This is a genomic window from uncultured Gilliamella sp. (assembly GCA_945271295.1).
Classification (GTDB): domain Bacteria; phylum Pseudomonadota; class Gammaproteobacteria; order Enterobacterales; family Orbaceae; genus Gilliamella.
In genome coordinates, this window is the sequence record CALYPG010000015.1 from 1 (window position 1) to 57671 (window position 57671).

At 34.2% G+C, this 57671-nt stretch carries 44 protein-coding genes (1 of these 44 running past the window's edge); 35 read left to right on the forward strand and 9 right to left on the reverse strand.

Features of this window, described 5'->3' with window-relative positions; translation table 11 throughout:
- Positions 1-97: 97 nt before the first annotated feature.
- From Q0K76_RS08435 to Q0K76_RS08505, 15 genes are all read left to right on the forward strand, one after another.
- Positions 98-592 (forward strand): gluconokinase, GntK/IdnK-type, encoded by a 495-nt coding sequence (locus Q0K76_RS08435; protein ID WP_363322445.1) that lies wholly within the window; start codon positions 98-100, stop codon positions 590-592.
- A 48-nt stretch (positions 593-640) separates the two neighbouring features.
- Positions 641-2446: a phosphogluconate dehydratase gene (gene edd, locus Q0K76_RS08440; protein WP_294614281.1), complete on the forward strand. Its 1806-nt coding sequence runs from the start codon at positions 641-643 to the stop codon at positions 2444-2446.
- Between the two features lie 210 nt (positions 2447-2656).
- On the forward strand, positions 2657-5455 hold the full coding sequence (locus tag Q0K76_RS08445) for a sigma-54-dependent transcriptional regulator (RefSeq protein ID WP_294614284.1): 2799 nt from the start codon (positions 2657-2659) through the stop codon (positions 5453-5455).
- A 103-nt stretch (positions 5456-5558) separates the two neighbouring features.
- Positions 5559-5981: a PTS fructose transporter subunit IIA gene (locus Q0K76_RS08450; RefSeq protein ID WP_294614287.1), complete on the forward strand. Its 423-nt coding sequence runs from the start codon at positions 5559-5561 to the stop codon at positions 5979-5981.
- Position 5982: 1 nt separating this feature from the next.
- The gene (locus Q0K76_RS08455) at positions 5983-6468 is read left to right on the forward strand and encodes a PTS sugar transporter subunit IIB (protein WP_294614291.1); all 486 of its coding nucleotides are present in this window, start codon (positions 5983-5985) and stop codon (positions 6466-6468) included.
- A gap of 24 nt (positions 6469-6492) precedes the next feature.
- On the forward strand, positions 6493-7239 hold the full coding sequence (locus Q0K76_RS08460; protein ID WP_294614294.1) for a PTS sugar transporter subunit IIC: 747 nt from the start codon (positions 6493-6495) through the stop codon (positions 7237-7239).
- 1 nt (position 7240) lies between these two features.
- Positions 7241-8113: a PTS system mannose/fructose/sorbose family transporter subunit IID gene (locus Q0K76_RS08465; protein ID WP_294614297.1), complete on the forward strand. Its 873-nt coding sequence runs from the start codon at positions 7241-7243 to the stop codon at positions 8111-8113.
- Positions 8114-8346: 233 nt separating this feature from the next.
- Positions 8347-9474 (forward strand): DgaE family pyridoxal phosphate-dependent ammonia lyase, encoded by a 1128-nt coding sequence (locus Q0K76_RS08470; RefSeq protein WP_294614300.1) that lies wholly within the window; start codon positions 8347-8349, stop codon positions 9472-9474.
- Positions 9465-10205: a KDGP aldolase family protein gene (locus tag Q0K76_RS08475; protein WP_294614303.1), complete on the forward strand. Its 741-nt coding sequence runs from the start codon at positions 9465-9467 to the stop codon at positions 10203-10205. Before Q0K76_RS08470 ends, Q0K76_RS08475 begins: the two co-directional genes overlap by 10 nt.
- Positions 10206-10449: 244 nt before the next feature.
- A complete protein-coding gene (locus Q0K76_RS08480) occupies positions 10450-12327 on the forward strand; it encodes an SLC13 family permease (protein WP_294614306.1) in 1878 nt (625 codons plus the stop codon).
- A 90-nt stretch (positions 12328-12417) separates the two neighbouring features.
- Positions 12418-12774, forward strand: a complete 357-nt coding sequence (locus Q0K76_RS08485; protein WP_294614310.1) for a hypothetical protein — start codon at positions 12418-12420, stop codon at positions 12772-12774.
- A gap of 128 nt (positions 12775-12902) precedes the next feature.
- Complete coding sequence (gene fmt / locus Q0K76_RS08490; RefSeq protein WP_294614313.1) at positions 12903-13865, forward strand: methionyl-tRNA formyltransferase; 963 nt, start codon at positions 12903-12905, stop codon at positions 13863-13865.
- A gap of 435 nt (positions 13866-14300) precedes the next feature.
- A complete protein-coding gene (locus Q0K76_RS08495) occupies positions 14301-16841 on the forward strand; it encodes a TonB-dependent receptor plug domain-containing protein (RefSeq protein WP_294614315.1) in 2541 nt (846 codons plus the stop codon).
- 55 nt (positions 16842-16896) lie between these two features.
- Positions 16897-18558, forward strand: a complete 1662-nt coding sequence (locus tag Q0K76_RS08500; RefSeq protein WP_294614318.1) for an ABC transporter ATP-binding protein/permease — start codon at positions 16897-16899, stop codon at positions 18556-18558.
- A 125-nt stretch (positions 18559-18683) separates the two neighbouring features.
- A complete protein-coding gene (locus tag Q0K76_RS08505; RefSeq protein WP_294614321.1) occupies positions 18684-21437 on the forward strand; it encodes an insulinase family protein in 2754 nt (917 codons plus the stop codon).
- A 30-nt stretch (positions 21438-21467) separates the two neighbouring features.
- Here the strand turns inward: Q0K76_RS08505 and tehB are convergent, their stop codons facing one another.
- Positions 21468-22331 (reverse strand): SAM-dependent methyltransferase TehB, encoded by an 864-nt coding sequence (gene tehB, locus Q0K76_RS08510; RefSeq protein WP_294614323.1) that lies wholly within the window; start codon positions 22329-22331, stop codon positions 21468-21470.
- A 192-nt stretch (positions 22332-22523) separates the two neighbouring features.
- Between tehB and fabI the strand changes: the two genes are divergently transcribed.
- Both fabI and purL read left to right on the forward strand, forming a co-directional pair.
- Positions 22524-23312 (forward strand): enoyl-ACP reductase FabI, encoded by a 789-nt coding sequence (gene fabI / locus Q0K76_RS08515; protein WP_294614326.1) that lies wholly within the window; start codon positions 22524-22526, stop codon positions 23310-23312.
- Between the two features lie 280 nt (positions 23313-23592).
- A complete protein-coding gene (purL, locus tag Q0K76_RS08520; RefSeq protein ID WP_294614327.1) occupies positions 23593-27495 on the forward strand; it encodes a phosphoribosylformylglycinamidine synthase in 3903 nt (1300 codons plus the stop codon).
- Positions 27496-27552: 57 nt separating this feature from the next.
- Here purL and Q0K76_RS08525 read toward each other — a convergent pair whose 3' ends face one another.
- The gene (locus tag Q0K76_RS08525) at positions 27553-28629 is read right to left on the reverse strand and encodes a 3-deoxy-7-phosphoheptulonate synthase (protein WP_294614330.1); all 1077 of its coding nucleotides are present in this window, start codon (positions 28627-28629) and stop codon (positions 27553-27555) included.
- Positions 28630-28932: 303 nt separating this feature from the next.
- On the opposite strand from Q0K76_RS08525, the gene Q0K76_RS08530 reads away from it, so the two are divergent.
- Positions 28933-29853, forward strand: coding sequence for an FAD:protein FMN transferase (locus Q0K76_RS08530; protein WP_294614333.1), 921 nt, complete (start codon positions 28933-28935; stop codon positions 29851-29853).
- 27 nt (positions 29854-29880) lie between these two features.
- Here Q0K76_RS08530 and Q0K76_RS08535 read toward each other — a convergent pair whose 3' ends face one another.
- The gene (locus Q0K76_RS08535) at positions 29881-30831 is read right to left on the reverse strand and encodes a LysR family transcriptional regulator (RefSeq protein ID WP_294614336.1); all 951 of its coding nucleotides are present in this window, start codon (positions 30829-30831) and stop codon (positions 29881-29883) included.
- A 244-nt stretch (positions 30832-31075) separates the two neighbouring features.
- Between Q0K76_RS08535 and Q0K76_RS08540 the strand changes: the two genes are divergently transcribed.
- The 3 genes from Q0K76_RS08540 to Q0K76_RS08550 are packed head-to-tail and all read left to right on the forward strand — an operon-like array spanning position 31076 to position 35392.
- The gene (locus Q0K76_RS08540; protein ID WP_294614339.1) at positions 31076-31699 is read left to right on the forward strand and encodes an NADPH-dependent FMN reductase; all 624 of its coding nucleotides are present in this window, start codon (positions 31076-31078) and stop codon (positions 31697-31699) included.
- Positions 31699-34125 (forward strand): flavocytochrome c, encoded by a 2427-nt coding sequence (locus Q0K76_RS08545; protein ID WP_294614342.1) that lies wholly within the window; start codon positions 31699-31701, stop codon positions 34123-34125. The genes Q0K76_RS08540 and Q0K76_RS08545 overlap by 1 nt, the downstream gene beginning before the upstream one ends.
- A 37-nt stretch (positions 34126-34162) precedes the next feature.
- A complete protein-coding gene (locus Q0K76_RS08550) occupies positions 34163-35392 on the forward strand; it encodes an OFA family MFS transporter (protein WP_294614345.1) in 1230 nt (409 codons plus the stop codon).
- A gap of 91 nt (positions 35393-35483) precedes the next feature.
- Here the strand turns inward: Q0K76_RS08550 and aroB are convergent, their stop codons facing one another.
- Positions 35484-36563, reverse strand: a complete 1080-nt coding sequence (aroB, locus tag Q0K76_RS08555; protein WP_294614348.1) for a 3-dehydroquinate synthase — start codon at positions 36561-36563, stop codon at positions 35484-35486.
- A 121-nt stretch (positions 36564-36684) separates the two neighbouring features.
- Between aroB and Q0K76_RS08560 the strand changes: the two genes are divergently transcribed.
- Both Q0K76_RS08560 and glnB read left to right on the forward strand, forming a co-directional pair.
- Positions 36685-38289, forward strand: coding sequence for an NAD+ synthase (locus tag Q0K76_RS08560; RefSeq protein WP_294614351.1), 1605 nt, complete (start codon positions 36685-36687; stop codon positions 38287-38289).
- A 23-nt stretch (positions 38290-38312) separates the two neighbouring features.
- Positions 38313-38651, forward strand: a complete 339-nt coding sequence (glnB, locus tag Q0K76_RS08565) for a nitrogen regulatory protein P-II (protein ID WP_294614354.1) — start codon at positions 38313-38315, stop codon at positions 38649-38651.
- Position 38652: 1 nt separating this feature from the next.
- Here the strand turns inward: glnB and Q0K76_RS08570 are convergent, their stop codons facing one another.
- Entirely contained in the window at positions 38653-39276 is a 624-nt protein-coding gene (locus Q0K76_RS08570) for a hypothetical protein (protein ID WP_294614357.1), read from the reverse strand.
- A gap of 333 nt (positions 39277-39609) precedes the next feature.
- On the opposite strand from Q0K76_RS08570, the gene Q0K76_RS08575 reads away from it, so the two are divergent.
- Positions 39610-40227 (forward strand): TfoX/Sxy family protein, encoded by a 618-nt coding sequence (locus Q0K76_RS08575; RefSeq protein WP_294614359.1) that lies wholly within the window; start codon positions 39610-39612, stop codon positions 40225-40227.
- A gap of 134 nt (positions 40228-40361) precedes the next feature.
- Here Q0K76_RS08575 and rhlB read toward each other — a convergent pair whose 3' ends face one another.
- Positions 40362-41648 (reverse strand): ATP-dependent RNA helicase RhlB, encoded by a 1287-nt coding sequence (gene rhlB / locus Q0K76_RS08580; protein WP_363322444.1) that lies wholly within the window; start codon positions 41646-41648, stop codon positions 40362-40364.
- 93 nt (positions 41649-41741) lie between these two features.
- Between rhlB and trxA the strand changes: the two genes are divergently transcribed.
- The 3 genes from trxA (at position 41742) to gndA (ending at position 45301) form a co-directional block, all read left to right on the forward strand.
- Positions 41742-42068, forward strand: a complete 327-nt coding sequence (trxA, locus tag Q0K76_RS08585; RefSeq protein ID WP_294614365.1) for a thioredoxin — start codon at positions 41742-41744, stop codon at positions 42066-42068.
- A 370-nt stretch (positions 42069-42438) separates the two neighbouring features.
- Entirely contained in the window at positions 42439-43701 is a 1263-nt protein-coding gene (rho, locus tag Q0K76_RS08590; protein ID WP_065617994.1) for a transcription termination factor Rho, read from the forward strand.
- 184 nt (positions 43702-43885) lie between these two features.
- Positions 43886-45301 (forward strand): NADP-dependent phosphogluconate dehydrogenase, encoded by a 1416-nt coding sequence (gndA, locus tag Q0K76_RS08595; protein WP_294614372.1) that lies wholly within the window; start codon positions 43886-43888, stop codon positions 45299-45301.
- A 141-nt stretch (positions 45302-45442) separates the two neighbouring features.
- Here gndA and Q0K76_RS08600 read toward each other — a convergent pair whose 3' ends face one another.
- Positions 45443-46192, reverse strand: coding sequence for a hypothetical protein (locus Q0K76_RS08600; RefSeq protein WP_294614375.1), 750 nt, complete (start codon positions 46190-46192; stop codon positions 45443-45445).
- A 3-nt stretch (positions 46193-46195) separates the two neighbouring features.
- A complete protein-coding gene (locus Q0K76_RS08605; RefSeq protein ID WP_294614378.1) occupies positions 46196-47251 on the reverse strand; it encodes a M23 family metallopeptidase in 1056 nt (351 codons plus the stop codon).
- A gap of 1095 nt (positions 47252-48346) precedes the next feature.
- Between Q0K76_RS08605 and nrdD the strand changes: the two genes are divergently transcribed.
- Positions 48347-50485, forward strand: a complete 2139-nt coding sequence (gene nrdD / locus Q0K76_RS08610) for an anaerobic ribonucleoside-triphosphate reductase (RefSeq protein ID WP_363322446.1) — start codon at positions 48347-48349, stop codon at positions 50483-50485.
- Between the two features lie 16 nt (positions 50486-50501).
- Positions 50502-50966: an anaerobic ribonucleoside-triphosphate reductase-activating protein gene (gene nrdG, locus Q0K76_RS08615; protein WP_294614384.1), complete on the forward strand. Its 465-nt coding sequence runs from the start codon at positions 50502-50504 to the stop codon at positions 50964-50966.
- A gap of 339 nt (positions 50967-51305) precedes the next feature.
- On the opposite strand, the gene Q0K76_RS08620 is transcribed toward nrdG, so the two are convergent.
- Positions 51306-52364, reverse strand: coding sequence for an FAD-binding protein (locus Q0K76_RS08620; RefSeq protein WP_294614387.1), 1059 nt, complete (start codon positions 52362-52364; stop codon positions 51306-51308).
- Between the two features lie 301 nt (positions 52365-52665).
- Between Q0K76_RS08620 and murA the strand changes: the two genes are divergently transcribed.
- From murA to Q0K76_RS08650, 6 genes are all read left to right on the forward strand, one after another.
- Positions 52666-53919 carry a UDP-N-acetylglucosamine 1-carboxyvinyltransferase gene (gene murA / locus Q0K76_RS08625; protein WP_294614390.1) on the forward strand — a complete coding sequence of 418 codons (1254 nt, stop codon included), beginning with the start codon at positions 52666-52668 and terminating at the stop codon, positions 53917-53919.
- Between the two features lie 57 nt (positions 53920-53976).
- Positions 53977-54552, forward strand: coding sequence for a DJ-1 family glyoxalase III (locus Q0K76_RS08630; RefSeq protein ID WP_294614392.1), 576 nt, complete (start codon positions 53977-53979; stop codon positions 54550-54552).
- A 7-nt stretch (positions 54553-54559) separates the two neighbouring features.
- Positions 54560-55474, forward strand: coding sequence for a cation diffusion facilitator family transporter (locus Q0K76_RS08635; protein ID WP_294614395.1), 915 nt, complete (start codon positions 54560-54562; stop codon positions 55472-55474).
- A 74-nt stretch (positions 55475-55548) separates the two neighbouring features.
- Positions 55549-56511 carry a 6-phosphofructokinase gene (pfkA, locus tag Q0K76_RS08640; protein WP_294614398.1) on the forward strand — a complete coding sequence of 321 codons (963 nt, stop codon included), beginning with the start codon at positions 55549-55551 and terminating at the stop codon, positions 56509-56511.
- Positions 56512-56680: 169 nt separating this feature from the next.
- Complete coding sequence (locus Q0K76_RS08645) at positions 56681-56932, forward strand: GNAT family N-acetyltransferase (protein WP_294614401.1); 252 nt, start codon at positions 56681-56683, stop codon at positions 56930-56932.
- Positions 56933-57033: 101 nt separating this feature from the next.
- A protein-coding gene (locus tag Q0K76_RS08650; protein WP_294614405.1) for an acyltransferase crosses the window boundary here: on the forward strand, positions 57034-57671 show its 5' portion. The gene runs 469 nt beyond the window's last position; the window shows 638 of its 1107 coding nt (coding positions 1-638); it begins with the start codon at positions 57034-57036; its stop codon lies beyond the right edge, outside the window.

Sequence of the window (57671 nt, forward strand, 5' to 3'; positions counted from 1 at the left end):
AAAGTAATAAAGTAATAAAGTAATAAAGTAATAAAGTAATAAAGTAATAAAGTAAGGACTCGAAGTGACTAAAAAAAGTAAACAAGTTTTTGTATTAATGGGCGTGTCAGGTAGTGGCAAATCAGCGGTCGCAAAACAAGTTGCTTATAATCTTGACGCAGCATTTTTAGATGGCGACTTTTTACATCCTAAAGCAAATATTTTAAAGATGCGCAGCGGAACCCCATTAAATGATGAAGATCGGATGCCTTGGCTTCATTTAATTAGTAATGCAGCATTTGCAATGAGCAACGTAAATGATGTTTCAATTATTATTTGTTCATCACTAAAACGACAATATCGAGATATTATTCGTGGTGAAAATGAAAATGTTCACTTTGTGTACTTAAAAGGAAGCTTTGAAGTTATTGCAGATCGTTTAGCAAAACGTAAAGGGCATTACCAAAAAACAGGCATGCTACAATCACAATTTGATACTCTTGAAGAACCAATGTCTGATGAAAAAGATGTTTATACCATTAATATTGAACAATCATTAGAAGGTGTTGTCCATGACACCGAAGAAACGATACGTGCAATATGTCATTGCTAATAATATAAAAACAAATAAAAAATAATAAAGAAAATCCAAGAGGTTAATGTGAATCCTACCGTTCAATCTGTAACACGTCGTATTATTGAGCGTTCTAAAGCTTCTCGTGAAGCTTATTTACAAAAAATAGAACGCGCCATGTATCAAAAAGTCACCAGAGCCAGTTTACCCTGTAGTAATCTAGCACATGGTTTTGCTGCCTGTTGTATTGATGAAAAAAATGATTTAAAAAATATCCTTAAAAGTAATATTGGAATCATTAATTCATACAATGATATGCTTTCAGCGCATAAACCTTATGAATTCTATCCTGAGCAAATTCGTAAAGTCTTACATGAAGCTGGTGCTGTTGGCCAAATGGCTGGTGGTGTGCCGGCAATGTGTGATGGAGTTACTCAAGGTGAACCGGGTATGGAGCTTTCATTGATGAGTCGTGATGTAATTGCAATGTCCGTTGCAGTTGCCCTTTCTCATAATATGTTTGATGGTGCTTTATATTTGGGCATATGCGATAAAATCGTACCCGGTCTTTTTGTGGGTGCATTAACCTTTGGCCATTTACCTGCGATTTTTATACCAGCCGGCCCAATGCCTTCTGGATTACCAAATAAAGAAAAAGTTCGCATTCGCCAACTTTATTCGGAAGGTAAAGCATCGCGTGAAGATTTGTTAGAATCAGAGTCAGCTTCTTACCATACCAGTGGCACTTGTACTTTTTATGGTACGGCAAACAGTAACCAAATGGTTATTGAATTAATGGGATTACATTTACCCGGAGCTGCGTTTGTTCATCCTGAAACCGCATTACGTTTTGAATTAACTAATGCCGCTGCTAAACAAATTACTCGCCTAACTAACCAATCTGGAAATTATATGCCTGTAGGTAAAATGGTTGATGAAAAGGTAATTGTAAATGGTTTAGTTGCCTTACTGGCCACAGGTGGTTCTACTAATCTCACCATGCATATTGTTGCTATGGCTAAAGCGGCGGGCATTATCATCAATTGGGACGATATTTCAGATTTATCAACCGTAGTACCTTTACTTTGCCGAATTTATCCAAATGGACCTGCTGATATTAACTATTTTCAAGCTGCTGGTGGAACATCGTTACTAGTGAGAGAATTATTAAATGGCGGTTTACTTCATGAAGATGTTGAAACCGTTGCTGGTCGAGGTCTAAGTCGATATACCAAAGAACCTATTTTGGAAAATGGTCAATTAGTTTTCCGTGAAGGACCAACTAAATCACTGGATGAAAATGTCATTGCATCAATGAAAAAACCATTCAACTCTCATGGTGGATTAAAAGTAATGTCAGGTAATCTTGGGCGCGCAGTAATGAAAACATCAGCGATAGCCCCTGAACATCAAATTATTGAAGCACCAGCAGTAATTTTCAATAGCCAATATGATTTAGATGCTGAATATAAAGCGGGTAAATTAAATAAAGACTGTGTTGTTGTCGTTCGCTATCAAGGCCCAAAAGCAATTGGCATGCCTGAGTTACATAAACTCATTACACCATTAGGTGTACTTCAAGATCGTGGTTATAAAGTGGCATTATTAACTGATGGCCGTTTATCTGGTGCATCGGGTAAAGTGCCAGCAGCGATACATGTTACCCCTGAAGCTTATGATGGTGGATTATTAAGTAAAGTGAAAAATGGTGATATGATACGAGTTAATGGTCAAACTGGTGAAATGACATTATTAGTTGACGTAGAAGAACTTGCTAAACGCGAACCTTATCCTTTTAATTTAGTTGACTCGCATCATGGTTTTGGTCGAGAACTTTTTACTGTTATTCGTGAAAATCTTACTTCAGCAGAAGAAGGTGCAGTTAGCTTTTAATCTAATCATTCTGCCGCAATGACGGCAGAAATGCTAATTGAAATATTAAGTTAAATACCTTAAATGTTATTTAATTTTGATATGATTAAAACTGATTTTTCATCACAATTAAAATCAACGTAAAACTATAAATCGCAATAGGTTAGACTATTGCCCTTATAATTATCTACTATATAATATTTAATACTCATCAAACTACAGTTATTAAAAATGAGTAAACGCAAGGAGATAGTTCATCAGGAGCTGATTCGTTTAACGAAAACCCTAAAATTACAAATTGCTAATGGAAACTTAACTAAAGTTACCGGCTTTGATGCCAATACAATTGGATTTAATTTAGGTATTGCGCGCAATTCAGTAAGTAAAGAACTCAATCAACTGAATGTAGCGGGTATGGTAATAAAAATAAAATCTCGTCCTGTTTATTTTCTAGATAAAGCAACCTATGAAAATATAATCCAACAAAAATTAAGCTACAATATTTATGATGAAGTAACACAATCACAACTTTTACCTCAAACTAAAAAAACACAACTTGATCCTTTTTTTCAGCTTATCGGTCATAACCATAGTTTACAAACCGCAGTTACAAAAGGTCGGGCAGCGGTACTTTATCCTAATGGACTACATGTGATAATCACTGGAGAATCTGGTGTTGGGAAAACCTATTTTGCAGAATTAATGCATCAACTAAGAGAGCAACAAGTTGGGCATACTGTTCCTTTTATCTATTTTAATTGCGCGGAATATTATAATAATCAAGAATTACTATCATCACATCTATTTGGTCATAAACAAGGGTCATTTACGGGGGCAACTCATCATAAAATCGGTCTTATAGAACAAGCTAACGGTGGTTTTTTATTGCTAGATGAAGTACATAGATTAAGCCATGAAAGCCAAGAAAAGTTATTTTTAATTATAGATAAAGGTCAATTTAATCCTCTAGGGTCAACGGATAAACCAACCAAAGTTAATATTCGATTAATCTGTACTACGACCGAAAATATTCAATCCAGTTTATTGCGTACTTTTTTAAGACGTATTCAAGTCAATATTGATTTACCGTCTATCGAGTCTCGTAGTTTAGAAGAACGAGCTGAATTAATTTTTCACTTTTTACAAATAGAAAGTAAAAAGATTGATCATATTATCTCAATTGATAAAGTTGTTTTAATCTACTTATTAACCAAACAACTAAAAGGAAATATAGGCCAGCTTAAAAGCGATATACAATCCTTATGTGCTCAAGGATGGACTGCCAATCTACATAAAAAATCTTCAACCCTAGTACTTGATAAGCAATTTATTGAAGAATTTTACTCCCCAACTCAAGAAGTCAATATACTTGCTAATGGATTATTTAATCATGAGCAATATATTGAAATATCTGAAATAGGGAATCAACAGTTAACAAATACTCTCACCGAATTAACCAACAAAGAAGATAGCGATCTATTTTATACTTTTATTACTCAAGAGTATGTCAATTTACGTAATAGTAATGTTTCTCCCCATGAAACTCTATCTATCTTAAAAAAGAAATTAAAAAACATTTTCGATTATGGGATTAATCAACAAAATCATAAACAATATATACATAATGAACAATTCGAAAAATATATTAATATCTTAACAGAGTATATTGAGGATATTTTAGGATTTTCCTTACAAAATCATCTTAAGAATTTACTATATAAACATTTTTTAACATTACTCACTTATATTAAAAAAGAGATGATCCCTAATCTATATTCATCTAGCTTGATTCTTGATCACTGTAAAGATGAATATGATAATGCATTATTAATTTGCAAACGAATTGAAGATATTTTTTATATTCAATGCCCTGCTACTGAAATTGTTTACTGGTGTTTATTCCTCAAAGAATGCCGTTTAAATCGACAAAAAAAAACCATTCCTGATAGTTATAAGGTTATATTTATTGCGCATGGTGATACAACAGCAACCAGCATGGCAAATTATGTTAATCGTATTTTAGAATATGAATTAATTATTCCAATTAATATGCCATTTGAACAATCTGTACATGATACGCTTGAAATTTTAATCGAAAAAATTAAACAATACCATTGCCAACAACTTATTTTAATTGTTGATACCGGATCTTTAGTACATTTTGGCAATGTTATTCATCAATTATTTAATATTGATGTTCTATTGCTGCATAATATTACCCTATCAACATTATTAGATTTTAGCTTAGATTTGACTTATGAAACTAAAGATTTTTATCAAATTGTTACGCTAATTAAAGAAAAAGACATTGATTATAAATTATGCGACCATCTGGAAGAAAATCACGAACAGGTTATGATGATATCGTGTATAACAGGTATGGGAACTGCTATTAAAATAAAAAATGTCATTGAGGAATGTTTTAACGATTTAATTAATAATACTCGTTTATTGGTTGTCGATTATCATGATATTCGTAGTCCTGAACGTTTACGTAATGTATTAAATAAAAAAGAGCATATCGTTGGCATTATTGGCACTTTCCAACCCGGGTTACCAGATATTCCGTTTATCTCGTTAGAAGAACTATTTTCAGAACAAGGTCCTGAACTAATTATTAGTCTATTAAAACCACAAATGAGTGAAAATGAGCGACAGTTAATGCTACAAAAGAGCACAATGAAATTTATTGGGGTTTTGACACTAGAAAGTATTATCAATCAAATTTCGGTACTAAATCCACAAAGAATTTTAGATGAAATGAAAGATGTTTATCATTATATCTGTCAAAAACTAGATTTATCTCCATCAAAACAAGTGACACTTCGTTTTCTTATTCACTGCTGTTGTATGGTTGAGCGTATTGTAATTAGTCGCAAACCGTTACAGATGGCAATTGAAAATCAAACTATTGAATCTAATTATGCTATATCTGTTATTAAAGAAGCCTTTTCCCCGATTGAAAATAGTTACACTATTCGTTTATCCGATGCCGAATTCTTATATATCTATCAATTACTTTACAATTAATATTTGATTTTTAACACAAAAAAACATTTATTCCCTCTTGCTAGATTTTTTGGCATAACTTTTGCTTATTATTTTGTAAGTCAACATTATAAGGAGTAAAAGTTTGAATAATTTATCATCTCAAATCTTAATACTTACCCATGGTGATTGGGGAAAACAGCTTAAAGAAAGTTTAAGTATGATCATTGGTCACATTGATGGTGTATTTGATATTGCGCTAATGCCTAATGATACCTTCAGTGAGTATTATCAAAAAGTTGAACAACAAGTTGCAAAGATGCCTGAAGGATCTTTAATCATTACAGATTTTATTGGCGGTACTACTTCTAATACAGCCGCCAGACTAAGTCTTGATTATAAAATTGGCGTTATTTCTGGACTTAGTGCTTTGTTATTAATTGAAGCTATCAACAAAAAAGATGAAGGGCCTTTAATTTATGTAATTAACGATTTAGTAGCAGTCGGACAGGGAAGTTGTAAAGATGTATTAGCCGAAATAAAACAGAAATCTAAGGAGAATCAATAAAATGGCCAAAATTGTATTATGTCGAATAGATAGTCGTTTAATCCATGGGCAAGTTGTAACTAAATGGGTTGGTCAATCTCAAGCTAATCGAATCGTTGTGGTAAGTGACGAACTTGAAAATGATCCTTTCATGAAAAACATCTACTTAATGGCCGCGCCACCTAATGTCAAAGTAGACTGTTTGGGTAACCAACATTTTGTTCAACTCTGGACAGAAAATCAATTAGGAGAAGGTAATGTATTAGTTTTATTTCCTAGTTTAACTACCGTTTGTCAGGCTATTGAAATGGGTTTTACCATTGATAAAATTCAAGTAGGTGGGCTTGGGGGAGGACCTAATCGTAAAGCTGTATTTCAAAATATTACATTAGATGATAATGATGTGAAAACACTAGAAAAAATAAAGCAATTTGGTGTTGATGTTTATTTCCAAACTATACCAGAAGATAAGCCTCAACAAGTTGATGATGTATTAAAAAAATACTAACTTATCATCTTATTAGGAGAAATTATGAGTACATTAATGATTGCAATTTGTATGGGGGTATATTATTGGTTTGCCCGTTTACGATTTGGTTACACATTTTCAGCAATGTTATTACAACCCGTTGTTGTCGCCATTTTTGTTGGTTTATTAACTGGAAATATGGCCGCAGCCATGATCATCGGTGCGGGCATGCAACTGGTTTATTTAGGTGTAACTTCAACTCCCGGTGGTAATGTTCCTTCTGATCCAGCGCTTGCCGCATGTATAGCAATTCCAATTGCTGTGCAAGCTGGAATGGATACTAATATGGCCATTGCCTTAGCTATTCCATTTGGTGTAATAGGGGTATTTGTCGATCAGTTACGACGCACATTAAATGCCATTTGGGTTCATATGGCAGATAAACATGCAGAACAAGCAAACATCGGCGGTATTATGCGTTGTGCATTTATCTATCCATCTATTTTAGGTTTTATTATTCGCTTTCCAGTTGTTTTTGCTGCTAATTTTTTTGGTCAGCCAGTAGTTGAAAAATTTTTAGCCTTAATGCCTACTTGGTTAACTCATTCATTTGAAATTATTGGTGGTATTTTACCTGCACTAGGTTTTGCCATTACCATTATGGTTATTGGGAAAAAGAATTTACTACCTTATTTTATTGGTGGATTTTTCGCGGTACTTTACTTAAAAGTCGATGTAATGGCTATGGCAATATTTGGAACCTGCTTAGCATTTTTAATAAAAAGCTTTGCAAATAAAGAGGATGCATGAAATGAATAATAACCAAGTCAGTTCTGATTTCATTGAAAACGAACTTATTGAAAAAGCTAAACAAAGTAGCCGATTAACTAAAAATGATCTTCGTAAAGCATGGCTTATTTATTATCTTGGCGCTGAATTATCTAGTTCTTATGAACGGTTACAAAGTTTAATATTTTGTGCATCAATGACGCCAATTATTAAAAAACTGTATAACACCAAAGAAGAACAAACTGAGGCTTTAAAACGTCATTTAAATTTTTTTAATACAGAAGCAACATTTGGTTCAATGATTCAAGGTATTGCAATTGCTATGGAAGAACAAAAAAGCTTAGGAGAAAATATTTCTGATAGTTCAATTACTGGTATTAAAACGGGTTTAATGGGACCTCTTGCAGGTATTGGTGATTCAATTATTTGGGCAGCGGTTATGCCTTTACTTATAGCATTATTTATCCCATTTGCTGCTAATGGTAATGCAATGGGTGGCGTTATACCATTAATTGTTTATCCAACCATTACTCTTATTTTAAGTTATGCCTTAATTAATAAAGGTTATACTGTTGGACGAGACTCTATTATAACCTTATTACAAGATGGCAAAATGAAGCAATTAATTTATGGCGCTAATGTTTTAGGGCTGATTATGATGGGAGCATTATCAGCAAATTATGTACATTTAACCACGCCTCTTGTATTTAGTACGGCAGAAGGAACTAAAGTGGTGGTACAAGAAATAATAGACTCGATAGCGCCAGGTTTATTACCACTATTTGCTGTATTTTCGATTTACTTTTATCTCATCAAAAAAGGGCCACGTTATACGACCATCTTAGTTTCAGTGGTAATTATCAGCGTGATTACTTCATTACTAGGGATATTGTAACTATTTGTATAAATATAATTATTTTTAATTACATTATTAATAATAAATAGTTAAGTTTATGTTTTGTTATCTTTAAAAAGCAATTTAGCTGATAAAGGTAACTTAATAAACATCATTAAATCAGGTGTTTTGTATCAAATAAATTTCACGTTGTGTAAATTCAAAATAGGTCAGGTATAAAACACTTCAAATAAATATATCATAACCATCATTAATCAATCTGAGAGATAAAGATGATATCTATATATGAAAAATATAACTTAAAAAAAGTGATTAACGCCTCAGGTCGTATGACAATATTAGGTGTATCAACACCGAGACCAGAAGTAGTCAATACTGTTTGTGAAGGCTTAAATGAGTATTTTGAAATAAAGGATTTAGTGGATAAAACAGGGCAATATATTGCTAACTTGCTAAATGTTGAAAATGCCGTAGTGGTGTCATGTGCATCAGCGGGTATTGCACAAGCGGTTGCCGGGGTTATTGTAAAAGATGACCTTGACCTGTTGATGAATTTACATTCATCAGATAAATATGTGCCACGTGAAATTATTGTCCCTAAAGGCCATAACGTTAATTTTGGAGCCCCAATAGGCACAATGGTTGGTTTAGGTGGTGGTATTGTAGTTGAAGCAGGTTATGCCAATGAGTGCAAACCGGAGCATATTGAATCGTTAATTAATCCTGATACGGCGGCGATTTTATATGTTAAGTCACATCACTGTGTTCAAAAAAGTATGTTGTCGGTAGCGCAAACGGCCAGTATTGCCAAAAAGTATAATATTCCACTAATTGTTGATGCGGCGGCAGAAGAAGATTTGCAAACTTATTATCAACAGGGAGCTGATTTAGTTATTTATAGTGGTGCCAAAGCGATAGAAGGTCCGACCAGCGGTTTAGTAATTGGTCGTCAACAAGCAGTTGAGTGGGTAAAACGCCAATCACAAGGTATTGGAAGGCCAATGAAAGTAGGTAAAGAAGGTATTTTGGGTTTAACAAAAGCCATTGAACTTTATATTACCGAGCCAAAGCAAGAAACCGGTCAACAGATGGTGGCAAAAATGACTCCATTTATAGAAAAACTAAATGCTATAGCCGGTATATCAGCTAAGGTCGTTTGGGATGGAGCGGGGCGAGATATTGCCCGAGCCGAAATATCGTTTGATGCAAAAGTGACAGGTAAGAGCGCTCAAGATATGGTACATCTGATGAAACAAGGTAAAATTGCCGTTTATTTTCGAGACTATAAAGCGAATGAAGGTAAAGTAGATGCAGATGTTCGTAGTGTAACGGGCGAACAACTCGATATTATTTACAACAAAATTAAAGCAATTATTCAAGGAGCAAGCTCATGCAACTGACCCCCAATTATTACAATGACCGTGTCTGTTTAAATGTTTTGGCCAATTCAATAGCTAATGCAAAAGCAATTTATGAAGCGGCACAAACCCACGTGGTGGTTGGTATTTTATCAAAAAACTACCCAGATAATAGTTCAGCGATTGCAGATATGAAAAAATATGCATTAGCAATAGATAATGCAATATCAGTAGGTTTGGGTGCAGGTGACCCGAATCAGTCCACGATGGTATCAGAAATTTCAGCGGAACTGCAACCGCAGCATATTAACCAAGTTTTTACCGGCGTTGCTACAAGCAGGGCACTTTTGGGACAAAAAGAAACGGTTATTAACGGACTGGTATCTCCGACAGGAAAAGTTGGTTTAGTTAATATTGCAACCGGGCCATTAAGCTCTCAATCTGCTGCTGCAATAGTACCGGTTGAGACAGCCATTGCTTTATTAAAAGACATGGGTGGCAGTTCGATAAAATATTTTCCAATGGGCGGATTAAAACATCAAAATGAATTTGAATATGTAGCCAGATGCTGTGCAGAAAATAATTTTTATCTTGAACCCACAAGGGGAATAGATTTAGACAACTATGGCGCTATTTTGAAAATTGCATTAGATGCAGGGGTGAAAAAAATCATTCCACATATTTATAGTTCGATTATTGATAAAGCATCGGGGGCAACTAAGATTAATGACGTAATTACTTTATTGAGCATTACAAAAAAATTAATTTCATAGTAAATGGTAATCACTATTTTTATTACTTACTCTGCTTCAATTTCTGAAAGTAATTCAAGTTTATTAATATTCAATTAGCAGTAATAATTATCAAAGTTCGAATAAATAAATGTCATAATTTTATACAGCTAAGTTTGATAAGACATATTCCCTATTGCAATAAATCAAGGTATTATGTCGAAAATCTAGTCGGCTTAATATAGAGTTACTTTCTGTGGAACAATCGTCATCAGGGGATAGTTTGGTGTCATCGATTATAGCGATTTTGCCTAATTATGTTATTGAGAATCATCCTCTCATTATTGTCTGCATATTATTATTAATTGCAATTGTGCTATTTTCATTCAGTAAGTTAAGAATGGATATTATTGCCTTGCTAACAATTATGGCAATTACTATTACAGGTATTTTAACGCCATCAGAAGCATTAGCTGGGTTTAGTGACCCCAATATTGTTTTAATTGCATTATTATTTATTATTGGTGAAAGTCTGGTTAGGACGGGTATTTCATATAAGATGAGCGAATATATATTGAAAATAGCCGGTAAAAATGATATTCGCATTATTATTTATATCATGTTAGGTGTTGCTTTGCTCGGTTCGATAATGAGTTCAACCGGTGTAGTAGCGATTTTCATACCTGTTGCCATTAGTATCGCAAACCATACAGGTATTCATATCAAAAAATTGATGATGCCACTTTGTATTGCGGCATTAATTAGCGGTATGATGACGTTGGTTGCGACAGCACCTAATCTTGTTGTCAATAGTGAACTTGACCGTTCTGGGTTAACCGAATTTAAATTTTTCTCCATTACTCCAATTGGTTTGTGCGTATTAGTTGTTGGAATTATTTATTGTATCCTTACTCGCAATTGGTTACTTACCGCTGAGCAATTAACACCAACAAATTCACAACCTAAAAGACGAAAAATCACAGATTTAATTCGAGATTATAAATTAATTGGACGCGCGCACCGAGCACAAATACTCGCCGGATCACCATTTGTTGGACGAACCATAGACGGATTACATTTACGAAGTGATCATGGCGTGAATGTGATTGGTATTGAGCGTTGGCGTAAATTTCATAAAGTCTTAATCCCAGTTAATGGCTCAACTGAATTTCGTGAGAATGATATCTTATTACTTGATATGTCTCACTCTGAAGCTGATTATCGTACTTTCTTAACCACCAATAATCTTGAACCGAAAATTTTACGCGGTGAATATTTTTCTGAGAAAGTCAAAGAAGTTGGTATGGCAGAAGTTGCGCTTTTACCAGAATCAACTCTATGTGGCAAAACATTAAATGAAATAGATTTTAGAAGTAAGTATTTTTTAACCGTAATTGGTATTTGGCGCAATCATGCACCTGTGGAAACCAATAACTTATTCCAGGAACGATTAGAAATGAGCGACACACTACTCGTGTGTGGTAACTGGGGTTCAATTCAAAAATTACAGACACGAACAAATGATTTTGTAGTATTGGATTTTCCTTCAGATATAGATGATGTTGCTCCTGCGGGTTCTCAAGCTTATGCAGCATTAATTAATCTTGCTATTATGATTATACTAATGGTAACAGGTATTGTGCCTAATGTAGTTGCTGCGCTTATTGCATGTTTATTAATGGGGGCAACGCGATGTATAGATATGAATAGTGCATATAAATCGATACATTGGCCATCTTTAATTTTAATTATTGGTATGATGCCTTTTGCACTAGCACTAAGTAAAACGGGTGGTATTTCACTCATATCTGATTGGCTTGAAATACATTTAAAATCTTATGGCCCATATATAGTACTAACATTTATATTTTTGCTGTGTTCAACCGTTGGGTTATTTATATCAAACACTGCTACGGCTATTTTGATAGCACCGATTGCCATTGATTTAGCAATAAAATTTGGTTATTCACCTTATCCCTTTGCAATGACAGTTGCAATTGCGACATCGGCATCATTTATTACCCCAGTATCATCACCAGTAAAAACCATGGTTGTTGCACCAGGCGGGTATAGTTTTGGAGATTTTGTAAAAATTGGCGTACCATTAACCTTTGTGGTTATGGCGGTTGATATTGCGATAGTTCCGGTATTCTTTCCTTTTTAAAAATTAACACTTTGTTATTGTAAGTAAATTATACACTTGATACTATAATAACTTTTTTAAAACAGATTAATATCAATTAGGTTGATATTAATGATAGATAGTAAAAAATTATATTTTATAAATTTAAGGAATAGGAAAAATAAAATGGGTAGTTTATTACAATGTATTGTCGCTTTGGGTTTATTAATAGCTTTATTTTCATTTATAGGTTTTTTGTTAATTCAGGTAGCTAAACTAAAAAGCAAATCAATTATCAATCAAATCAACTCTGGAAAAATGAGTGATGCTAAATTAACACGTCAATATAATAATTTCAAAAAATGGAAAGATAATAAATTAATAGCAATTCTCATGGCAGGCATTGCATTTAAATTATATATTAAAATGCAAAATATGTTATTTGATGCTTATAAAGAAGGCATGATTAAACGAAACCTTCCTTTATAGCTTTTCCAACTCTCTAGATAGTGAAAAAAGGCGTTATTAATTACAGATAACGCCTTTTTGATTAAAGATCATAACCAAAATATCAAGTATAATATCCCCTAATTTTTCAATTATGGATAACAATATTGATGTTAAATCCAACTAAACCATTAAATATTATTTTTGCCGGAACGCCTGACTTTGCAGCAACACATTTACAAGCATTAATTAATAGCGAACATAATGTCATTGCAGTTTTTACTCAACCGGATCGTCCGGCTGGTCGGGGTAACAAGCTGACAGCAAGCCCTGTAAAACAATTAGCAATTGAAAATAATTTGCCTGTCTATCAACCTGATAGTTTAAAAAAAGAAGAAAATCAAAAAATCATCTCAGCATTGAATGCTGACATTATGATTGTTGTTGCTTATGGTTTAATTTTACCTCAGGCGGTACTTGATATGCCAAAATTAGGTTGTTTGAATGTGCATGGTTCATTATTACCGCGTTGGCGTGGTGCAGCACCTATTCAACGCGCCTGTTGGGCTGGTGATACGCAAACTGGTATCACAATCATGCAAATGGATGCTGGGCTAGATACGGGTGACATGCTATACAAACTTAGTTGCCCGATAGAACCAACGGATACTAGTGCGTCACTGTATGAAAAATTAGCCAAATTAGGGCCTCAAGGTTTACTTGAAACATTAACATTAATCAATCAAGGTAAAATTAAACCGGAAAAACAAGATGAAAAACAAGTCACTTACGCAGAAAAGCTATCTAAACAAGAAGCAAAATTAGACTGGAATTTACCAGCTGTACAACTTGAACGATGTATTCGTGCTTTTAATCCATGGCCGGTGAGCTTTTTTGAAGTAAACGGAGAGATTATTAAAGTATGGCAAGCTCAAGTGATAGCTACTGAGCATAACAAACCAGCTGGCACCATACTACAATCTGATAAAAAAGGCATTTGCATTGCTACAAGTAAAGATGCTTTGAATATCACTCTTTTACAACCTGCGGGTAAAAAAACAATGCCCGCACAAGATTTTTTAAATTCTCGCAAAGCATGGTTTGCTGTCGGTCAAAAACTGAGCATTGAATAAAATTAATTAGAAATGATTAATCGGTAAAGCTAATTTCAATTAAATTTGATTACAAAAAATTTGTAGTCAAATTTATAGTGCATATCTATTCCATTCAATAAAATATAATAATATTTCTTCACTATATTTTTTTGTTTTCTACCAATATTTATTCATTGGAAAAATCACATTAAAATTAACGATGATTAACGTTCAAAAGTTTGACAAAATTAAAACCTATTTCTAATTTGCAAAAGATATTACGCAATTTAAACCAATTTATCTAACCATTTAAAATATCTTCTCTAACTCACTAACAAAAATTTATAGTTAAAATTCATAAAAAAGCTAAAACAAATCATAAATATTCCATAATTAAAATTTAATTGACTTCATTGATAATAAGAATAATAATCGTTTGCGTTATCATTTAGTAATGGATTATTATGAAATATCATGCGTAGATTTTATTTATTATTATTTATTTTGTTGTTGCCAATTTATTCACAAGCAACAACTCAAACTGAAGAAAAAGATGAAAATAAAAAAAAGGTATCAATTGACAAAAAAGACGAAAGCAATGAAAAAAATACTAAAAAAGATGTAATGCTAGTTAAAGCAACATTTAACCCTTCTCTTATTGCCTCCAACCCCGAAACCATAACTTCTGAAGATGTTCGCACCGGTACAGTAGGAAATGGTAATATAACAGATTTATTAAAAACATTACCCGCCATTCAAGTCTCAAATAGTAGTAACAACGGTAATCAGCAAGGTGAAATAAAACCATCAAAAATAACCATTCATGGAGCATCAAGTTACCAGAATAATTTTATGCTCGACGGTATTAGTTTCAATAATGATATAGATCCTTCAAATCCTAGTGATGATCTTACTGAGACTAGAATTAACTCTGATGAACAAGGTCTATATATCGATAGTCGTTTAATTGATAACGTAAAAGTCTATGACAAAAATATTCCTGTTGAATATGGTGGATTTACCGGTGGTGTAATTGATGTTACAAGTCGTCGGTGGAAACATTCGAATGGCGGGAGTGTTTACTATAATACTACTCGTTCAGCTTGGAATAAAATCCATACGGATAAACGCGTTGATTTTAGTACTCGTCAAAATACTTCAGGTCGCCCTAATCGTTTTCAACCTCACTATAAAAAAGAAAATTTTGGTGGTTGGTTTGAGGCCGGTATAAGTGATAATTTGGGGTTTGTTTTTTCAGCTACACATAAAGAATCTGAAATATCGTCTTATGCTTATCAAGGTGAATCAATTATTTTAGACCCTGATAACCAAATTCTACCTATTGAAGCAAACGGTGGACACAAAAATCAAAAAAGAGAAATAACCAATGTTTCTGGCAAGTTAAGTTGGTATATGACAGATAACACTTATTTAGATTGGTCGATAAACCATTCTAATTATAAAGACTACTCATTTTCTTCAAATGTTGCTAGATCGGGATTTACAACTAACCATAATGGTATTGGTTCAACGCTACAATTGACTTCCCAACAAGATCTTGGTGATTTAGAACTGACAGGCGGTTATCAGGAATTAGAAGATAAACGCCGTAATAATCAAAAGTATTTTGTCGCTTATTACTATTATGACTTTATGGATAAAGATAATAACTTTGAAGTCAAATCTGGCGGGATGGGCGATCTTAAAACCAAACAAAAAAATACCAATTTAAAAGGTAAGTTCACTTTTACGCCATTTAATTGGTTTGACATAATGCATCAACCTAAAACTGGTTTTGAATATACCAAAACTAAAGCCTCCTATATTCGTAACCGAGATTATTTTAGATATAACTATCAAGATTATAATGGCATGTGGGGAGGGTGGATGATCAATGCCTTTAAAAAAGGGAAATATGATGCTGATTACCAAAATTATACACTCTATACAGATGATACGATGACTTATCATCGTTTAACTATACAACCAGGTATAAGGGTTGATTATGATGATTTTATCAAAAATTATAATCTCGCCCCTCGGGTGTCTGCTACTTATGACGTATTTGGTACAAAGCAAACCAGTTTAATTGCTGGTTATAATCGCTATTACGGGAGAACAATGATGAATTATGCCCTATATGGCGCCCAAAATGGTGGTTTGTATAATTGTTATTCTTGTGAACCCGGCGATCAAATTGATGAAAATTGGAATAATAATAACGATTTTGAAGGTCTTAGCAATCTCTCCACGCCATACAGCGACGAAATTAATCTTGGTATTGAACAAAAGATTTTAAATACTCTTTGGCGATTTGAATATGTGCATCGTAATGGTCGAGATGAAGTAGTAAGTAAACCTAAATACCCTAACTCTTCCGTACGAACATTTGATAATACAGGGAAAAGTGAACATAACAGTTTCGCAATCAGTGTGCGAACCTCTGAACCTTGGAAAATTAATATTACTGAAAATACACTGAAAGCATCAATTATTTGGGAAAAAAATCGAAGTAATACACCTAAAACCGGTTATGCACATTATGATCCGGCAGGACGGCGGATTAATCCTAATTATGTGTACTATAATGGTAAAGTCATTAAGGCTTCAAAGTTACCCGCAACTGATTTTAACCTTCCATTACGCTTTAATGTTGAATTTAAAACGGAGTTACCCGATTATGGTGTTTCAGTTTATAACCAATTTCAATGGCATGGTAAACGTTATCAAGCAGTTAGATATGAAAGTAAATATGCTTTTGATGATGATAAAGGTCAATTAGCCCGTTATGATCGAGAAGACTTTGGCAGTACATTTCGTTGGGATGTCAAAATGTTATGGCGACCGACTTTTGTACCCGGTGCTAATATATCGTTAGAAATAAATAATTTATTAGATAAACACAATGTAATTGATCGTTACACCTATGGTGTTGATTCAAATGGTAAATCCATTAAATTGAATTCATATGATTTAGGACGTCAATTCTGGATGCAAGTTGGCTATGATTTCTAGTTTATATTACCACCACTTTGTGGTGGTATTATTTTGATAATTAAATACAAATAACGTGAATAAACTAAAACAATTTTATTTTTTAATCAGACCTTTTTGGCGATCATCGCAATCTATCATTGCTTGGCTCTTACTAATTGCCACCATCACTTTAAGTTTAATCTCAATTTGGTTCAATATTTTAATTAATGAATGGAATGGTCAATTTTTTAATGCACTACAAAAACTAGATAGCACAGCACTATATAATCTGCTATGGGAGTTTTTATTATTGATCGGTATCTTAATTTTATTAGTTGTTTATGCAGACTATTTGCGAAAAAAATTGTTAATTAAATGGCGAAATTGGATGACTGAACAAATTACGCAAAAATGGTTAGCTAAAAATGGGCAGCATTACCATTTACAAATTAGAAAACTCGAACCTGATAATCCGGATCAACGTATAGCTGAAGATATTCAGCTATTAATTTCACAATCTTTGAGTTTACTTATTTCATTTTTAACATCACTATTAACCTTTATATCGTTTTCTATGATTTTATGGAATTTATCTGGTTCAATTTCATTTTCCATTTTCGGCATAACCATAACTATTCCTGGCTATATGTTTTTTGTTTGTATTTTATACGTCGCTGTTGGCATATTACTAACTCATGTAATTGGTCGCAAATTGCATGGTATTAATATTGAAAAACAAAAGAATGAGGCTAATTATCGTAGTGCATTGATAAATTGCCGAGAAAATAGTGATACTATTGCCGGACAACATGGCCAAGCTCAAGAACAAGCAAAATTACAAAATTATTTTTTAGCTATTATTCACAATTGGTATCAGTTGATAAAAAAAGAACGGAATTTACTCTTCTTTGTTAATGGATTTAACCATCTATCCTCTTTAGCTCCAATATTTTTTGCTTTACCCAAATTTATTGCTAATGCAATTCAATTAGGTGGATTAATGCAAATCCGTATGGCTTTTATTCAACTCAATAGTGCACTAAGCTGGTTTATTTTTTGCTATAAAGATATTGCAATATGGCAAGCAACAGTCACAAGACTTTATAATTTTGTAATTTTGTTAGAAGAACCTATTGAGTCTAATGTCAAAAAGTGTGATGACAAATCCGAATTTCTATTAGATGTCACCAATTTGCAAGTAATGAGCGCTAATAATGCGCCATTAGTTTCATTTTCTTGTCAATTAAAAGCCGGGCAATCGATCATCATTGCAGGTGTTTCTGGTATTGGTAAATCAACACTTTTAAAATGTTTAGCTGGATTTTGGCCCTATTTTTCTGGTTCTATTTATCGAACAGATAACTATATATGGATGCCACAAAACAATTATATTGGTTCAGGAAAACTTGCTGACCTAATCAGTTATCCAAAATCAGCAGAGAATTATAACCAAAGCCAACTTGAAGAAGCGTTGATATTTGCAGGATTAAATAAATTAGTTTTTGAACTTTTACACCATGATAATTGGGAAACGAGGTTGTCTGGAGGTGAAAAACAACGGCTATTGTTAGCTCGACTCTATCTTAATAAACCGGATTTATTATTACTTGATGAAATTACCTCAGGGTTGGATATTCAAAACGCCATAATTATGATAGATCGCTTAAAAGAGGCATTACCACATAGTGCAATTGTGTTTGTTTCTCATCAAAGTGAATTACAAAACCAAGTCAATGCAGTGATTAATATTAAATGACTTAGTAAACAATTTTAAAATTATTTTAAACATAAACAGATATTTTAAAGGCCTTTTAAAAAGGGAAGTTATATGATTATGTTTGTACTAGCTTTGGTTAAAAAGTAATTTTTATAGGACAGCAAATGAAAAAATTAATTATATATTGTTTGTTATTTACTCTTATAGGTTGCACACAACACCTATCACCATCACAAGATTCGACAATAAAGCGTTATCAATTAGATAACGGTTTAAACGTTATTTTAATGCCAAATCAAAATGATAATGTCGAATTACGCTTGGTTGTGCATAGTGGATCTTTGCAAGAAACAGAACAACAGAAGGGTTTAGCCCATTTTGTCGAACATATGGCATTCAAAGGCACAACAAACTTTCCTAATAAATCAAGCCGAAATCAATTAGAGCAGTTTGGTATTACATTTGGTACCGATATAAATGCAGTAACGAGTTTTAACTCAACTGTATACAAATTGTCATTACCGGCAAATCCACAATCCACCCAAATAGCATTAAATATTATGGCTGATTGGGCGTATAACATATTATTTAATCCAATTGATTTTAATAATGAACGTAATGTAATTGTCGAAGAATGGCGTTTACGTCAAGGCGTATCTTATCGTATTAATGATCAATTAGATCAATTACGTTATCAAGGAAGTCTATATGCTAACCGCTCTCCTATTGGCTCATTATCTTTGGTCAAAAAAGTGCCTCTTGAAGAAGCGAAAGCATATTATGAAAAATGGTATCAACCACAAAGAATGAGCCTTATTGTCGTTGGCAATTTTAATCAACAATTGGTTCGACAAACAATTGAAAAAGTGTTTGGGCAAAAACCTAAAGGTACAACCCCGATTGATATAGCAACTTTACGACAATTTAATTCACAAAAAGAACCGCTTATCAAAACAATCTTTGATAAAGAACAAGGGCAACGCTTAATACAAATTATGTTGCAAAGAGATACCTCAATGCCATTAAACACAGCCCAAGGGATGGCTAGCGATATCGAAGATCAAATTTGGTTAGCTATTTTAAATAGTCGCCTTCATTTGTTGGTAGAAAAACAAAAATTACAACTTGCTCAAGCAAAAGAACAAAGCGTTTTATTAGATGAGAAAAGTTTACAATATCTATTATTCGCCATTCCAAATCAAAATAATTATCAAGAAACCGTACAATTATTATTTGATGAATTACAAAGAATGTCCCTAATTCCTGTAACTAAAGATGAATACAATCAAGCTATTAACCAAATTTTAACCAAATTAACACAACAAGCAACGAATGAAGCGAATTATCGTAACAACCAACTAGCCGATCGTTTAGTTACAGCGGTTGAATACCAAATGCCAATGATAAGTAAAAAACAGCAACTAACTATTACCCAATCAATTATAAATAATCTAACTCCAGAAAAATTGCAACATACTATCGCTAATCATTTAGAGCAGAGTCAACTACGCCTTGCAGTTATTGGACCTGATAATGATAAAGGGTTAATTACTCAAGTTGCGCTTATTTCGTTATGGAAAAAAGTACGCAATAAAACTAAAAATCAAATTGGTGAATTTCCTTACCACAAACAAAATACATCATTACAAATTACACCACCTAAGCCTGGCTCAGTTATTCAAACTAAGCGACTAAAAGAGATTGAGAGTGAAGAATGGTTACTAAGTAATGGTATGCGAGTTATTGTTCATTCAAATAATAAATTAACAGATAATATTCAAATAAATCTACGTATTTCTGGTGGGCAATCATTAGACAGTAATTCACAACTTGGTTCAATAGCTTGGGCGCAACAACTCGCTGAACTTAGCGGTTATGACAAATACAGTACTCGATATCTTCAACAATATGGTGTATTAAAACCTTATGCTGAGCTTTTAAATCATGGTTTCCACGGTAGCACAACTAGTGATCAGCTTGAATCATTTTTTTCTATTCTTTATTTAAAGCTCACCGCTCCGCAGTTTGATCAACAAAAATTAACATTAGCGCAACAAAATTCAGCACTTTCATTGAATAAATTACCGGTAGAAAGAAGATTCTTAGACTTTATTCACAAAAACTCATTCAACAACAGTCAACGTCTGATGGTTGATCCGAATGGTACTTGGCGTCAATTCACGGCAAAACAATTGCAATCAATTTATCAAAAGCTCTATTCATCACCAAACTCAATGGTATTGACCATTTCCGGTAATGTAGATAAAAAACAGATTGAAGAATTAACAAGCAAATGGTTAGCTGGTATAACAGGAACTTCGACTCCTCTACATTGGAACGATAACCATATCACTCCGATTCATAAATCAATGCAATTAAATTACCCTTATGGGACTAGCGATAAAGCAATGGTTAGTCTACTTTATACAAGCGAAGCTAATTGGACTCAAAATAATCAACTGGCATTAAATTTATTAGATAAAGTAGTGAATGCTCGCCTCTTATCTGCTGTTCGTGAAAAAAATTCAGGAGTGTATACCGTCATTTTCTCGGAACAATTGATAAGACGACCGCAACCTTATTATCTTGCTAGGTTAAATTTTACAACTGATCCACACCGGGTGAATGAAATTAAATCACTTGTTAAGCAAGTTATGGACGATATTCATTTGCGTGGCATTACTGATCAAGAACTCAACCTTGCCAAAAAAGCTTGGATGACAGAATATAAAGCGCAACAAAAAAGTGCTCAATATTGGGCATCTGCTATTTCTCAAATCGCAACTGACGATAATAATTTTAGTCAATTCAACCAACAGTTAACACAAGTAGAAAGTCTATCTGTAGAACATATTAATGGGCTTGCCCAAAAACTGATTGGTCAAAATCCTAAAATGTTTACACTATTACCAAAATAGCTAAATTAATAACAGGGCAATGCTCTGTTATTATTTTTTCTTGGCTAATAACGTAGCAAATCTTAATTTAATCCGATTACCATCAATATCGGTTTTATGTAGTTCACCAATATCCTCGTTATATTTTAAAATATCCCAATCTTGATAATAATTACGCAGTTCCTGCTCTTTAAAAGTAAATGAAAATCCAATTGGACAAGGATAATCCTTTGTAGACATGGCACTAACAATTAAATGGTAACCACCCGTTTTGGTAATAGTCTGCATATTACGGATAATATCGGGTATTCTATCTGGCTGTAAAAACATCATTACCACTGTGGAAATAATCAGATCATATTCACCCTGCCAACAAGCTTGGTTAATATCGTAAACGGCAGTATTAATATTGGGTAAATGTTCGTTAAGGATGATCGCTTGTAAATTATTAATGCTCAGTTCAGATTTATCAACGGCATCAACATTAAAACCAAGTAGTTGTAGATACAACGAATTTCGTCCAGAACCACAACCCAGATCTAAAGCCCTACCCGTAGTTGGTATTAATTGGCAAGTTTCATAGACATCAGAATGTGTTTTGGTCATCTGATACTTTTTATTAGTATAATCTTCCGGTAAACAATAAAAAGATAATTGGCAGCTAAGATCATCTGAAACCGACGCGATACGATGCCATTGTTGGGGCGCTATAAATGGAGGCTGATGCTTAGTATTAAAATGTTGCTGAGCAACAATCTCACCTTCTGAAGTTAATATGTCAAAATCTAAACTACCAGCTATAATTTGCAATTTAGCCCATGTACCAACTTGGGTATTATGTTTCTCTCGAAATGGTTGGGGTAGTGTTTTTGCATTCCAAATCGGTAACGTTTTATAACAAACTAAATTTTCCATGATGATATGATTATCAATAGCGATTAATAGTTGACTATTATAGTAAACTATTGGTGTTATAAACAACTTTTTACTAAAAAATAATCAGGGGTTAATCAACTAAAAATAAATTTATTGTGGCGAAGTTGGTTTTATCAACTTATAATCGTCACCATCCTAGACGATAGAGTAAAAACATTAGAGGAATAATTTATGGGATTTTTAACAGGCAAACGTATACTCATTACAGGTGTTGCAAGTAATCGTTCTATTGCTTACGGTATTGCACAATCAATGCATCGTGAAGGCGCTGAACTAGCCTTTACTTATCAAAGCGATAAATTAAAAGCACGTGTTGAAGAGTTTGCAGCTGATTTTGGTTCTAAAATCGTTCTACCTTGCGATGTTGCACATGATGAAAGCATCACAGCACTATTTACTGAACTTGCAAAAGTATGGGATAAATTTGATGGATTTGTACATGCTATAGCTTTTGCTCCGGGTGATCAATTAGACGGTGATTATGTTAATGCTGTCACGCGCGAAGGATTCTCAATTGCACATAATATTAGCTCTTACAGTTTTGTTGCTTTAGCTAAAGCATGTCGAGCAATGTTAAATCCTAATTCTGCTTTATTAACACTTTCTTACCTTGGTGCTGAAAGAGCAATCCCTAATTATAATGTCATGGGACTAGCGAAAGCATCTCTTGAAGCCAATGTGCGTTATATGGCAAATGCAATGGGGCCAGAAAGTATCCGTGTTAATGCAATTTCAGCCGGACCAATACGTACTCTTGCCGCATCAGGCATTAAAGATTTCAAAAAAATGTTATCTCACTGCGAATCAGTTACACCAATTCGTCGTACAGTAACTACTGAAGATGTGGGTAATTCAGCCGCATTTTTATGTTCAAACTTGGCATCTGGTATCACTGGTGAAGTTATTCATGTTGATGGCGGATTCAGCATTGCAGCAATGAATGAGTTAGAACTAAAATAACTAAGTTTGAAAAGTTCTCCCACAAGCATGTGGGAGAATCACCGACTCTCCTTTTTACGTTTATTCAAATAATGGTATTAACAAGATTGTATTAACAAGTTTTAACTGACTTGATTTGCACTTAGCTTTTGAACCTGCATTATTATTTATACTAAAACGTATATTGTTCCTGAAACATTTTTACAAAACAGATAATAGTTTTTCAGATAGCCACATTATTTACTTTCTTTTATAATATTGCTCTGTTTTACTTATTTTTGGCTTAAAAAGAGTAATTTACATGAAAATTTTAGCTGGCTCCTCTGCTTTATCGGCATTTCGTCTTAATAAACTCCTCTCAATTTGTCGTGAAAAATCCATTCCGGTTAGTAATATTGATGCACAGTATATGCATTTTATTGACTTAAAAAGTGAATTGACCGCAACTCAACAAGGCATTCTCGAAAAATTACTGCAATATGGTCCTACCACCACGCAAAAAAATGATGAAAATAACCTCAGTAAACAACTGTTTTTAGTTACACCTAGAGCGGGAACCATTTCACCGTGGTCATCAAAAGCTACGGATATAGCTCACAATTGTGGATTGGCGCAAATTCATCGTATAGAAAGAGGAATCGCTTATTTTATCGAAACTCAATCTCCATTAACGGCAACCCAAAAAAGTGAGTTTGAGAGTTTAATTCATGATCGAATGATGGAAATGGTGTTAAGTAGTTTTGAGCAAGCAGAACAATTATTTAGTGTTGAGCAACCAATACCTGTTTGCATAATTGATTTATTAGGGCAGGGGCGTGCGGCATTAGAGGAGGCTAATCTTAGATTAGGTTTGGCATTAGCCCCTGATGAAATTGATTATTTAGTTGAAAACTTCCAAAAGTTAAAGCGTAATCCCACCGATGTTGAGCTGTATATGTTTGCACAAGCAAATTCTGAACATTGCCGCCATAAGATTTTTAATGCTGATTGGATTATTGATGGTAAAAAACAACCTAAATCATTATTTAAAATGATTAAAAATACCTTTGCAACGACTCCAAATTACGTTTCTTCAGCTTATAAAGATAATGCGGCGGTAATGGATGGTTCCGAAGTTGGCCGTTTTTTTGCTGACGCTGGCAACCAAACTTATCGTTATCATCAGGAATATGCTGACATATTGATGAAAGTCGAAACGCATAACCACCCAACCGCTATTTCACCTTGGCCGGGCGCGGCAACGGGGAGTGGGGGTGAAATTCGAGATGAAGGTGCAACCGGGCGTGGGGCTAAACCTAAAGCTGGCTTAGTGGGATTTTCGGTTTCTAATTTACGCATTCCTAATTTTGAACAACCGTGGGAACAAGATTTTGGTAAACCCGATCGCATTGTCAGTGCCTTAGATATTATGCTCGATGGGCCTTTAGGTGGCGCAGCATTTAATAATGAATTTGGGCGTCCGGCGTTACTTGGTTATTTTCGTACCTATGAAGAAAAGGTGAATAGCCATAATGGTGAAGAGTTACGCGGGTATCATAAACCGATAATGCTGGCAGGTGGCATGGGCAATATTCGCCGCGAACATATTCAAAAAAATGAGTTTCCTGTTGGTTCCAAACTGATTGTTTTAGGTGGACCAGCCATGAATATTGGTTTAGGTGGTGGGGCGGCATCATCTATGACTTCCGGACAATCCGATGCTGATTTGGATTTTGCCTCAGTGCAACGTGATAATCCTGAAATGGAACGCCGTTGTCAGGAAGTGATTGATCACTGTTGGCAATTAGGTTCGGAAAACCCGATCTTATTTATTCATGATGTTGGTGCAGGTGGTTTATCCAATGCTATGCCGGAATTAGTCAGTGATGGTGGTTGTGGCGGGCAGTTTGAGCTGCGCAAAATCTTGACCGATGAACCAGGCATGTCACCACTGGAAATTTGGTGTAATGAATCACAAGAACGTTATGTACTGGCGATTCATCCAGATAGCCTTGATTTATTTGATCAACTGTGTCAACGCGAACGCGCACCTTATGCGGTGATTGGGGAAGCAACCGTCAATAAAGCGGTAACTTTACACGATACGCACTTTAATAATAATCCAATAGATTTGCCCCTTGATGTGCTGCTGGGTAAAACACCTAAAATGTTACGTGATGTTAAGACGCTATTAGCTCACGGGGATAATTTTTCAACTGGTGATATTAATTTATATGATGCGGTGAAACGAGTACTGCATTTGCCGACTGTTGCGGAAAAAACGTTTTTAATTACAATTGGTGATCGCTCAGTGACAGGCATGGTTGCGCGCGATCAAATGGTTGGGCCATGGCAAGTGCCGGTTGCTGATTGTGCGGTGACTACTGCCAGTTTAGATAGTTACTATGGTGAGGCCATGTCAATGGGTGAGCGGGCGCCGGTAGCATTACTTAATTTTGCCGCTTCGGCAAGGTTAGCCGTAGGTGAAGCAATTACCAATATTGCTGCAACTGATATTGGTGATATAAAACGCATAAAACTCTCGGCTAACTGGATGGCAGCAGCCGGTCACCCAGGTGAAGATGCCGGACTTTATGCAGCAGTTAAAGCAATTGGCGAAGAGTTATGCCCAGCTTTGGGCCTCGCAATTCCGGTGGGTAAAGATTCAATGTCAATGAAAACCACTTGGCAACAAGAGGGTGAACAAAAAACTATGACATCGCCGCTTTCACTCGTTATTTCTGCATTTGCTCGAGTGGAAAATGTCCGCAACACCGTAACTCCAGTATTGCAAGTTAATAAAGAAAATACCCTGTTATTTATCGATCTGGCCAAAGGTCGTCAAGCACTTGGCGCCACCGCCTTAGCCCAGGTTTATCGGCATTTAGGGCAAAAAACTGCGGATGTACATGATGCCAAAGAACTCGCGGCCTTTTATCAATCCATGCAAACCTTAGTGAGCAAGCGAGCGTTGTTGGCTTATCATGATCGTTCTGATGGTGGCTTATTGGTAACATTAGCTGAAATGGCGTTTGCAGGCCATTGTGGTATTGATGTTGATATTTCAGCTTTAGGTAGTGATGTCATTGCTTCATTATTTAATGAAGAATTGGGAGCGGTTATTCAAGTTGCTAATAACCGTTTGGATGAAGTAATGGCTTGTTTTAGGTGGTTTGGTTTAGCACATGCAGTGCATGTGCTCGGTAGTGCAAAAGCTGGGCAACAATTTATTGTACGTAATAAGTCGGCAGTGGTGTTTAGCGAATCTCGTTCAACATTAAGAACTTGGTGGGCAGAAACTACATGGCAAATGCAACGCTTACGTGATAATCCAGCGTGTGCCGACCAAGAACATCAAACCAAGCAAAATGAAAACGATCCTGGTTTAAATGTACATTTAACGTTTAATCCACAGGACGATATTGCTGCGCCTTACATTGCTAAAGGCAGTAAACCTAAAGTGGCGATTTTACGCGAGCAAGGTGTTAACTCGCATGTTGAAATGGCTGCAGCATTTAATCGCGCTGGTTTTGAAGCTATCGATGTGCATATGACAGATTTGCTCTCTAGGCGTATTACCCTTGCGCAATTCAGTACCTTAGTTGCTTGTGGTGGATTCTCTTATGGTGACGTATTAGGTGCCGGCGAAGGGTGGGCTAAATCAATATTATTTAATGAACAGGTAAGGCATGAATTTGCACAATTTTTTCAGCGTAATGATACCTTGTCATTAGGTGTGTGTAATGGTTGTCAAATGATGTCGAATTTGAAAGATCTTATTCCCGGGGCAGAATTATGGCCACGGTTTGTACGTAACCTTTCTGAGCGTTTTGAAGCGCGTTTTAGTTTGGTGCAAATTCAAGCCAATCCTTCTTTGTTCTTTACCGATATGGTTGGTTCACATATGCCAATTGCCGTTTCACATGGTGAAGGTCGAGTTGAGGTTTGTGATGAGCAACATTTAGTGAATCTCGAAGCTTCCGGTTTAATTGCAGTACGTTATCTCGACCATATGGCCCAAGTTACTGAGCAATATCCGGCTAATCCAAATGGATCACCTAATGGGATTACTGCTGTCACATCCAAAGATGGCCGAGCTACAATTATGATGCCACATCCGGAGCGAGTCTTTAGAACAATAACTAATTCATGGCATCCAGATAATTGGGGTGAAGATAGTCCGTGGATGCGTATGTTCCGTAATGCTCGCAAGCAATTAGGTTAAGTTAATGGTTATCGCCGAGATCACTCGGCGATCTGCTGGTTAGTCGTGATTACGTAGTTACTGCTTGTTTTGACGTTCAACTAGTGATGTGGCTAGAGTGTGGTTCATGTTACGTAACAATTCCTCAGTAGTTTCCCAACTGATACAGGCATCAGTCACTGACACACCATATTTAAAGTTCTCCTTAGGTTGTTCAGATGATTGATTACCTTCAAACAAATTACTTTCAATCATAACCCCAATAATAGAATTATTACCTTGGGCAATTTGCTTAATAATGGTATCAGCAACAAGGGGTTGGTTACGATAATCTTTGTTAGAATTAGCATGGCTACAGTCGATCATTAAATTAGGGATTAATCCCGCTTTTTGCATTTGAGCCTCACATAATGCAACATTTTCAGCATCGTAATTTGGGGTTTTACCGCCACGTAAAATGACATGTCCATGAGGATTTCCCATAGTTTGTAATACGGTTACTTGCCCTTGTTGATTAATGCCTACAAAACGATGCGCCATGGATGCCGATTTCATGGCGTTAATTGCCACATCTAAACTGCCATCAGTACCATTTTTAAAGCCTACCGGCATTGAAAGTCCAGAGGCCATTTCCCGGTGGGTTTGTGATTCAGTGGTTCTAGCTCCAATTGCTGACCAACTGATTAAGTCACCAATATATTGTGGGGTATTGGGATCTAATGCTTCAGTTGCGATAGGTAAACCAATTTTAGTAATATCGAGTAGTAGTTTACGCGCTTTTTTCAGGCCATGTTCAATATCAAATGAACTATCCATATGGGGATCGTTAATCATGCCTTTCCAACCAACTGTTGTCCTGGGTTTTTCAAAATAAACCCGCATCACAATAAACAGATGGTCTTGCAGTTCATCAGAGAGTTTTTTGAGCTTATGGGCATATTCAATTGCTGCCTCAGGGTCATGTATTGAACAAGGGCCACATACTATGAGTAAACGGTGATCTCGACGTTCTAAAATGTTGATTATAGTTTGACGAGATGAAGCGATTTTTTGTTCTAATTCACTTGATAATGGATAAAGGTTTTTGATTTCTTCAGGGGTAATTAACATATGTTCATCTCGAATTCGGGTATTGTTTAGAGTATCTTTTAACATTAAAATCTTCCTTGTAAAATCATTTAAATATTTTGTATGTAAAATATTAATTACACAAACACTCTATATGTAAACACATAATTACACAATAGTAAATTAATTTTTTAATATATTGCTTAACATTAAGTTACTTTAATAAATAATAGATATTATTAATATAATCATTCTTTATAAATGTAATTAATTATTTACATTTAATTTACTGCTTAAGATTTATTATTGTATATGTTTTTTCAGCTATAGCTAGTTTTATTGTTGAACAATTGTAATGATTAAAGGCGTTAATTTTAGGAATAGAGAGTAATGAAAGACGCAAAGCGATTGCTTAATTTAATGGGGACCAAAATTCAAATATGGCTACAACATGATTTGGCAGAAAAACTATTAAATGAAGCAGAAAAACGATTAATTGATTATGAACATCGTTTTAGTGCTAATAGCCCCACTTCGGAGTTAATGCAAGTTAATCTTTGCGCGGGTATTAAACCCGTTCAATTACAAACCGATCTTTTTACATTAATCAAAATAGGCAAAAACCAAAGTTTAGTTAAAAATAGTTTTTTAAATATTGCCATCGGACCACTTATTCAAGCTTGGCGAATTGGATTTAATGATGCTAGGTATCCGACTGGTTCGGAAATAAAACAACTTTTAACACTAATTAATCCTAATGATATTATTTTAGATGAGATAAAACAGACGGTTTTTTTGCAACATCAAGCAATGGCAATCGATTTAGGTGCTATAGCTAAAGGCTATTTTGCTGATGAAATAATTCAATTGTTTAAACAACATCAGGCTAAATCAGCCTTCATTGATCTCGGTGGTAATGTACTGACCTTTGGCGACTGTCCTTTTCATGATGATGGCTATTGGCGTGTTGGTATTCAAAATCCATTTCTTACGAGAGGCAATATCGTTACTGTATTAAAGATTAAAAATCAATCTGTGGTCACATCTGGCATTTATGAAAGAACATTTAACTATAATGGCAAAACCTACCATCATATTTTTGATAGTCAAACGGGTTATCCTGTTTCAACTGATATTCAAAGCATTACTATAGTGTCAAAACAATCAATTGATGGTGAGATTTGGACTACACAATTATATGGCTGTAGTGCCAAACAAGCTGTTAATATGATAAATAAAATACCGGGTCTTGAAGGAATAGTGATAACAACAAATCATGAAATTGCTTATTCAAATGGTTTATCGAATTAAATAAAAACAATTTTAATTATTTTGTGCCTAATGGGTAGCTAATCGACACTCATGCTGAGGAAACGATGAGATAAACAAGTTTATCAGTTCTTTTTCTATAATACTTAACGTTTTATTGGCTGAGTAGGCAATAAAATAACTAAGCGAAATAAGTTCTAAAGGCAGTGGGATTAGATTGTACTCTTCATCGTTGGTTTTTTTGCAGATATTGACACTTTCTGGGATGAAAGTAACGCCAAGTCCTTTTTTGGCCAATTCAACTAAGGTAAAAATATTGCTACTTTCAAGCATAATATTGGGTTGAATTTTGTATTTTTGTATTAGGTATTCAATTTGTTGACGGATAGCTGAACCATGAGAGGTTAAAATCAGCTTTTCTTGTAATAAATTTTTCATAAATTTATGGTTACATTCCATGATTGATGGATCTTTCTGGTAAAGCTTTGAGCTTTCAGGAATAAGAGCATAATAGCAATGCTTACCACAAGTATGACTGATTAAGTTGTGAGATATTGTTTCAGAATTTTGTCCAATATAAAAATCGAGTATTTTACTTTCCGTTTTTTCTTCACTGTTTTTAGGGATATATTCATGTAATTCAATTTTGATATTTGGGTACTTTTGCAGAAAATCAGGTAAAAAAAGTGGTAATAAATAAGTTCCTAAACTTGGTAGAACGCCTATTTGAATAACGGTATAGTCGGTATTTGTGTATTTTTGGATTTTCTTTCTAAATGAATCTTGTTTATCTACTAATGAAGCAAGATAGTCATAATAAATTTTCCCCGCTTCGGTTAATTGTAACGGTGTGGTTTGTCGATTAATAATCTCAATGCCAAGCTCGTTTTCAATTTTTTTTATAGTCTGAGTTAAGTAGGATTGCGAAATATAGAGATTTTGTGCGGCTTTGGTGTAATTGCCATGTTTAAGTAAAACATCTATATATTGTAGCATAATAAGTGAATTAATTTTCGCCATTTTATTTATCTCTTTTCATCTTATTTGATTATAACAAATTACTTATAACTCCATAATTAATCAGCTATTTCACAAATATTTTTTTCTGTTCTACACTAGCTAACATCTGTATTTGCACAATAGTCAACAGACTAAATATAACTATTATTTATTCTATCATTTTGTGTAATTTGCTAAAGAATTTGTATGACTAAAAATTAAATATTATTTAAATTGTGCCCAAGGCACTAAGTGAGGTTATAAAGTGAAATTTATTGGTATCGTTGGAACGAATTCGGATCGTTCTACTAATAGAAAATTACTCCATTTTATGCGAACGCATTTTGCGGATAAAGCTGAAATTGAAGTTTGTGAAATTAAATCATTACCGGCATTCAATGAACCTAAAGACCAAACGCCGCCGGCCGCAGTAAAAGCGTTGTCGGATAAAATTATAGCGGCAGATGGGGTGATTATTGCAACGCCTGAATATGATCATTCCATAACCGCCGCTTTAAAAAGTGCCATAGAGTGGCTATCTTATACTACTCGCCCATTGATTAACAAATCGGTTATGATAGTTGGCGCTTCTCATGGTCTTCTGGGTTCTTCCAGAGCGCAAGCTCACCTTCGTCAAATTTTAGATGCACCTGAATTAAAAGCGAGAATTATGCCTAGTTCAGAGTTTTTATTAGGTCATTCCCTCCAAGCTTTTGATGATAACGGTAATCTTGTTTATCCCGATAAAGTTAAAGAACTCGAAGAGTGTTTCGATGAATTCTTATTATTTGTGCAGTTAACTAATCAATTAGTTAAAACAGAAAAATTTAAAACTGAGCAAAATAAGAAATTTAGTTGGAAGCAAGCAGCACAAGAAGGGGTGTTATAATGAAATTTATTGGAATTGTCGGAACAAATGCTCAAGAGTCTTATAATCGATTGTTATTACAATTTATGCAAACGCATTTTAAGAATAAGGCAGAAATTGAAATACTAGAGTTGACTGATGTACCTATGTTTAATGAAACAGATGATCAGTCCAATAGTGCTATTATACAAAATTTCAATAACAAAATCATACAAGCTGATGGAGTGATTATTGCCACACCAGAACATAATCATTCTATTCCTTCTGCTTTAAAAAGTATCATCGAGTGGCTGTCATTTAATTTACATCCATTTGATGGTAAACCGGTTATGATTGTGGGGGCATCTTATGACGTACAAGGATCTTCCAGAGCTCAATTGCATTTACGTCAAATACTTGATGCACCGGGTGTTAACGCGACAGTTATGCCTGGCTCGGAATTTTTATTAGGGCGAGCGCATGAAGCTTTTGATGATCAAGGTAATATTAAATCAGAACGGACTGTCGACTTTTTAGATAGCTGTTTTTTACGCTTTTTACGTTTTACTAAAGTGGTTAGTTTGCTTAATGAACCTGAAGAGGTGTCATATGAACCAGGTAGATATTGTGTTACTGCGCCTGGTCATAACGGTGATTTACCAATGGTGGTCACATTATCAAGTGATCGTATAGAAGCTATTGATATCGACACCATGGGAGAATCAGAAGGTATTGCTGATGTGGTATTTAAGCGTATTCCATCACAAATTCTGGAAGGTCAAACACTTAATGTTGATATTTTGTCCGGAGCGTCGGTAACCAGTAATGGTGTAATAGACGGGGTTGCTAAAGCCATTAAAATGGCTGGGGCTAATCCAGATGTATTAAGAAAAAGACCAAAAGCGCCAAGTGCTGTTGATAATAGTGATGCTCAATATACTACAGATATTGTGGTCGTTGGCGCGGGCGGTGCGGGATTATCCGCGGCGGCAAGTGTATTACAACAAGGTAAAAAAGTTATAGTTGTTGAAAAATTCCCGGCTGTAGGGGGGAATACTGTGCGCACTGGTGGTCCAATGAATGCCGCTAATCCAAAATGGCAAAATACTTTTGATGCTATTGCTGGAGAAAGTCATACCTTAGAAGAAATAGCAGCAATTGATGAATCTGTAATCGATTCTGAATACCTTGCTGATTTTAAAGCCTTAAAACAACAAATAGCCGATTATTTATCTGAAAATAAAGATAAAACCGGTTATTTGTTTGACTCAGCATTACTTCATCGCATGCAAACCTATCTGGGCGGCAAAAGAACCGATCAACAAGGTAATGTAATATATGGCCAATATGATTTAGTTAAAATTTTGACTGATAAGGCGCTAGAGTCGGTTGAATGGCTTGAAGATATTGGGGTTGAATTTAATAAAGATGATGTAACTATGCCTGTTGGTGCTTTATGGCGTCGTGGTCATAAACCTTTAAAAAGTGAAGGATATGCCTATGTATCGGCATTGCAAAAATATGTCGAAGATCATGGCGGCACAATCATTACTGATACAGCAGTTAAAGAGTTAATTGTTGAAAACGGGCATGTTTCAGGGGTAATAGGTACGGGTTTAAATGGTAAAAAAATCACCGTGAAAGCTAATGCCGTTATTTTAGCGTCTGGCGGTTTTGGTGCCAATACCAAAATGTTAAAACAATACAATACCTATTGGACAGAAATCGATGATGACATTAAAACTTCTAATTCACCAGCGATTACCGGTGATGGTATCATTTTAGGGCAAAGTGTTGGTGCAGATCTTGTTGGTATGGGCTTTTCTCAAATGATGCCTGTTTCAGATCCTGATACGGGTGCATTATTTAGTGGATTACAAGTTCCTCCACAAAATTTCATTATGGTCAATAAACAAGGTCGACGTTTTGTTAATGAATATGGTAGCCGGGATAAATTAACTCAAGCTGCTATTGATAATGGTGGGTTATTTTATTTAATCGCCGATGAAGCGATCAAAAAAACAGCCTATAACACTTCTCAAGAAAAAATTGATAAACAAATAGCAGCAGGCACACTATTTTGCGCCAATACATTAGAAGAATTAGCCGAAAAGTTAGGAATGGATGCTCAAATATTTAAGCAAACTATCGCTAATTATAATGCTTATGTTGAGGCTGGCTATGACCCTGAATTTGGCAAAGATGTTTTTGATTTGAAAGTCGAAATTGCCCCTTTTTATGCCACACCTAGAAAACCAGCCGTGCATCATACTATGGGAGGCTTAAGAATTGATACGCAAACCCATGTCTTAGATAAATCAGGGAATATAATACCGGGTCTGTATGCTGCAGGTGAGGTTGCTGGTGGTATTCATGCTGGTAATCGACTTGGTGGTAATTCATTAACCGATATTTTTACTTTTGGTCGAATAGCTGGCAAAACAGCATTAAATGACATAACCAAATAACTACATAACTATGAAAATGTAAGAATGGAGTTCTCACATGGAGAAAGGAAATAATTATGTTAATCGGTGGGCAGTGCTCATCGCATCAACGTCAATATTACTATGTACAGGTGCGGTTTATGCTTTTAGTGTTTTTGCTGGACCGTTAAGTATTGCAAAAAATTGGAACATGTCTGATGTCATGATGGCCTTTGGTATAAATGCTGCCATTGGACCAATTCCGATGATTTTAGGAGGTTTTTTAACGGATAAGGGCTTAGCCAAATGGTCAAGTGTAATTGGTGGATTATTATTTGGCCTAGGTTTTTTGCTAACAGGTTTTGTGACTAGTACGTTTATGCTTTATGTTACCTATGGGCTATTAAGTGGTTTTGGCCAAGGGCTGGCTTATTCAGGGTGTTTAAGCAATACTATTAAATTTTTCCCGGATAAACGTGGACTTGCTTCAGGCATTATCACTGCCGGTATGGGGGGCGCCGCAATTATTGCGGCACCAATAGGTAACTATTTAATCGAACATTACAATGTCTTATATTCATTTCAAGTACTCGGTGCGACTTATCTAGTTGTGGTAATTGTTGCGAGTTTCTTTATTAAAGTTGCACCAGCTAACTACCAACCGGTAGGTTGGGTGCCTTCAATTAAGCAGCAAGCTAAACCTATCATCAATAAAAATTGGCAAAGTATGTTAAAAACCCCTTATTTTTACTTAATCTTTTTTATGTTAGGTACCGGGGCTTTTTCTGGATTAATGATTGCGTCCAACGCATCAGGTATCGGTCAGAAAATGTTTGGATTAACCACGGCAGTCGCTGCTTTTTACGTTAGCTTATATTCACTCAGTAATTGTGCTGGGCGAGTTTTATGGGGAACCGTGTCGGATAAACTTGGACGAAATAGCACATTAGATATTATTTTTACCGTTATCATGTTAGCGTTTGTTTCGTTTTTATTTATTCCTTCACAAATTGGTTTTGCAATCGGCATAATTGCACTTGGTTTATGTTTCGGCGGCGTTATGGGCGTTTTCCCGCCGATAGTAATGGAAAATTATGGACCGGTAAATCAAGGTGTTAACTATGGTATTATTTTTATTGGTTATTCAACAGCGGCCTTTTTTGCACCAAAATTAACAGCTGATATTCTTGCCAACAATGGTGGTAGTTATACAAATGCTTTTTATGTTGCCATTGCTGTTGCTTTCATGGGTTTGTTGTTAAATATGATTTATAAATTAATCAAAAAACGACAATTGAAAAGTAATTAATTAGTTGCCTAACAATAAAGGAGTACTATTTATTATAGTGCTCCTTTTTTATTTGTATTGATAGTTTATAAGTCAACATAATCACGAAAAGTTAAGTGAGTTGTATTGATTCAAATACCACGTTTTTATCAATGCCATCAAGAACTTCTACCTGCCCAATTTTGGTTGGCAAAACAAGTCGCAGTTGCCCTGATAGCACTTTTTTATCGCGTAACATATGAGGAAGGTAGGATTCAACTGCCATCTGTGTGGGGCGATTAACTGGGAGTTTAGCTTTTATTAATAGGTTTTTGATTCGTTCAATATCAGTAGTAGTAAATTTACCTAAAAGTTTAGCCGCGTGAGCAGCCATTAGCATACCGACACTTACCGCTTCACCATGTAACCAATTGCCATAACCAAGTTCTGCTTCAATAGCATGGCCATATGTATGACCAAGATTTAAAATCGCCCGTATATCTTGTTCGGTTTCATCGGCAGCAACCACTTGGGCTTTAAGTTCACAACAGCGATAAATACAGTAACTTAGAGCATTAACATCTAAATTTAATAAATCATCAATATGTGTTTCTAACCAACTAAAGAATGAGTTATCTAAAATAATACCGTATTTAATTACCTCTCCAAGCCCGGCAGAAAGCTCCCTTGGCGGCAGTGTTTTTAAACAATTTATGTCGATAACAACAGATTGAGGTTGATAAAAAGCGCCAATCATGTTTTTGCCTAACGGATGATTGATTGCAGTTTTGCCACCTACAGAGGAGTCAACTTGAGACAGTAAGGTAGTAGGCACTTGAATAAATCTAATACCTCGCTGATATGCAGAAGCGGCAAAACCAGCAACATCACCAATAACACCACCACCTAAGGCAATTAAGGTGCTGTTTCTGGTGTGATTATTAGCAAGTAGTGCCGTTAAAATCATGTTCCACGTTTCCATGGTTTTAAACTGTTCACCATCGGGAACAATGACGGAATCGGTTTTGACACCATGTTTTTCGAGCATAGCAATTAGCGCTGGTAAATAAAGTGGAGCAATAGTTTCATTAGTAACAATAAGTACTCGCTGCCCTGCTTTTAGTTGGAAATGCTCAAATTCAGATAGAAGATTTTCACCAATAGCGATGGGGTAACTACGATTTGCTAAAGCAACATTTAATATTTTGAGCATAATAATTTCCAAACAATTTTAAGTTAATTTTATTGTTGCATGTTAGCGAGAAAAAAGTAGCAGTGCAACCTAGAATCATTTAAACTTAACGGCAATTTTTATTTATACTGTTCAATTTAATATGTCTTTATCAATTGTTTTAGCCCAAAAAAATTGGCGTGTTGGTGATATAGAAGGCAATACACAGCAAATTGTTGAACTTATTAAACACCATTCTTCTCATGACTTGATTATTTTTTCGGAACTGGCTATTTGTGGTTACCCACCAGAGGATTTAATTTATCGCTCAGATTTTAAGCGGCGTTGTCAAAATGCATTAGCATCTGTTTTGCAAGCAAGTAAGCACTGTGCGCTCGTCGTTGGTCATCCGCATTGGCAAGATGGGCATATTTATAATGCACTCTCTTTTTTTTCAGAAGGTAAATTGCTAGCACGCTATCACAAACAACAGTTACCTAATTATGATGTATTTGATGAAAAACGTTATTTTACTGCAGGTGATCAAACCTGTGTGGTAGATTTTAGAGGGCAAAAAATTGGTTTATTAATTTGTGAAGATCTTTGGCAAAATAGTCCAATCGATAATATTAAAACTGCCCAAGCTGATTTTGTCATTGCTATTAATGCATCACCTTATGATTATGAAAAACCAAAACATCGTCAAGATTTAGTCAAAGCACATGCTAACCGTACTGGTTTACCCATCATTTATGTGAATCAAGTTGGCGGGCAAGATGAATTAGTCTTTGATGGTGGTTCTTTTGTCTGTAATCAATATGGCGATATAGTGTGTCAGCTAAAATCATTTACAGAACAAATAGCAAATTTTAATTTTAACGCTAATAATCAAGTAATGGTTGCTAATACTGGCAATAATCCATTAGCTTCAATTTATGATGCGTTAGTGTTAGCCACCAAAGATTATATTACCAAAAATGGTTTTCAAGGTGCGGTATTAGGGCTATCAGGGGGGATTGATTCAGCCTTAACACTGGCTATTGCTGTTGATGCACTTGGGAAAGATAAAGTTCAAGCGGTAATGATGCCTTTTCGTTATACTGCCGATATTAGTATTGCTGATGCCAAAGAGGAAGCTGAAATTTTAGGTGTTGAATTTGATATAGTGTCGATTGAACCCATGTTTGATGCTTTTATGTCATCATTAGCACCACTATTTACTGGCACACAAAAAGATACCACTGAAGAAAATTTACAAGCACGGTGTCGGGGTGTGATCTTAATGGCATTATCTAATAAACGCCACAGGTTAGTATTAACTACTGGTAATAAAAGTGAAATGTCAGTGGGTTATGCAACCCTTTATGGTGATATGGCTGGTGGCTTTGATGTTCTGAAAGATGTACCTAAAACAATGGTATTTGAATTAGCAAAATATCGTAATACTTGCTCTTGTGTTATTCCGGAAAGAGTGATTACTCGACCGCCTTCAGCAGAACTTGCTCCAGACCAAAAAGATGAAGACAGCTTGCCGCCTTATGATGTCCTTGATGGCATATTAAAAGGTTATGTAGAGCAAGATCTTTCCATTGAACAACTTGTTGAGCAAGGTTATGATGAAGTCACCATTAGGCGGGTTATTAAACTAGTTGATATCAATGAGTATAAACGGCGTCAGTCAGCAGTGGGACCAAAAATTACTGCTCGAAATTTTGGTAAAGGCAGGCGTTATCCCATTACCTCGGCTTTTGGTTACAAAAATTGGTGATCTCGAATTAAAGGAAAATAGATATGAAAAAAGTAGAAGCTATTATCAAACCATTTAAACTTGACGATATTCGAGAGGCGCTAGCAGATCAAGGTATTACCGGTATGACGGTGACAGAGGTCAAAGGATTTGGGCGTCAAAAAGGGCATACTGAACTTTATCGTGGTGCTGAATATATGGTCGATTTTTTACCTAAAGTAAAAATTGAGCTGGTTGTTGCAGATGATATTTTAGACATGTGTATTGAAACAATTATGAAAACTGCGCAGACCGGCAAAATAGGTGATGGTAAGATTTTTGTTTATAACGTTGAGCAGGTAATTCGTATCCGCACTGGTGAAATGGATGAATCAGCGATTTAATTTATTGGATATCTGGACGTTCTTGTTTTAATATTTCTGTACTGACAACACCCTGAATGGAACAAATAAGAAGATTCATATTTGTTCCCTTTTCAAGTAATAATAATTTCTCTGTAGTCTCTGGTGCTGGAATAGTTTTGACTCCGACAACTGTTCCAGTATTATCGCGCCAAATTTTAATATCATCGTCAATATGACGAATTTTAGGATTGGCAATATAAAGCAAACCTTGTTCCATGTTTTTCCAATCTAAAAAATTCAGTGTATTTTTTATTTGGATAATATCATTATCAATAATAAATCCCCAAAAATAGTATTTCCCTATTTTTCCTAGATCCATTGCACTGTCATAATAACCTATAATAGTTAAATTTTTATAAGTGATAGGTGTTTTGAAATAAACATAATTTTTTTTATTATCGTTGCGATTCTCTACAGCAATATAAGCTAAATTATCATTAACAATATTAATGTTAGTGTGTTTTTGTAGTTCATTCTTATTTGCATAAACCATTTTGAAAAAATTAGGAGTACAAGGAACTAATGATTCAATTAATGGATACTTATCAGCTGATGCAACAAATGAACAACAAAAAAGAAGTAAAGTGACAATGTTTTTAAGCATGTTTATTTAAATAATTAAAGATAAATTCTATAAATTATTACCGATTGTATAATTATTACAATGGAATAACAATGTTAAAGTATTTTTTCTTTCTTTACTAAAAATTCAAATAATTTAATGCGTTTTGGTTATTATATCGGTTAGGTAACTCTAATTATGTAATGGTTTTTTATCAATAACTTAATGTTATTTATGTTCATTTCTTGGAATACAGATCTCATAATTATGAATTTATTTGAAAAATAGTTTGAGTATTAAAAAAATTACTATAGTTTAAATTGAACAGTAAGTTGTTTTCGTAAATCAATAGACTAAATGGAATGGAAATAAATTATGAGTTCAAAATTTGCAAATCAAATACTAAAAGAATTTTCTTGCTTCGATGATATTTCAATTAAAACATTTTTTGGTGGGTTTAGTATTAATAGTAAATCCACCATGTTTGGTTGGATTGGTAAAACCGGTTTTTATTTAAGGGGACATCCTTATTATCGTGATTTTTTTATTGAATCAGGTATGCAGCCATTGAATTTACCGACAAGTATTTCTACTAAATCACTTGATTATTATAAAGTTAGCGATGAATGGTTTAGAGATCGTGAAAAATTGTATTCAATAGTAAAAATGGTTATTGAATATACTCAACATGAACAAAGTGAAAAAAATAAACTTAAAGAACAACGTATAAAAGAGTTACCGAATATGACATTGTCGCTGGAAAAATTATTATTTAGTGTCGGCATTATAAATATCCCTACATTTCATGAAATAGGATATTTGGAGGCTTACAATAGGATAAAAAATAAAAAAGCGAGCATTTCGAATAATATTTTATTTATTTTATATGCCTCATTACATCGAAGGCATGTTGCTTCGTTATCTCAATCGACTAAAAATGAAATTGAATTAGCTTATCAAAATTTTTTAGAGCAAAAGGCTAAAAATACTTAAATTATTATGTATTTATGCCTTTACTCTAAATGATAAAATCACAAAAAAATGTTAAAAAATTAGTAGTATTGATGAATAATTGAATTTTTCTGGTATCGATTTTATTCATCTTATTACCCTTTTTAATAATATTTTTATTTCGTTCTTCGGCGTGTAGTTCGCTTAGTTACTTTGGGTATAGGTAAATCAACTAATAATGCAGAGGGATCGTATTGGCTAACTGGAATTGAGTGTTCAATCGCTTTTTCAATTGCAGGTAGGTTTTGTGAGTAACGTTCACAAGCAAGTGAAATTGAATTCCCTTCCGCTCCTGCTCTGCCTGTTCTACCAATACGATGTCGATAATCATCACAATCGTCGGGTAAATCGTAATTAAAAACATGGGTTACATTTTGAATGTGTAATCCACGAGCTGCAACATCGGTGGCAACTAAAATATCAAGATCACCTTGTGTAAACTGTTCTAAAATTGCTAATCGTTTTTTTTGTGCGATATCACCGGTTAATAATCCTACACGATGACCATCCGCAACTAAATGACGCCAAATTTTTTCGCAGGTTACTTTGGTGTTAGCGAATATAATACATCGTTCTGGCCACTCTTCTTCAATGAGAGTTTGTAATAAGGCTAGCTTATCTTCATTTGATGGGAAAAACAGTTCTTCTTTGATGCGATGACCAATTTTTTGTTCAGGTTCCACTTCGACATATTGTGGATTATTCATATGTTCAAATGCTAGTTCTCGCACGTTATGAGTAAGCGTTGCTGAGAAAAGCATGGTTAGACGTTGTTGTGGCGGGGTCATATGTTTAAAAATCCAGCGCACATCGCGTATAAATCCTAAGTCAAACATACGATCCGCTTCATCTAGAACTGCAACTTGAATTGATTGTAAATTGATATAATTTTGTTTGGCATAATCTATTAATCGCCCTGTGGTTGCAATTAAAATATCTACACCAGCTGATAACATTTTTAACTGTTTATCATAACCATCTCCACCAAAGGCTAACCCTAATTTGAGTCCGGTTTCTTCAGATAAACCTTCAGCATCATGGTAAATTTGCACAACTAATTCACGCGTTGGTGCAATGATTATTGCTCGAGGTTGATTGGTTTTATAATCGGGCGAGGGTTTATTATTCAATAAATGATTAAATGTCGATGCCAAAAACGCCATTGTCTTACCTGTTCCAGTTTGTCCTTGACCAGCGATATCAATTCCTTTACTAGTTAATGGCAGTGTTTTTTCTTGAATGGGTGTACAATAAATAAACCCTTTGTTATCAAGTGCTTTTATTACTAAAGGATGAAGAGGAAACTGACGAAAAGTTGTTTTTGTAAGATAAGATTGAATCATTGTAGTATCAAATATAATTATCAATGTTGGAATATTATAGCATATTAAGCACAATAACATCACTAATAATTATACCCTATTATAATAATTACTAGCTGGAAAATTCAAAATATCTTAATATTAAATTATAGTTAATTTTTTGGAGATAACCAAATGAGTAATAATATTGGATCACTTACTGAAACAACATTTGATAAAATAATTAATGATGCGACCAGACCTGTTTTAGTCGATTTTTGGGCTGACTGGTGTGAGCCATGTAAACGGTTTGCACCAATTTTAGAAGATGTAGCACAAGAATATAGTGAAAAAGTGTTAATTAATAAGTTGAATATTAGCGAAAATCCAAATATTTCACCTAAATTTGCTATTCGTGGTATTCCGACTTTGTTAATTTTTAAAAACGGTCAAGTTGTTGCCAGACATGAAGGTGCATTGTCTAAAACTCAATTAAAAAACTTTATTGATGCGCAACTTTAAAAGTTATATTAATTAATATTATTCTGTCAAATTTATTAATTGAGTGATGCTGTATGCATTACTCTTTTTACTTTTGTATTGGTTGTTTATTCTAAATATAGAAATTAGTGTTAATAAAATATAGACATTATGCTATTTTTAGTGTAAATTACCAAATTCTTACATAGCTTCCTTTCTGCCATTCATAGTTTTCTTGATAAAGTGGTAAAAATTCTATATTCAGGCATATAATTATCATTGAAAGGCTTAATAAGCAATAGCATTTATGTGTTGTCAGAGAGAGCAAAATTTAATAAATAAATGAAAAAACATACAAATTTAGCATTATTTGTAAACATATCAATTTTATCCTCAAGAATTTTTTAAAATTATGAATTTAACTGAATTAAAAAATACATCTGTTTCCGAGCTGGTAACGCTTGGTGAAAAAACAATGGGGCTAGAAAATCTTGCCCGTCTTAGAAAACAAGATATTATTTTTGCAATACTAAAACAACACGCCAAAAGCGGTGAAGATATTTTTGGCGATGGCGTGCTTGAAATTTTGCAAGATGGATTTGGATTTTTACGCTCAGCTGATAGTTCTTATTTAGCAGGGCCGGATGATATTTATGTATCACCAAGTCAAATTCGGCGATTTAATTTGCGAACGGGTGATACCATTGCCGGTAAAATCCGACCGCCAAAAGAAGGTGAACGCTACTTTGCTTTATTAAAAGTTAATGAAGTAAACCACGATAAACCTGAAGATGCCCGCAATAAAATCCTTTTTGAAAACTTAACTCCACTTCATCCTAATTCTCGTTTACGTATGGAACGAGGCAATGGTTCAACTGAAGACATCACTGCAAGAGTACTTGATTTAGCTTCACCAATCGGTAAAGGTCAACGCGGTTTGATTGTGGCACCACCTAAAGCGGGTAAAACCATGTTGTTACAAAATATTGCCCAAAGCTTAGCGGTGAATCATCCTGAATGTGAATTAGTCGTATTAATGATTGATGAACGTCCAGAAGAAGTGACAGAAATGCAACGACTAGTCAAAGGCGAAGTTGTAGCTTCAACATTTGATGAACCAGCAGCAAGACATGTTCAAGTTGCTGAAATGGTTATTGAACGTGCCAAACGTTTGGTTGAGCATAAAAAAGATGTAATTATTTTACTCGATTCAATTACACGTTTAGCTCGAGCATACAATACCGTTATTCCTTCATCAGGTAAGGTATTAACTGGTGGTGTTGATGCCAATGCATTACATCGACCAAAACGTTTTTTTGGTGCTGCACGTAATGTAGAAGAAGGTGGTAGTTTGACTATCATTGCAACGGCTCTTATTGATACTGGTTCCAAAATGGATGAAGTTATTTACGAAGAGTTCAAAGGTACGGGTAATATGGAAGTCCATTTATCACGTAAAATTGCCGAACGTCGGGTATTTCCTGCAATTGATTTTAATCGTTCAGGTACGCGTAAAGAAGATTTAATGACTTCGCCAGATGAATTACAAAAAATGTGGATTTTGCGTAAAATTCTTAACCCAATGGGTGAAATCGATGCAATGGAATTTTTAATAGACAAACTTGCTATGACCAAAACTAATGACGAGTTTTTCGAAATGATGAAGCGTTCGTAATTTTTGTCATCGATACTATACTAAAACCCATTCACTAAAGAAGTAAAAAAGAGCCGTATTATATATTGATACGGCTTTTTTTATGGCAAAATATAATGGTATTTTTTGTTAACCTATTTAAGTTTAAAATGTTGTTAAAACCTTATTATTGGGTTATATCAGACTAACATAAAGGAGCCAAATCATGTCTAAACAACAAATCGGTGTTATCGGAATGGCGGTTATGGGACGAAATCTAGCACTTAATATTGAAAGTCGCGGATTTTCTGTTTCTATTTACAATCGTTCTAAAGAAAAAACAGAAGAGGTAATGGCTGAACATTCTGATAAACAATTGGTTCCTTATTTTACCATTGAAGATTTTGTTAATTCTTTAGAAAAGCCACGTCGTATTCTCATTATGGTGCAAGCAGGTAAGGGCACGGATGCAGTGATTGATGAGTTACGTCCATTATTGGATAAAGGTGATATTATTATTGATGGTGGTAATGCTTATTTTGAAGATACCATTCGCCGTAATAAGACACTTTCCGAGGAAGGTTTTAATTTTATCGGTACCGGTGTATCTGGTGGTGAAGAAGGGGCATTAAAAGGTCCTTCAATTATGCCAGGGGGTCAGAAAGAAGCTTATGAATTAGTCGCTCCTATCTTAGAAAAAATTGCGGCAACATATAATGGTGAACCGTGTGTAACTTATATTGGGCCAAATGGAGCAGGCCATTATGTAAAAATGGCACATAATGGTATTGAATATGGTGATATGCAACTTATTGCTGAAAGCTACGCGGTATTAAAACATGCTGTTGGTCTAAATAATGATGAATTGGCTGCTGTTTTTTCTGATTGGAATAAAGGCGAGTTAGATAGCTATTTAACTGAAATTACCGCAGATATCTTTACCTATAAAGATGAAATGGGTAATTATTTAATTGATATGATTTTAGATGCGGCTGGTAATAAAGGTACTGGTAAATGGACAAGCCAAAGTGCCTTAGACTTAGGTGAACCATTGTCATTAATTACTGAATCTGTATTTGCCCGTTATATTTCAGCCATTAAAGATGAACGAGTCGTCGCTGCAAAAGTATTAAAAGGACCAAAACCAAATAGTTATTCAGGTGACAAAAAAGAATTAATTGAGAAAGTGCGTAAAGCTCTATATATGGGTAAAATTATCTCTTATGCACAAGGTTTTGCACAATTAAGAGCAGCATCAGAACAATATAACTGGCATTTAAATTATGGTGAAATAGCTAAAATCTTTAGAGCTGGTTGTATTATTCGGGCGCAATTCTTACAAAAAATTACTGATGCGTATACAGATAATAATGATATTAAGAATTTGTTGCTAGCTCCTTATTTTCGACAAACAGTCGAAGCTTACCAACAATCGTTACGTGATGTGATTTCTTTAGCAGTTCAACAAGGGATTGCAGTTCCAACTTTATCAGCAGCGATTGCTTATTATGATAGTTATCGTTCAGCTGTTTTACCGGCCAATTTAATTCAGGCACAGCGAGATTATTTTGGTGCTCATACGTATAAACGAATTGATAAAGCGGGAATTTTTCATACTGATTGGTTAAGTAGTAAGTCATAATTCTGTGATTAATTAGCAAAATAATCTTATAAAACAGCGTGCCTAGCTATCCCTTGCACGCTTAATCCCTTTAATTGTTTTATATCCGAGGTTTCCATACCTCGGTATTTACAGTTTTTGCATAAATAAATAGCTAATTTTTCAATTAATCTTCTTTTCAATATATATATTTTTTTCTGTAATATATGTTACTGTATCGTTTTCTTCTTCTTGTTCATTTGCGTATACTTTATTAAACATGAATAGAAATTCATTATTTTTATTAAAAATAGATAGAAAATATTTAGGGCTTATATATATTTCATCAATATTTTCTGAACAAATTGAATGATTTATTCGAGGTAAACTTTCATTATTAATAGCTTTATTATCACAAGTAAATTTTTTACCTTCATCAATTAAGTATATTCCACTTCTACCTTGATTAATAAAAAATTGCCCTACTAAATTAGTTTTATTCAATACAAGAACATAATACCAACCAATACCTCTTTCTTCCTCAGCTTCTAGAAGAATAATATTGTATAATTTGTTTGTTGTACTTCTATATAGATAAACATTTAGGCCATTTATATTATCTATATCGCTTGGTATAGAAAAACTTAAATTTTGATTTAAATAATTTAAGTTACAAGTATAATTTATGTTTCTACACTTAATACGATAGTCACCTAACTTCCAAGCATTATTATTGTCTGATTTTATAGATTTAAATTTCATTTCTTTATCAAACCGATGCCATGAGTTTATTTGGTGATCATTGGGAAAAGATAATAATTTATTTTCTAAGTTTGTTCCATTATTAACATGCTTTTTAGCATTAATTGGGATAACAATAATTAAATTAAAAATTATGGAATAAAGAAAATACTTAATAAAATTTAGATTCATGTTTTATTTTTTCTCATTGTTACGTCGTTTTTTTACATCAGTTTGCAATTTCTCGTCTATTGCTTGTAAATTGACAAAAAAAGCAGGATTATATCTATTGACAAGTCCTAAGCCATTACCGCTGGCTTTCATTGCAATTTCAAAATGAACATGAGGATTACAAACTCCTTTGACATTACCGGAATCTCCACTATAAGCAATTAAATCACCTGCTTGAACATTCCCATTTATTAAAACAGCAGAACTTAAATGACAATAGCGTAAATAAAAATAATCTGCATTTAAATTAAATCCATTACCACTAACTACTTCATCTTTATACTCTAATGAATAGTTATTTATTGAATCTCTTAAATGATCACCTTTAATTTTAAGGACTAAAACATTTCCATAGCCATTGGAGCCTTCATTTTTATATTGTATTATTTCACCATCAAGACATGCATAACATGGTGTATTAATATCAGCAAATAAATCTAAACCATTATGTGTTTTCTTTTGCAAACTTTTGGTTTCTTCATTCCAAAATGAACGAACTTTGCCGAAAGCACCATTAGACGGTTTAATATTATCACTTGAGTTATAATAAGTTCTTTGCGAATTCTTCAATGGCTCATGCCACAATTTTATTTTAATATTAAAATAATTAATTAAAGTAATAGGATGGATAAACCACGCTTTGCCGTTTGGGTTTAGTGTGGCTGGTGGTGGGGCTTCAGGTTCGGTTTGTTCGGTCGGGGTGCTTGGGGTGCTTTCATTTTCACTTATCGCACCTGAGTCGGTTGTTGATTGATTTTGATTGGCTAACCCTTTAACCACATCATCCCACCATAAACACTGTTTGATTTTCTCTTTTTCTTTTTCCCACTTTGCTACGTCAGTTTCTAGCTTTTGCATATAATAATATTGTTCAAGCTGTGCTGGATTGAGCTTTTCTTTTGGATTTTGTTTATAATCTGCCGGAAATTGACTTATTTTATCGCGTCGCTCTTGTAATCCTGCTGCTTCTTCTGAGTCGGCGGTTTTTCCGATATTCTTATTGAGGCGTATATACATCATTTTCTTTCTTCATGTGCTATCACGGTTTATTGGCTAATCATTGGTAAAAGAAGATGCTGTATAATCTATCCAAGCCTTGAAAAGGTTATTTAACTATTGATTCTTTAATAAGAAATTACAAAATAATGAAACTAAATGAATTAAAACAAATTTTGAATAATAAAAAAATCCCTGTGTCGTTATATAGTCTTAATGGAATTAAAGATGGTGATTGTTTATGTATTATTATTAAATAATAAATGGCAGTTAATACATATCGACCGTGGAAACAAAACTTTATAGGTGAATTTAATTCAAATGACAAACTTAGTCTTATTACATAAGCAGTATATTTTTACAATTTAGGATAAATCAAATTAGGCCGTTATTAAACTTCAATAACCATTAAATTCGAATCTACGTTACAAGATTGGACTTAAGTCGTTCGTCCGTAGCTCCAGGGTATGGTGTGATTTACTAGAACAATGATAAGGCAGTCCCATCAAAGATGGCTCATTTTTTACTTTAGTTAGTCAACAATAAATATTGTTATGGTTTGTTAAAAACGTTTTTTAAAAGAGCAGTAACTGCCAATATTTGTAAAGATGTTTCAGGAATGATATACGTTTTAGTATAAGTAATGACAATTTTAGTGAATTGATAACTCATTATATCGAAGATATCGATATTCTTTTCCGTTAAAGAGTGAGCCATTGTGGGTAGAAGTAATAAATCATATTGATTTTTGTTCGTTTTTAACTGGGGCGGTTGATCTTTCATAAAAACAAAAATTAGGTATAACTGATAGCTATGGACTTGCTAATCATTATTAAATGAAAGATTAACAAACCCTAAAATTATTAGTAATTATCGAGTTGAATGTTGTCAAGCAATTTATTTATTAATATTCCTAGAAAAACACAATATATGGTGTATAATTAAAAATAATTATCTATATGTAGTATTGCATTGAATTAAATGGTATGGAATCCCTGTCTAGATTAAAAGCCTAATATTCTTATAAAAAATAATTATTTTAAATAATAACATGAATATTATTGTTGCTATAAAAAAACTCTAACAAGAGATTTAATCATGAATTAAGGTTAAGGAGTAATTATGCCTGTAGTAATTAAACGAGATGGCTGTCAAACTGCATTTAATGAAACTCGAATTAAAGACGCAATAGTTAAAGCCGCTGTAGCAGCTAATGTAAATGATTCTGATTATTGTGCAGCAGTTGCTCGCGTAGTCTCTAATCAAATGTCTAAACGTGAGAGTGTAGACATTAATGAAATCCAAAATGCTGTTGAAAATCAATTAATGTCAGGTCCTTATAAGAAGTTAGCAAGAAAATATATTGAGTATCGACATGATCGAGATCGAGCACGGGAAGAACGTAGTCGATTAAATCAAGATATTCGTGGACTAATCGAACAAAGTAATGTTGCGATTCTTAATGAAAATGCTAATAAAGATAGTAAAGTAATTCCAACCCAGCGTGATTTACTCGCAGGTATTGTTGCTAAACATTATGCTAAACAATATATATTACCTAAAGAAATTTCGCGAGCTCATGATCGTGGAGAGATCCATTATCATGATTTAGATTATGCACCATTTTTCCCGATGTTTAACTGTATGTTGATTGATTTAGATGGTATGTTGACTAATGGTTTTAAAATGGGAAATGCTGAAATTGAACCACCAAAATCAATTGCTACTGCAACTGCTGTAACAGCACAAATCATTGCGCAAGTTGCCAGCCATATTTATGGTGGCACCACTATAAATCGTATTGATGAAATCTTAGCCAAATTTGTGACTATTAGTTACCAAAAACATAAACAAGTTGCAGAGGAGTGGCAAATCCCAAATCCAGAGGCTTATGCTGAAAGTCGTACTCAAAAAGAGTGTTATGATGCATTTCAATCGCTTGAATATGAAGTTAACACATTGCATACCGCTAATGGGCAAACTCCATTTGTTACTTTTGGTTTTGGATTGGGTACAAGTTGGGAATCACGTTTGATTCAAGAGTCAATTTTAAAAATCCGCCTCAAAGGTCTTGGTAAAAATCATAAGACAGCAGTGTTCCCAAAACTGGTGTTTGCTATTAAAGATGGTATTAACCATAAGCCTGGTGATACTAATTATGATATTAAGCAACTTGCTTTAGAATGCGCAAGTAAACGTATGTATCCAGATATATTAAATTATGAAAAAGTCGTTGAAGTTACAGGATCGTTTAAAACACCTATGGGGTGCCGAAGCTTTTTAAGTGTATACGAAGAAGATGGAAAGCAAATCCATGATGGCCGTAATAATTTAGGTGTGATTAGCTTAAATTTACCTCGTATTGCCATTGAAGCACAGGGTGATGAAACTCGTTTTTGGGAATTATTGGATAAACGGTTAGCTTTATGTAAAAAAGCTTTAATGACTCGTATTGCACGTTTAGATGGTGTTAAAGCACGAGTAGCACCTATTTTATATATGGAAGGGGCTTGTGGTGTTCGTCTTAAAGAAGATGATAATGTGTCCGAAATCTTTAGAAATGGTCGAGCATCAATCTCTTTAGGTTATATTGGTATTCACGAAACCTTAAATGCACTTTATGGTAATCAATCTCATCCTTTTGATAGTGACACTTTACGTGAAAAAGGAGTAGCTATTGTTGAGCGTTTACGTAAAGCAGTTGAGCAGTGGAAAGATGAAACTGGTTATGGGTTTAGCTTATATAGTACACCAAGTGAAAATTTATGTGATCGATTCTGTCGATTAGATACTGCTGAATTTGGTATAATTCCTGGAGTGACAGATAAAGGTTACTATACTAATAGTTTCCATCTAGATGTTGAGAAAAAAGTAAATCCATACGAAAAAATCGAGTTTGAAAAACCCTATCCATTTGTTGCAAATGGTGGATTTATTTGTTACGGCGAATATCCTAACATGATCAATAATATTAAAGCGTTAGAAGATGTATGGGATTATAGTTATACCCGCGTTCCTTATTATGGTACCAACACACCAATTGATGAGTGTTATGAATGTGGCTACACCGGTGAATTTTCATGTACCAGTAAAGGCTTTGTTTGCCCAAGTTGTGGTAATCATGATTCATCTAAAGTCTCTGTTACTCGCCGTGTTTGTGGTTATTTAGGTAGTCCTGATGCTCGTCCATTTAATGCCGGGAAACAAGAAGAGGTAAAACGACGAGTGAAGCATTTAAATAATGGTCAAATTGGTTAATGATTGATTAATATTTATGAATTATCATCGCTATTATCCAGTGGATGTCGTTAATGGCGAAGGGACTCGCTGTGTACTTTTTGTCGCAGGCTGTGTACATCAATGTCGTGGTTGTTATAACAAAAGTACATGGGGCTTAGATTCTGGTTCACCTTTTACGCAGGCCCTTGAAGATCAAATTATCAAAGATCTACAAGATACCGAGATAAAACGTCAAGGATTATCGCTTTCTGGTGGTGATCCATTACATCCACAAAATGTGCCAACCATACTTAAATTGGTTAAACGTGTCAAAACCCAATGTCCTAATAAAGATATTTGGCTTTGGACTGGTTATAAACTTGATGAACTAACTCCCGCACAACAAGAAGTGGTATCGTATATTGATGTGTTAATTGATGGTAAATTTGTTCAGGAGCTTGCTGATCCCAAATTACTTTGGCGAGGTAGTAGTAATCAAGTTATTTACCGTTTTAAATAATCTAATTATAAGATGTTAGAAGTTATGCCGATTTAATAGATATGAAATGGTTTCACGGTAATTAATTTTACGATTTTCACTGCTTGATGAGGTAATATGCAGATCGGTAATTTTGCCATTATTTATGTCATAACCTTAACCATATAGGTTCACTTTTTGATCTGGTTACCATACTGGCTGAATAATTGTTGAATGATCCTCAATGACATTTAATCCACATAAAATTTCCATACCAGAATCAGAAAGAACTCCACACTAATAGTGTACTATAACGGCACTATCAATCTGCTTATCTACATTAACACTGGTTTTGACCTATCTTTTGATATCTATTTTTTTTTAGATTGTATTAATGTGTTGGATTTTACTTTTCATAATTAACTTGCGCCATAATGGTGTGGTTAAGATTTTTGCTTTTACAATTTTGCTATATAGTTTTAATCGTAATTGAATTGTTTTTTGATAATAACTCGCATTGGGTTTTGGATGATTGTTATTTAATATTTTACTTAAAATTTCAGCACTATCGAGTGCATAACTAATTCCTTCTAAAGAGCTAGCACTAATGAATCCTGCTGCTTCACCAATTAAAAAAATGTTTTCATTACCAGTATAAAAATCACGGAATCGATTTGGGTAAACCACAAGACATTTTTCAGTTTTGATCGGAGTACCAAAAATAAACCCCTGTTTGGTTAGTTTTTCTTTCAATAATTCAAAATGTTCATTGGCAGTTTTTTTCGGGAATGCTCCACCAAAGATGAAATATCCATCTTTAGATATGCTCCATGCATAACAATTGGTTAATTTATTATCGAAAATGCAAGAATAAAATGGGTTTGAATGTTCTTCATTAAACCATTGTTGGATAGCGACATATTGTCTAATACTATGGTTAGGATAGCGCATCCGTCTAACTACAGAATTAGCGCCATCAGCACCAACAATATATTTGGCGGTAATTTTGTGTTCTATTCTATCATCAGTAATATAGGTGATTTGATAACCATCAATGATACGTCTAACTTCTTTACATAACGTATTATGGCAAACGGTAACTGTAGATGGTATTAGCGATTTTAGCCATAGATCAAATTTGTGTCGATTAAAATTCACATAACTACGCTGATAATTACGTATTAATTGGGTTTGGAGGTCATAGGTTTTAACACTAAAAATTTGTGGATTAGTTAAAATATCAATAGGCATATTTAACTTTTGTCGAATAAAGGCTTTTTGTGCATCATTCGCCAATAACCCACCACAAGGTTTAGAAAATCCACCATTACTTGACTGGTGTTTTTTATCTAAAGCAATAACTTTAAAGGATGGATCTAGTAAACGGGCTAGTGTACTACCAGCAGGACCAAGGCCTATTATTGCGATATCGTAATCCATATTACTTTATATTATTTATCTAAAAGTTTTGATAAATTATCATTTTATCAAATTAACAGAACCGTGGCTATTAAAGATATCAATCTATGAATTAAGGCTATTTTGTAAAAATGGTTTTAGGTTAGCTTTATTTTTAAGTAAAAAATAACTACTTTTTATAAAACAATAGGTAATTTATTAATTTGCAACTGTTTTCAAAAATGCTCGGTGTTAATGGTTTGATCTATTTTCATAAATTGATTTAACTCTTTGTAAATAGCTTTTATAATATCCGTCGGTTTATTTGGTATAAGAGTTTATAATGGAAAAATTTCATGTTATGGGGCCTACTTCGCTAAATGGCGAAGTTGTTATTTCAGGAGCTAAAAATGCCGCATTACCAATTTTATTTGCGGCGATTTTGGCAGAAAAACCTGTAGAAATACAAAATGTTCCTAAATTAAGGGATATTGATACTACTTTAGAATTATTGAGTCAATTAGGTGTTACTTGCCAACGTAATGGTTCTATCTATCTTGATGCTAGTCATCTTAATAATTACTGTGCTCCTTATGAATTAGTCAAAACTATGCGCGCATCCATTTGGGCTTTAGGTCCGTTAGTTGCGCGCTTTGGTCAAGGTCAAGTTTCACTTCCTGGCGGTTGTGCTATTGGAGCCAGACCCGTTGATCTTCACATTTCAGGTTTACAACAATTGGGGGCAACTATCACTCTGGATGAAGGATATGTGAAAGCTACAGTGGATGGACGACTAAAAGCTGCTCATATTGTAATGGATAAAGTGAGTGTTGGTGCAACTGTTACTATTATGTCTGCTGCAACTTTAGCTGAAGGTAAAACTATAATCGAAAATGCTGCTTGTGAGCCTGAAATTGTTGATACAGCAAAATTCTTAAATATGCTAGGCGCAAAAATTAGTGGTGCAGGTACAGTACGCATTGAAATCGATGGCGTTGAAAAACTAGGTGGTGGTGTACATAAAATTGTTGCCGATCGTATTGAAACAGGTACTTTTTTAGTTGCGGCAGCTATATCAAGAGGTAAAATTATTTGTCGGCAAACCGATCCAACATTACTCGATTCAGTGATAGCTAAACTCAAAGAGGCTGGTGCATATATTGAAACAGGTAACGACTGGATTAGTTTAGATATGCATGGTAAAAGAGCTAAAGCGGTTAATATTCACACAGCACCTCATCCTGGATTCCCTACCGATATGCAAGCTCAATTTTCATTATTGAATATGGTAGCTGAAGGTACCGGAATTATTAAAGAAACTATTTTTGAAAATCGATTTATGCATGTGCCTGAGTTAATACGTATGGGGGCAAGAGCTGAAATTGAAGGTAACACATTAATAACTCATGGCGTTGAAAAACTAAGTGGTACTCAAGTGATGGCAACAGACTTACGCGCATCGGCAAGTTTAGTTTTAGCCGGTTGTATCGCAGAAGGTTCAACTATTGTTGATCGTATTTATCATATTGACCGAGGTTATGACAACATAGAAGAAAAACTAAGAAAGTTAGGTGCAAATATTGAAAGGATGAAGTAAATTCATCCAATGGTTAAAACTTATCTGGACGGTTTGTTGGCTAAGAGAGGTACAATAATGATAAAGCAAGCATTAGTATTTTTGTCAAATGGTTGTGAAGAAACCGAAGCTGTTACCACAATTGATTTATTAACTCGTGCGGGTATTAACGTCACAAGTGCTAGTATTTACAATACTTGTGAGGTTAAGTGTTCACGAGGGGTAACAATATTAACCCAAAGTACTTTATCTGAAGTTCAAAATAAGGATTTTGATGTAATTGTTTTACCGGGAGGATTAAAAGGCGCAGAAAATTTTCGAGATTGTGCGGTATTAATCGATATGTTAAAACAGGCACATCAAAAAGGGGGTATTGTAGCTGCAATTTGTGCATCACCAGCAATGGTTTTACAGTATCATAATTTATTCCCCGATGCGCGTATGACTGGTTATCCTGAGACTAAGGATGCGTTTATACATTGGCAATCAGAAAGAGTTTATTTTGATGACAAAAATAAGGTTATCACCAGCCAAGGTCCTGGAACATCAATTGATTTTGCTTTAAAAATTATAGATGTTTTATTAGGTCGGGCAACTGCAGCTAAAGTTGCTCAGCAACTTATTTTGCCAATAGGTATAGACAGCTATCAATAGGTACAAAATGCCAAAATCATCTTTGTACGAAAAATCAGTCAAAAAAGCGACATTGAGTGCTGTTTTAGTCTCTATTTTTCTAATTATAATTAAATTAGTTACCTGTTGGTTGACTGGATCAATGAGTTTATTTGCTTCATTACTTGATTCTAGTATTGATTTGTTAGCTTCAGGGCTCAATTTCTTTTTAGTCCGTTATGCTCTAAAACCGGCTGATGAAGAGCATACCTTTGGTCATGGTAAGGCTGAATCACTGGCTGCATTAGCACAAAGTACCTTCATTATTGGTTCTGCTACTATTTTATTGTTATCAAGTATTAAGTCTATAATTCATCCTAGTGATATTCAATTGCCGATACTTGGGATTGTTATATCAGCCGTTTCAACGGTTATTACATTTGTGTTAGTTTTATATCAAAGACATGTAATAACATTAACGGCTAGTAAAGCTGTTCAGGCTGATATGCTACATTATTCATCTGATATGTTTATGAATATTGCCGTTATATTCGCGCTATGTTTAAGCTGGTATGGTATTACCTATGCTGATGCTATTTTTGCTTTCTTTATTGCTTTATATATTTTTTATAATGCTTATAAAATTGCCTATAATGCTATACAAGATCTACTTGATAGAGCTTTACCTGAAAGTGATAACATCAAAGTTGCAAAGATAGTTGCCTCATTTCCTGATGTACATGGTTTTCATGATCTAAAAACTAGACAAGCGGGTCCTGTAAAATTTATACAATTACATGTTGAACTGGATGATAATATGCCTTTAATCAAAGCGCATGCTATTGCAGATTCTATTGAAAAGTGTATCTCTATAGAGTTTTCACCTGCAACGGTTATTATTCATCAAGATCCAATTTCAGTTGTGCCTGTTGAAATGATGCACACTAAAAATCAATCAAAATAGCCTATATCATCTATTGTTAGTTATCTTTTAAGAATCTATAATAGCCGAAAGTTAATAATTTGGAGTTATTTTATATGATAAAAAAAATAGGGATTTTGACCAGTGGTGGCGATGCGCCAGGAATGAATGCAGCTATTCGTGGTGTTGTTCGAACTGCATTAACCGAAGGTTTGGATGTGTTTGGTATTTATGATGGTTATTTGGGACTTTGTGAAAATCGAATTGCTCAGCTAGATCGTTATAGTGTGTCAGATATTATCACTCGAGGTGGTACTTTTTTAGGTTCAGCAAGATTTCCTGAATTTAAAGATAAATCGGCTAGAGAAAAAGGTATTGCTAACCTAAAACAACATCAAATTGAGGCATTAGTTGTTATTGGGGGTGATGGGTCTTATATGGGCGCAATGCGATTAACAGAAGAAGGCTTTCCATGTATTGGGTTACCCGGTACTATTGATAACGATATTCGTGGTACAGATTATACAATTGGCTACTTTACTGCACTTAGTACTGCGGTGGAAGCAATTGATAAATTACGCGATACCTGTTCTTCTCATCAGAGAATTTCTGTTATTGAAATTATGGGAAGAGATTGTGGTGACTTAACCTTAAATGCTGCTGTTGCTGGTGGGTGTGAGTTCATGATTATTCCTGAGGTCGCCTATACCAAAGAAGATCTGATTGAAGAAATCAAACTCGGTTTTGCTAAAGGTAAAAAACATGCGATTGTTGCAGTAACTGAACATATGTGTGATGTAAACCAACTTGCAAAAGATATTGAAAATGCAGTTCATCATGAAACACGAGCAACCGTATTAGGCCATGTACAGCGAGGTGGTTCGCCTGTTCCTTATGATCGTATTTTGGGCTCTAGAATGGGGGCTTATGCAGTTGAATTATTATTACAAGGTTATGCAGGACGATGTGTTGGTGTACAAAATGGTAAATTAGTACATCATGATATTGTGGACGCAATCAATAATATGAAGCGTCCTTTTGATGTTGATCTTTACAATACCGCAAAACGTTTATTTTAAATCAGCATTAAAAATAAATTAGTTTTATTGTAGGTGGATAATTAATATGCGAATCATTTTCTTTGCATTATTAAATATTCACCTTATTTTTTTGGGAAATTAACTTTTTACAAAACTTGTAACGCATAGATTATTCTATAATAAATTAATTTTAGGGAATGAAAATATTATGTCATTACATTACTTGGAAGATAGTGATCGTTTTTATGTTTGTGATAGTACGAATCAGGAAATCGCAGAAATGACATTTACTCGCATAGGGGAAAATAAAGCAACAATCGACCATACTTATATTGCCCCTACTTATCGCGGACAAGGAATTGCAGATGAGTTATTAAAGTTAGTGGTTAAAGCATTACAGCAAGAAAAACGTGAGATTATTCCGCTGTGTTCATTTGCACTTAAAAAATTAGACAAATAAATTTGTTACCACCCTCGTTATTGCACCTGATATTATTGAGGTCTTTTCTCTCATATTATTTTGCAAAGATTAGTTATAAACGTTTGAATATATGATAATGTATGGCAATTTATATTTATTGCTTTATCAATATTAAAATGGCAACACAAAAAGCTCAGAAAATTCAATCTATTCACGTTTTACGTGGCGTGGCAATTATAATGATTGTTTTCAGTCATTGTTTGGGAGTATTTAAAAATAGTAGCTTAATTTCAAATAGTTATCTATTTTCATTCTTAAATTTATTTGCCTTTAATTTCACAGCTTTTTTTGTATTAATTGCAGGTTTTTTATTTCAACATTTAACCTATAAATTTGATACCAAAACCTATTATTTATCTAAATTTAAGACTGTTGTATGTCCTTATATTTCAGTTTCTATTTTCTGTTTTCTTTTTTTTCATTATCAATATTTATCTAATCTACCTTGGTATAGCGCAACAGAGCCGAATATTGTCAGTACTATTACTAAAATGATGTTAACAGGTACACAGTTATTACCGTTATGGTTCATGCCTATGATTATAATTATTTATTTAATGGGACCACTACTTTATTATTGGTCTAAAAAAAGTTTAATTATTGTTGGGCTTATTGCTATGTTCTGGGTAGTCATATTTACTAAACCTGATTTTACCCAGCCTTTTTTGAATTTGATGCATTTTGGACCTGTCTATTTAATTGGAATGATGATAAAGCA

Excerpts from the sequence above, each read along its gene's own strand:
- Q0K76_RS08435 (WP_363322445.1), top strand. The coding sequence starts at position 98 with ATGGGCGTGTCAGGTAGTGGCAAATCAGCGGTCGCAAAACAAGTTGCT.
- Q0K76_RS08445 (WP_294614284.1), top strand. The coding sequence starts at position 2,657 with ATGAGTAAACGCAAGGAGATAGTTCATCAGGAGCTGATTCGTTTAACG.
- Q0K76_RS08455 (WP_294614291.1), top strand. The coding sequence starts at position 5,983 with ATGGCCAAAATTGTATTATGTCGAATAGATAGTCGTTTAATCCATGGG.
- Q0K76_RS08460 (WP_294614294.1), top strand. The coding sequence starts at position 6,493 with ATGAGTACATTAATGATTGCAATTTGTATGGGGGTATATTATTGGTTT.
- Q0K76_RS08465 (WP_294614297.1), top strand. The coding sequence starts at position 7,241 with ATGAATAATAACCAAGTCAGTTCTGATTTCATTGAAAACGAACTTATT.
- Q0K76_RS08470 (WP_294614300.1), top strand. The coding sequence starts at position 8,347 with ATGATATCTATATATGAAAAATATAACTTAAAAAAAGTGATTAACGCC.
- Q0K76_RS08475 (WP_294614303.1), top strand. The coding sequence starts at position 9,465 with ATGCAACTGACCCCCAATTATTACAATGACCGTGTCTGTTTAAATGTT.
- Q0K76_RS08485 (WP_294614310.1), top strand. The coding sequence starts at position 12,418 with ATGATAGATAGTAAAAAATTATATTTTATAAATTTAAGGAATAGGAAA.
- fmt (WP_294614313.1), top strand. The coding sequence starts at position 12,903 with ATGTTAAATCCAACTAAACCATTAAATATTATTTTTGCCGGAACGCCT.
- Q0K76_RS08495 (WP_294614315.1), top strand. The coding sequence starts at position 14,301 with ATGCGTAGATTTTATTTATTATTATTTATTTTGTTGTTGCCAATTTAT.
- Q0K76_RS08505 (WP_294614321.1), top strand. The coding sequence starts at position 18,684 with ATGAAAAAATTAATTATATATTGTTTGTTATTTACTCTTATAGGTTGC.
- tehB (WP_294614323.1), bottom strand. The coding sequence starts at position 22,331 with ATGGAAAATTTAGTTTGTTATAAAACGTTACCGATTTGGAATGCAAAA.
- fabI (WP_294614326.1), top strand. The coding sequence starts at position 22,524 with ATGGGATTTTTAACAGGCAAACGTATACTCATTACAGGTGTTGCAAGT.
- purL (WP_294614327.1), top strand. The coding sequence starts at position 23,593 with ATGAAAATTTTAGCTGGCTCCTCTGCTTTATCGGCATTTCGTCTTAAT.
- Q0K76_RS08525 (WP_294614330.1), bottom strand. The coding sequence starts at position 28,629 with ATGTTAAAAGATACTCTAAACAATACCCGAATTCGAGATGAACATATG.
- Q0K76_RS08530 (WP_294614333.1), top strand. The coding sequence starts at position 28,933 with ATGAAAGACGCAAAGCGATTGCTTAATTTAATGGGGACCAAAATTCAA.
- Q0K76_RS08535 (WP_294614336.1), bottom strand. The coding sequence starts at position 30,831 with ATGGCGAAAATTAATTCACTTATTATGCTACAATATATAGATGTTTTA.
- Q0K76_RS08545 (WP_294614342.1), top strand. The coding sequence starts at position 31,699 with ATGAAATTTATTGGAATTGTCGGAACAAATGCTCAAGAGTCTTATAAT.
- Q0K76_RS08550 (WP_294614345.1), top strand. The coding sequence starts at position 34,163 with ATGGAGAAAGGAAATAATTATGTTAATCGGTGGGCAGTGCTCATCGCA.
- aroB (WP_294614348.1), bottom strand. The coding sequence starts at position 36,563 with ATGCTCAAAATATTAAATGTTGCTTTAGCAAATCGTAGTTACCCCATC.
- Q0K76_RS08560 (WP_294614351.1), top strand. The coding sequence starts at position 36,685 with ATGTCTTTATCAATTGTTTTAGCCCAAAAAAATTGGCGTGTTGGTGAT.
- glnB (WP_294614354.1), top strand. The coding sequence starts at position 38,313 with ATGAAAAAAGTAGAAGCTATTATCAAACCATTTAAACTTGACGATATT.
- Q0K76_RS08570 (WP_294614357.1), bottom strand. The coding sequence starts at position 39,276 with ATGCTTAAAAACATTGTCACTTTACTTCTTTTTTGTTGTTCATTTGTT.
- Q0K76_RS08575 (WP_294614359.1), top strand. The coding sequence starts at position 39,610 with ATGAGTTCAAAATTTGCAAATCAAATACTAAAAGAATTTTCTTGCTTC.
- rhlB (WP_363322444.1), bottom strand. The coding sequence starts at position 41,648 with ATGTTATTGTGCTTAATATGCTATAATATTCCAACATTGATAATTATA.
- trxA (WP_294614365.1), top strand. The coding sequence starts at position 41,742 with ATGAGTAATAATATTGGATCACTTACTGAAACAACATTTGATAAAATA.
- rho (WP_065617994.1), top strand. The coding sequence starts at position 42,439 with ATGAATTTAACTGAATTAAAAAATACATCTGTTTCCGAGCTGGTAACG.
- gndA (WP_294614372.1), top strand. The coding sequence starts at position 43,886 with ATGTCTAAACAACAAATCGGTGTTATCGGAATGGCGGTTATGGGACGA.
- Q0K76_RS08600 (WP_294614375.1), bottom strand. The coding sequence starts at position 46,192 with ATGAATCTAAATTTTATTAAGTATTTTCTTTATTCCATAATTTTTAAT.
- Q0K76_RS08605 (WP_294614378.1), bottom strand. The coding sequence starts at position 47,251 with ATGATGTATATACGCCTCAATAAGAATATCGGAAAAACCGCCGACTCA.
- nrdG (WP_294614384.1), top strand. The coding sequence starts at position 50,502 with ATGAATTATCATCGCTATTATCCAGTGGATGTCGTTAATGGCGAAGGG.
- Q0K76_RS08620 (WP_294614387.1), bottom strand. The coding sequence starts at position 52,364 with ATGGATTACGATATCGCAATAATAGGCCTTGGTCCTGCTGGTAGTACA.
- murA (WP_294614390.1), top strand. The coding sequence starts at position 52,666 with ATGGAAAAATTTCATGTTATGGGGCCTACTTCGCTAAATGGCGAAGTT.
- Q0K76_RS08630 (WP_294614392.1), top strand. The coding sequence starts at position 53,977 with ATGATAAAGCAAGCATTAGTATTTTTGTCAAATGGTTGTGAAGAAACC.
- Q0K76_RS08635 (WP_294614395.1), top strand. The coding sequence starts at position 54,560 with ATGCCAAAATCATCTTTGTACGAAAAATCAGTCAAAAAAGCGACATTG.
- pfkA (WP_294614398.1), top strand. The coding sequence starts at position 55,549 with ATGATAAAAAAAATAGGGATTTTGACCAGTGGTGGCGATGCGCCAGGA.
- Q0K76_RS08645 (WP_294614401.1), top strand. The coding sequence starts at position 56,681 with ATGTCATTACATTACTTGGAAGATAGTGATCGTTTTTATGTTTGTGAT.